Annotated in this window: 54 protein-coding genes and 1 pseudogene (1 of these 55 cut by a window edge); 28 read left to right on the forward strand and 27 right to left on the reverse strand. The window is 72.8% G+C overall.

The features are described from left to right. Positions 1-124: 124 nt before the first annotated feature. A complete protein-coding gene (locus tag ABZ312_RS14485) occupies positions 125-364 on the reverse strand; it encodes a hypothetical protein (protein WP_500322228.1) in 240 nt (79 codons plus the stop codon). A gap of 86 nt (positions 365-450) precedes the next feature. Here ABZ312_RS14485 and ABZ312_RS14490 point away from each other — a divergent pair, with 86 nt between their 5' ends. Further along, positions 451-1443 carry a small ribosomal subunit Rsm22 family protein gene (locus ABZ312_RS14490; protein ID WP_500322229.1) on the forward strand — a complete coding sequence of 331 codons (993 nt, stop codon included), beginning with the start codon at positions 451-453 and terminating at the stop codon, positions 1441-1443. 80 nt (positions 1444-1523) lie between these two features. On the opposite strand, the gene ABZ312_RS14495 is transcribed toward ABZ312_RS14490, so the two are convergent. Together ABZ312_RS14495 and ddaH are read right to left on the reverse strand one after the other, a co-directional pair. Further along, positions 1524-3056 carry a phytoene desaturase family protein gene (locus tag ABZ312_RS14495; protein WP_500322400.1) on the reverse strand — a complete coding sequence of 511 codons (1533 nt, stop codon included), beginning with the start codon at positions 3054-3056 and terminating at the stop codon, positions 1524-1526. A gap of 28 nt (positions 3057-3084) precedes the next feature. Further along, positions 3085-3900: a dimethylargininase gene (ddaH, locus tag ABZ312_RS14500; protein WP_500322231.1), complete on the reverse strand. Its 816-nt coding sequence runs from the start codon at positions 3898-3900 to the stop codon at positions 3085-3087. A 163-nt stretch (positions 3901-4063) separates the two neighbouring features. Here ddaH and ABZ312_RS14505 point away from each other — a divergent pair, with 163 nt between their 5' ends. From ABZ312_RS14505 to ABZ312_RS14520, 4 genes are all read left to right on the forward strand, one after another. After that, a complete protein-coding gene (locus ABZ312_RS14505; protein ID WP_500322233.1) occupies positions 4064-4969 on the forward strand; it encodes a LysR family transcriptional regulator in 906 nt (301 codons plus the stop codon). 86 nt (positions 4970-5055) lie between these two features. Next, positions 5056-5619: a cysteine dioxygenase family protein gene (locus tag ABZ312_RS14510; RefSeq protein ID WP_500437742.1), complete on the forward strand. Its 564-nt coding sequence runs from the start codon at positions 5056-5058 to the stop codon at positions 5617-5619. A 26-nt stretch (positions 5620-5645) separates the two neighbouring features. After that, positions 5646-6737 (forward strand): YeiH family protein, encoded by a 1092-nt coding sequence (locus tag ABZ312_RS14515; protein WP_500437744.1) that lies wholly within the window; start codon positions 5646-5648, stop codon positions 6735-6737. A 173-nt stretch (positions 6738-6910) separates the two neighbouring features. Next, on the forward strand, positions 6911-8293 hold the full coding sequence (locus ABZ312_RS14520; RefSeq protein WP_500437746.1) for a serine hydrolase domain-containing protein: 1383 nt from the start codon (positions 6911-6913) through the stop codon (positions 8291-8293). 321 nt (positions 8294-8614) lie between these two features. Here the strand turns inward: ABZ312_RS14520 and ABZ312_RS14525 are convergent, their stop codons facing one another. Next, positions 8615-9286, reverse strand: a complete 672-nt coding sequence (locus ABZ312_RS14525) for a biliverdin-producing heme oxygenase (protein WP_500322237.1) — start codon at positions 9284-9286, stop codon at positions 8615-8617. 388 nt (positions 9287-9674) lie between these two features. Here ABZ312_RS14525 and ABZ312_RS14530 point away from each other — a divergent pair, with 388 nt between their 5' ends. Further along, positions 9675-10421: a bifunctional DNA primase/polymerase gene (locus ABZ312_RS14530; protein ID WP_500322238.1), complete on the forward strand. Its 747-nt coding sequence runs from the start codon at positions 9675-9677 to the stop codon at positions 10419-10421. Positions 10422-10463: 42 nt separating this feature from the next. Here ABZ312_RS14530 and efeU read toward each other — a convergent pair whose 3' ends face one another. The 4 genes from efeU to map all read right to left on the reverse strand — a co-directional run bounded on the left by efeU (position 10464) and on the right by map (position 14710). Further along, positions 10464-11315, reverse strand: coding sequence for an iron uptake transporter permease EfeU (gene efeU / locus ABZ312_RS14535; RefSeq protein ID WP_500437748.1), 852 nt, complete (start codon positions 11313-11315; stop codon positions 10464-10466). A gap of 16 nt (positions 11316-11331) precedes the next feature. Then, complete coding sequence (efeB, locus tag ABZ312_RS14540; protein WP_500358030.1) at positions 11332-12585, reverse strand: iron uptake transporter deferrochelatase/peroxidase subunit; 1254 nt, start codon at positions 12583-12585, stop codon at positions 11332-11334. Positions 12586-12603: 18 nt separating this feature from the next. Next, complete coding sequence (gene efeO / locus ABZ312_RS14545) at positions 12604-13737, reverse strand: iron uptake system protein EfeO (RefSeq protein ID WP_500437750.1); 1134 nt, start codon at positions 13735-13737, stop codon at positions 12604-12606. 124 nt (positions 13738-13861) lie between these two features. Further along, positions 13862-14710 (reverse strand): type I methionyl aminopeptidase, encoded by an 849-nt coding sequence (gene map / locus ABZ312_RS14550; RefSeq protein WP_500437752.1) that lies wholly within the window; start codon positions 14708-14710, stop codon positions 13862-13864. 64 nt (positions 14711-14774) lie between these two features. Between map and ABZ312_RS14555 the strand changes: the two genes are divergently transcribed. The 4 genes from ABZ312_RS14555 (at position 14775) to ABZ312_RS14570 (ending at position 18681) form a co-directional block, all read left to right on the forward strand. After that, a complete protein-coding gene (locus ABZ312_RS14555) occupies positions 14775-15008 on the forward strand; it encodes a hypothetical protein (protein WP_499511552.1) in 234 nt (77 codons plus the stop codon). Between the two features lie 34 nt (positions 15009-15042). Further along, the gene (locus tag ABZ312_RS14560; protein WP_500437754.1) at positions 15043-16041 is read left to right on the forward strand and encodes a CapA family protein; all 999 of its coding nucleotides are present in this window, start codon (positions 15043-15045) and stop codon (positions 16039-16041) included. A gap of 121 nt (positions 16042-16162) precedes the next feature. After that, the gene (locus ABZ312_RS14565) at positions 16163-16813 is read left to right on the forward strand and encodes an SCO2207 family protein (RefSeq protein WP_500437756.1); all 651 of its coding nucleotides are present in this window, start codon (positions 16163-16165) and stop codon (positions 16811-16813) included. A 170-nt stretch (positions 16814-16983) separates the two neighbouring features. Next, positions 16984-18681, forward strand: coding sequence for a carbohydrate binding domain-containing protein (locus tag ABZ312_RS14570; protein WP_500358024.1), 1698 nt, complete (start codon positions 16984-16986; stop codon positions 18679-18681). A 21-nt stretch (positions 18682-18702) separates the two neighbouring features. Here the strand turns inward: ABZ312_RS14570 and ABZ312_RS14575 are convergent, their stop codons facing one another. From ABZ312_RS14575 to ABZ312_RS14590, 4 genes are all read right to left on the reverse strand, one after another. Beyond that, positions 18703-19977, reverse strand: a complete 1275-nt coding sequence (locus ABZ312_RS14575) for an MFS transporter (RefSeq protein WP_500358022.1) — start codon at positions 19975-19977, stop codon at positions 18703-18705. Between the two features lie 84 nt (positions 19978-20061). Beyond that, positions 20062-21021: a dihydrodipicolinate synthase family protein gene (locus ABZ312_RS14580; RefSeq protein ID WP_500358020.1), complete on the reverse strand. Its 960-nt coding sequence runs from the start codon at positions 21019-21021 to the stop codon at positions 20062-20064. 10 nt (positions 21022-21031) lie between these two features. After that, positions 21032-21625 carry a hypothetical protein gene (locus tag ABZ312_RS14585; RefSeq protein ID WP_500322250.1) on the reverse strand — a complete coding sequence of 198 codons (594 nt, stop codon included), beginning with the start codon at positions 21623-21625 and terminating at the stop codon, positions 21032-21034. Positions 21626-21690: 65 nt separating this feature from the next. Continuing rightward, positions 21691-22374, reverse strand: a complete 684-nt coding sequence (locus ABZ312_RS14590) for a FadR/GntR family transcriptional regulator (protein WP_500322252.1) — start codon at positions 22372-22374, stop codon at positions 21691-21693. Between the two features lie 276 nt (positions 22375-22650). Here ABZ312_RS14590 and npdG point away from each other — a divergent pair, with 276 nt between their 5' ends. Next, positions 22651-23367 carry an NADPH-dependent F420 reductase gene (npdG, locus tag ABZ312_RS14595; protein WP_500322253.1) on the forward strand — a complete coding sequence of 239 codons (717 nt, stop codon included), beginning with the start codon at positions 22651-22653 and terminating at the stop codon, positions 23365-23367. 62 nt (positions 23368-23429) lie between these two features. Continuing rightward, on the forward strand, positions 23430-23624 hold the full coding sequence (locus tag ABZ312_RS14600; protein WP_499511543.1) for a hypothetical protein: 195 nt from the start codon (positions 23430-23432) through the stop codon (positions 23622-23624). Here ABZ312_RS14600 and ABZ312_RS14605 read toward each other — a convergent pair. After that, positions 23614-24405, reverse strand: coding sequence for a site-2 protease family protein (locus tag ABZ312_RS14605; RefSeq protein WP_500322255.1), 792 nt, complete (start codon positions 24403-24405; stop codon positions 23614-23616). The genes ABZ312_RS14600 and ABZ312_RS14605 overlap by 11 nt on opposite strands. A 268-nt stretch (positions 24406-24673) precedes the next feature. On the opposite strand from ABZ312_RS14605, the gene ABZ312_RS14610 reads away from it, so the two are divergent. Then, positions 24674-25192 (forward strand): hypothetical protein, encoded by a 519-nt coding sequence (locus tag ABZ312_RS14610; protein ID WP_500322256.1) that lies wholly within the window; start codon positions 24674-24676, stop codon positions 25190-25192. 192 nt (positions 25193-25384) lie between these two features. Next, positions 25385-28732, forward strand: coding sequence for an ATP-binding protein (locus tag ABZ312_RS14615; RefSeq protein WP_500437758.1), 3348 nt, complete (start codon positions 25385-25387; stop codon positions 28730-28732). A gap of 7 nt (positions 28733-28739) precedes the next feature. Here ABZ312_RS14615 and ku read toward each other — a convergent pair whose 3' ends face one another. Then, a complete protein-coding gene (gene ku / locus ABZ312_RS14620) occupies positions 28740-29639 on the reverse strand; it encodes a non-homologous end joining protein Ku (RefSeq protein ID WP_500322258.1) in 900 nt (299 codons plus the stop codon). Positions 29640-29680: 41 nt separating this feature from the next. Between ku and ligD the strand changes: the two genes are divergently transcribed. The 3 genes from ligD to ABZ312_RS14635 all read left to right on the forward strand — a co-directional run bounded on the left by ligD (position 29681) and on the right by ABZ312_RS14635 (position 33153). After that, the gene (gene ligD / locus ABZ312_RS14625; protein WP_500322259.1) at positions 29681-30580 is read left to right on the forward strand and encodes a non-homologous end-joining DNA ligase; all 900 of its coding nucleotides are present in this window, start codon (positions 29681-29683) and stop codon (positions 30578-30580) included. Between the two features lie 13 nt (positions 30581-30593). Continuing rightward, entirely contained in the window at positions 30594-31469 is an 876-nt protein-coding gene (locus ABZ312_RS14630) for an ATP-dependent DNA ligase (RefSeq protein ID WP_500437759.1), read from the forward strand. Between the two features lie 133 nt (positions 31470-31602). Further along, positions 31603-33153: a M48 family metallopeptidase gene (locus ABZ312_RS14635; protein ID WP_500437760.1), complete on the forward strand. Its 1551-nt coding sequence runs from the start codon at positions 31603-31605 to the stop codon at positions 33151-33153. Here the strand turns inward: ABZ312_RS14635 and ABZ312_RS14640 are convergent. From ABZ312_RS14640 to panB, 7 genes are all read right to left on the reverse strand, one after another. Then, complete coding sequence (locus tag ABZ312_RS14640; protein ID WP_500360248.1) at positions 33144-34199, reverse strand: PHP domain-containing protein; 1056 nt, start codon at positions 34197-34199, stop codon at positions 33144-33146. The two genes, ABZ312_RS14635 and ABZ312_RS14640, sit on opposite strands and share 10 nt — an antisense overlap. 10 nt (positions 34200-34209) lie before the next feature. Beyond that, complete coding sequence (locus ABZ312_RS14645; protein WP_500322265.1) at positions 34210-35031, reverse strand: ABC transporter permease; 822 nt, start codon at positions 35029-35031, stop codon at positions 34210-34212. Further along, positions 35028-36008: an ATP-binding cassette domain-containing protein gene (locus tag ABZ312_RS14650; protein WP_500322266.1), complete on the reverse strand. Its 981-nt coding sequence runs from the start codon at positions 36006-36008 to the stop codon at positions 35028-35030. Before ABZ312_RS14650 ends, ABZ312_RS14645 begins: the two co-directional genes overlap by 4 nt. 163 nt (positions 36009-36171) lie before the next feature. Beyond that, positions 36172-36885, reverse strand: a complete 714-nt coding sequence (locus ABZ312_RS14655) for an anti-sigma factor family protein (RefSeq protein ID WP_500322268.1) — start codon at positions 36883-36885, stop codon at positions 36172-36174. Beyond that, positions 36882-37475, reverse strand: coding sequence for a sigma-70 family RNA polymerase sigma factor (locus tag ABZ312_RS14660; protein ID WP_089221762.1), 594 nt, complete (start codon positions 37473-37475; stop codon positions 36882-36884). Before ABZ312_RS14660 ends, ABZ312_RS14655 begins: the two co-directional genes overlap by 4 nt. Then, the gene (locus ABZ312_RS14665) at positions 37475-38020 is read right to left on the reverse strand and encodes a hypothetical protein (protein ID WP_499511531.1); all 546 of its coding nucleotides are present in this window, start codon (positions 38018-38020) and stop codon (positions 37475-37477) included. Before ABZ312_RS14665 ends, ABZ312_RS14660 begins: the two co-directional genes overlap by 1 nt. Before the next feature lie 201 nt (positions 38021-38221). Then, positions 38222-39103, reverse strand: coding sequence for a 3-methyl-2-oxobutanoate hydroxymethyltransferase (gene panB, locus ABZ312_RS14670; protein ID WP_500360249.1), 882 nt, complete (start codon positions 39101-39103; stop codon positions 38222-38224). Positions 39104-39273: 170 nt separating this feature from the next. Between panB and ABZ312_RS14675 the strand changes: the two genes are divergently transcribed. From ABZ312_RS14675 to ABZ312_RS14690, 4 genes are all read left to right on the forward strand, one after another. Continuing rightward, positions 39274-40878, forward strand: a complete 1605-nt coding sequence (locus ABZ312_RS14675) for a DHA2 family efflux MFS transporter permease subunit (RefSeq protein WP_500322270.1) — start codon at positions 39274-39276, stop codon at positions 40876-40878. Continuing rightward, positions 40875-41519, forward strand: a complete 645-nt coding sequence (locus ABZ312_RS14680) for a TetR/AcrR family transcriptional regulator (RefSeq protein ID WP_500322271.1) — start codon at positions 40875-40877, stop codon at positions 41517-41519. The genes ABZ312_RS14675 and ABZ312_RS14680 overlap by 4 nt, the downstream gene beginning before the upstream one ends. Positions 41520-41787: 268 nt before the next feature. After that, positions 41788-42708 carry an endonuclease/exonuclease/phosphatase family protein gene (locus ABZ312_RS14685; protein WP_500322401.1) on the forward strand — a complete coding sequence of 307 codons (921 nt, stop codon included), beginning with the start codon at positions 41788-41790 and terminating at the stop codon, positions 42706-42708. Positions 42709-42802: 94 nt separating this feature from the next. After that, on the forward strand, positions 42803-44023 hold the full coding sequence (locus ABZ312_RS14690; protein ID WP_500437762.1) for an MFS transporter: 1221 nt from the start codon (positions 42803-42805) through the stop codon (positions 44021-44023). A 151-nt stretch (positions 44024-44174) separates the two neighbouring features. Here the strand turns inward: ABZ312_RS14690 and ABZ312_RS14695 are convergent, their stop codons facing one another. Then, positions 44175-45932 (reverse strand): NAD+ synthase, encoded by a 1758-nt coding sequence (locus ABZ312_RS14695; protein ID WP_500437764.1) that lies wholly within the window; start codon positions 45930-45932, stop codon positions 44175-44177. 271 nt (positions 45933-46203) lie between these two features. Here ABZ312_RS14695 and glnA2 point away from each other — a divergent pair, with 271 nt between their 5' ends. Then, the gene (gene glnA2 / locus ABZ312_RS14700) at positions 46204-47565 is read left to right on the forward strand and encodes a gamma-glutamylpolyamine synthetase GlnA2 (protein WP_500322275.1); all 1362 of its coding nucleotides are present in this window, start codon (positions 46204-46206) and stop codon (positions 47563-47565) included. Between the two features lie 97 nt (positions 47566-47662). Here the strand turns inward: glnA2 and ABZ312_RS14705 are convergent. Beyond that, positions 47663-48013 (reverse strand): annotated as a pseudogene (locus ABZ312_RS14705) (site-specific integrase); the annotation flags it as partial. A 604-nt stretch (positions 48014-48617) separates the two neighbouring features. On the opposite strand from ABZ312_RS14705, the gene ABZ312_RS14710 reads away from it, so the two are divergent. The 3 genes from ABZ312_RS14710 (at position 48618) to ABZ312_RS14720 (ending at position 49930) form a co-directional block, all read left to right on the forward strand. After that, positions 48618-48860 carry a hypothetical protein gene (locus ABZ312_RS14710; protein ID WP_500437766.1) on the forward strand — a complete coding sequence of 81 codons (243 nt, stop codon included), beginning with the start codon at positions 48618-48620 and terminating at the stop codon, positions 48858-48860. 160 nt (positions 48861-49020) lie between these two features. Further along, positions 49021-49266, forward strand: coding sequence for a hypothetical protein (locus ABZ312_RS14715; RefSeq protein ID WP_499511519.1), 246 nt, complete (start codon positions 49021-49023; stop codon positions 49264-49266). A gap of 268 nt (positions 49267-49534) precedes the next feature. Further along, positions 49535-49930 carry a GNAT family N-acetyltransferase gene (locus ABZ312_RS14720; RefSeq protein WP_500437768.1) on the forward strand — a complete coding sequence of 132 codons (396 nt, stop codon included), beginning with the start codon at positions 49535-49537 and terminating at the stop codon, positions 49928-49930. 59 nt (positions 49931-49989) lie between these two features. On the opposite strand, the gene ABZ312_RS14725 is transcribed toward ABZ312_RS14720, so the two are convergent. Beyond that, positions 49990-50904, reverse strand: a complete 915-nt coding sequence (locus ABZ312_RS14725) for a LysR family transcriptional regulator (RefSeq protein ID WP_500322282.1) — start codon at positions 50902-50904, stop codon at positions 49990-49992. A 95-nt stretch (positions 50905-50999) separates the two neighbouring features. Here ABZ312_RS14725 and ABZ312_RS14730 point away from each other — a divergent pair, with 95 nt between their 5' ends. Then, a complete protein-coding gene (locus ABZ312_RS14730; protein WP_500358321.1) occupies positions 51000-51881 on the forward strand; it encodes a PhzF family phenazine biosynthesis isomerase in 882 nt (293 codons plus the stop codon). Here ABZ312_RS14730 and glpK read toward each other — a convergent pair. Beyond that, the gene (gene glpK / locus ABZ312_RS14735) at positions 51865-53373 is read right to left on the reverse strand and encodes a glycerol kinase GlpK (RefSeq protein ID WP_500322286.1); all 1509 of its coding nucleotides are present in this window, start codon (positions 53371-53373) and stop codon (positions 51865-51867) included. The two genes, ABZ312_RS14730 and glpK, sit on opposite strands and share 17 nt — an antisense overlap. Positions 53374-53444: 71 nt before the next feature. After that, positions 53445-54212: an IclR family transcriptional regulator gene (locus tag ABZ312_RS14740; protein WP_500322288.1), complete on the reverse strand. Its 768-nt coding sequence runs from the start codon at positions 54210-54212 to the stop codon at positions 53445-53447. A gap of 180 nt (positions 54213-54392) precedes the next feature. Here ABZ312_RS14740 and ABZ312_RS14745 point away from each other — a divergent pair, with 180 nt between their 5' ends. Together ABZ312_RS14745 and ABZ312_RS14750 are read left to right on the forward strand one after the other, a co-directional pair. Continuing rightward, the gene (locus ABZ312_RS14745) at positions 54393-54818 is read left to right on the forward strand and encodes an ATP-binding protein (protein WP_500322289.1); all 426 of its coding nucleotides are present in this window, start codon (positions 54393-54395) and stop codon (positions 54816-54818) included. Positions 54819-54912: 94 nt separating this feature from the next. Then, complete coding sequence (locus ABZ312_RS14750) at positions 54913-55335, forward strand: TOBE domain-containing protein (protein WP_500437770.1); 423 nt, start codon at positions 54913-54915, stop codon at positions 55333-55335. A gap of 27 nt (positions 55336-55362) precedes the next feature. Here the strand turns inward: ABZ312_RS14750 and ABZ312_RS14755 are convergent, their stop codons facing one another. Next, positions 55363-55798: the 3' portion of a TolB family protein gene (locus ABZ312_RS14755; RefSeq protein ID WP_500358325.1), read on the reverse strand. Its footprint extends 584 nt past the window's final position; 436 of the gene's 1020 nt are visible here — the last part of the coding sequence; its start codon lies beyond the right edge, outside the window; its stop codon occupies positions 55363-55365.

Genomic DNA, 55798 nt, shown 5'->3' on the forward strand with positions numbered 1-55798 from the left:
GCTGCACACCTACAATCACCACCGCGGACACACCGCGCTGAACGGCAAACCACCCGCCAGCCGCGTCCCCAACCTCACAAGGCAATACACCTAGGCCATGTCGTCACACGGCCCAGCGCCGGTGTCAGTCGCGGACGATCACCTGGGCGTGGTCACTCGCGCCGAGTTCCCGGAGGGTGCGGTGGATCCTGCGCAGAGCGCCGTCCCTGTCCACGTCGTCGTCGACCTCCAGGTCGAGGTGGCAGCTGCCCATGCCGGTCCCGGCGCCCGTGATCTCGCCGTCGGCCTCGAACGCGGCTGCGAGCGCCTCCTCGACCTCGTCGCGGTCGAGGGGCAGGGCCGTGAGGACGATCTCCACGAACACCGCGCGACCTCCTGCGAACCGGGTACCGGTGCACCCTGACGGCGACCGCGCCGGCCCGCTCCGGGCGACCCTTACCCTTGACCCTTGTGTCCTCTCTGCAAGCCGCCCTCGCCGGTCTCCTCGACGGGCTCCCGCCCGGCCGTGCCACCCAGGCCGTCGACCGGCTGATCGCCACCTACCGGGGGCGTACGCCCAGCAGCACTCCGATCCTCCGCGACCGCTCCGACGTCGCCGCCTACGCGGCGTACCGCATGCCGGCCACCCACGCCGCGGTCGGCGCGGCGCTGGCGGAGTTCCGGGCCCGTGCGGGGGAGTGGGCCCCGGCGAGCCACCTGGACGTGGGCGGCGGGACCGGCGCCGCGACCTGGGCGGTCGCCGACGCCTGGGAGGACGGGACGCACACCAGCACCGTCCTCGACTGGTCGGACGCGGCGCTCTCGCTCGGCCGGGAGCTGGCCGCCGGGGCGGAGCACACCGCCGTGCGGGACGCGCGCTGGCACAAGGCGCCGCTCGGCACCGGGGCACGGCTGCCCGAGGCGGACCTGATCACGTTGTCGTACGTCATCGGCGAGCTCACGGAGACCGACCGCGACGCGGTCGTCGACGAGGCGGCGCGCGCCGCGGCCGGCGCCGTGCTCGTCGTCGAACCGGGCACCCCGGACGGTTACGCCCGGGTCCTCGCGGCGCGCGAGCGGCTCATCGCGGCCGGCTTCCACGTCCTCGCCCCCTGCCCCCACGACGGCACCTGCCCGGTGCAGGCCCCGGACTGGTGCCACTTCGCGGCCCGGGTCGCCCGCACCTCGCTGCACCGGCAGGTCAAGGGGGGCTCCCTGCCGTACGAGGACGAGAAGTTCAGCTACGTCGCGGCCGCCCGCTTCCCCGCGGCGGGCGACGGCTCACCGGACCGTGTGGTGCGGCATCCGCAGATCCGCAAGGGACAGGTCCTCATCGACCTGTGCACGGTCGAGGACGGCCTGCGCCGCGACACCGTCAGCAAGCGGCACGGCGCGCTGTACCGTGCCGCCCGCGACGTCGCCTGGGGCGACGCGTGGCCGCCTCCTGCGGCGGAACCGGAGTAGCCCCGGGTCCGCGGGGCGACGGCCTGCCGCCGACGGCGTGCGGCACCGCGCGGGGCGCAGGGCCGCACCCTGCCGCGCGCTCACCGGTCGCCCAGCACCGCCATGGCCGCGTTGTGGCCCGGGACGCCGCTGACCCCGCCGCCGCGCACCGCGCCCGCCCCGCACAGCAGCACGTTCGCGTGCGCGGTCCCCACGCCCCAGGCGCCGCCGCCCGACTCCGCGTAGGGGAACGCCAGGTCGCGGTGGAAGATGTGCCCGCCGGGCAGGCCGACCTCCCGCTCCAGGTCGAGCGGGGACTTCGCCTCGATGCAGGGCCGCCCGTCCGCGTCCACCGCCAGGCACTCCGCCAGCGGTTCCGCGAGCACCGCGTCCAGCTGCGCCAAGGTCGCCTTGAGGAGGGTCTCCTTGGCCTGCGCGGGGTCGTCGGCGAAGAGCCGCGCCGGGGCGTGCAGCCCGAAGAGGGTGAGGGTGTGCACGCCTTGGGCGGCCAGGTCGGGGGCGAGGATCGACGGGTCCGTCAGCGAGTGGCAGTAGATCTCGGACGGCGGCGCCGTGGGCACCGCGCCCTCGGCCGCCTCGCGGTAGGCCCGGTCCAGCTGGGTGTACGACTCGGCGACGTGGAAGGTGCCGGCGAAGGCGTCGCGCGGGTCGACCGCGGTGTCGCGCAGCCGCGGCAGCCGCCGCAGCAGCATGTTCACCTTGAGCTGCGCGCCTTCGGGCTTCTGCGGGGCCGCCTCGCCCAGCAGTCCGGCCAGCGCGTACGGGGAGGCGTTGACCAGCACGTGCCCCGCGCCCACGCTGCCGCCCTCGAACGACACCTCGGCCCGCGTGCCGTCGGTTGCGACGGCCGTGACCTCGGTGCCGGTCAGGATCTCCGCCCCGGCCGACCGGGCCGCGTCCGCCAGGGCGTCGGTGAGGGCGCCCATGCCGCCGACGGGCACGTCCCAGTCACCCGTGCCGCCGCCGATGACGTGGTAGAGGAAGCAGCGGTTCTGCAGCAGGGAGGGGTCGTGCGCGTGGGTGAAGGTGCCGATCAGGGCGTCGGTCAGCACCACGCCGCGCACCAGGTCGTCCTCGAAGGCGGCCTCGACGGTCTCGCCCAGCGGCCGCTCGAACAGCGCCGACCAGGCCTCCGGGTCGTCCACGGTCCGCTCCAGCTCGGCCCGGGACGGCAGCGGCGCGGTCAGCGTCGGGAAGACGCGCTCGGCGACCCGCTGCGTCATGCCGTAGAAGCGCTGCCAGGCCTCGAAGTCGCGGTCGGAGCCGGTCAGCCGGACGAAGCTCTCACGGGTCGCGGACGGCGACTCGGCGTCGACGAGGAGCCCGCCGTCGCCGTACGGGGTGTAGGAGGAGATGCGGCGGCGCCGGACGGCGAAGCGCAGCCCCAGGTCGTCGACGATCTTCCGGGGCAGCAGGCTCACCAGGTACGAGTACCGGGACAGCCGTGCGTCCAGACCGGTGAACGCCCGCGTGGAGACGGCGGCGCCGCCGGTGCCCGGGAGCCGCTCCAGCAGGAGCACGGAGCGGCCCGCGCGGGCGAGGTACGCGGCGGCGACCAGGCCGTTGTGGCCGCCGCCGACGATCACGACGTCGTACGAGGGGTGAAGGGGCAGCTGCGACATGGGCCCTTTCGTATCACGCTCAGTCGCGCAGCTCCATGGTGCAGCACTTCACGCTGCCCCCGGCCTTGTGCAGTTCGGACATGTCCACCGGCACCGGCTCGAAGCCGCGCTCGCGCAGCCGCCGCAGCAGCCCGGTGGCCCCGGAAGGGACCAGGACGTTCAGGCCGTCGCTGACGCAGTTGAGCCCGAAGGCCGTGGCGTCCTGGCGGGTGGCGGTCAGAGCGTCGGGGAAGAGCCGGCGCAGCACCGCGCGGCTGCCGGGGGAGAAGGCGTCCGGGTAGTACATGATCTCGTCGCCGGCGAGCACGCACAGCGCCGTGTCGAGGTGGTAGAAGTGCGGGTCGGTGAGCTCCAGGCCGATGACGGGGCGGCCGAAGAACTCCTGGAGCTCGGCGTGCGACAGCGGGCTGCTGCGGAAGCCCTTCCCGGCCAGCAGCCAGCTGTCGGTGACGGCGAAGTCCCCCTCGCCCTCGTTGACGTGGTGCGGGTCGTGCACCTCTCCGTAACCGCGGTTCAGGAACCACTCGCGGTGCGCGGGTGCCTCCGCGGCCCGCTCGGCGTTGGCGAAGCGGGCGCCGAAGACCCGGCCGTCGACCACGGTGGCGCCGTTGGCGGCGAAGACCATGTCCGGCAGGCCCGGCAGCGGCTGCAGGATCTCGACGGTGTGCCCCAGCGAGCGGTAGCGGTCACGGAGGTCCTCCCACTGGAGCAGGGCGAGCGCGGGGTCGACCGGCTTCGTGGGGTCCATCCAGGGGTTGATGGAGTACGTGACGCGGAAGTACGTGGGAGGACACATCAGATACCGGCGGTACGAGGCGGTGCGCGCTGCGCTCAATGAAGGCTCCTCGCGGTGTGGTTGAGGCCGTAGTGACATGGTGGACCCACAGCGGACACCCCGCACCGGATTGCGGACGCAAACACCCCCCCCGGCGGAGCCCTCCCAGAAGCACGAGGAGGCCGTCTGCCGGGTTGTCCAAAGTTCCCCTTATGATTCGGGGGTGTTCGATTCCAGGCACATCAAGACCTTCCACACCGTGGTCACGGCCGGCTCCTACTCGGCCGCTGCGGTGGCGCTGGGCTACACCCAGCCCGCGGTCACCCAGCAGATGAAGGCCCTGGAGCGCTCGGTGGGCACCGCGCTCTTCGTCCGCGTCGGGCGGCGCATGCGGCTGACCGAGGCGGGTGAGGCGCTGGCGCGGCACGCCGAGACGATCCTCGACAGCATCACCGTGGCCTGGGAGCAGATAGGCGCGGTGACCCGGCTGGAGACCGGCCGGGTGAGGCTGTGCGCCTTCCCCAGCGCCAACGCCACCTTGATCCCCGAGGCGCTGGCCCTGCTCGCGGCCGAGCACCCCGGGATACGGGTCGAGCTGCTGGGGGACGAACCGCCCGACTCGCTGGAGCGGGTCACCCGCGGCGAGTGCGACATCACCCTCGCCTTCACCTACCCGGGGCTGCACGAGGCGGTGCCGGACGACCTGGTCGAGATCCCGCTGCTGGAGGACCAGCTCATGGTCCTGATGCCGGCCGGGCACCGGCTGGCCAGGTCCCGCTCGGTCAGGCTCGGCGACCTGGCCGACGAACGCTGGATCGCCGGCTGCATGCGCTGCCGGGTCAACTTCCTCCACGAGTGCGCCGAGCTGGGCTTCGCCCCCGACATCGCCTTCGCCACCGACGACAACCTCGTGGTCCAGTCGCTGGTCGCGGAGGGGCTGGGGGTCGCGATGATGCCCGGGCTGGTGCTGTCCTTCATGCGGCTGGACCGGGTCACCGGCCGGCCGCTGGACCCCGTCTCCCGCCGCCGGGTCGCGGCGTACGTGCCGCGCGACCATCTGCGGATCCCGGCCGCGGCCCTGGTGCTCGACGCGCTCAAGGCGGTCGCCGAGCGGCGCAGCGGCTGCTGACCCGCACCCCATCCATAAGGAGGGGCAAAGCGGGGTGAAGGAACTGTCAGTGGACGCGCGGGCTCGTACGCACGGACGCTGCGGACATGACCTCCGCGACCGTTCCGGCGCTCTCCGCGCCCACCGCCCGGCTGGCCCGCCTCGTCGACGAGGTGCGCGAGACGGTCGGCCGCGGCCTGCCGCCCGGCCCGACGGCCCACCTGGTGGGCGAGCGGCTCGCGCCGCACCTCGGCGCCGCCGACCTGCTGGCCGAGCGGCACCGCGAGGGCGACCCGGACCGCTACCGGCAGCACATCCTGCACGCCGAGGAGGACGGCAGCTTCTCGATCGTCGCCCTGGTCTGGCTGCCGGGGCAACGGACGTCCATCCACGACCACGTCTCCTGGTGCGTCACGGGGGTGCACCAGGGCCAGGAGCACGAGCGCCGCTACCGGCTGGTCCCCGACGGCACCGGCTCCCGCCTCGTCCCGACCCAGGACGTCGTCAACGTCCAAGGCGAGGTCTGCGGCTTCGCGCCGCCCGGCGACATCCACCAGGTGTGGAACGGCGGGACCGGCAAGGCCATCTCGCTGCACATCTACGGTGCCGACATCTCCCGCCTGGGCTCCAGCGTGCGGCGGGTCTACCGGCTGCCGGTCGGCGAACGGTGAACCTCCGCACCGCGACGCGCACCCCCGTGCCCGTCCCCCGTGGGGCGGCGCCGACCGCCCGCCCCGCCGCGTCCCACGCCGGAGGCGGCGCGGGCCGCCGCCGGGCCGTCGCGACCGTGCTGCCCGGCCTGCTGGTCACCGCCCTCGGCGCCGTCCTGGCGACCGCACTGCACCGGCTGCTGCCCGCCGTGCCGGTGCCCACCACCGCCGTCCTCCTCGGCATCGCCGCCGCGAACCTGCCGGGCCTGCGCGCGACCCTGCGCGGCCGGGCCCGGCCGGGGCTCACCTTCGCCGGGAAACGGCTGATGCGCATCGGCATCGTGATCCTGGGACTGCAGCTGGGCCTCGACGACGTGGTCGGCCTCGGCTGGGCCACGGCCGGCATGGTGGTGTGCGTCGTGGCCGCCACCTTCTGGGGCACCCTCTGGCTCGGCCGCCGCATGGGCCTGCGCGGCGACCAGCCGCTGCTCATCGCCACCGGCTACTCCATCTGCGGTGCCTCCGCCATCGGCGCGGTGAGCCAGGTCAGCGGCAGTGACGAGGAGGACGTGGCCGCGTCCGTCGCCCTGGTCACGCTCTGCGGCACCCTCGCCATCGGCGTGCTGCCGCTGCTGCACCACCCGCTCGGCCTGGACGACGTGCAGTTCGGCCGCTGGGCCGGAGCCGGCGTGCACGACGTCGGACAGGTCGTCGCGACGGCCCAGACCGCGGGCCCGGCGGCACTCGGTGAGGCGGTGCTCGTCAAGCTGATGCGCGTCGCGCTCCTGGCACCCCTGGTCGCAGCCGTCGCCTACGCCCTGCGCCGGCGGCACGCCATGTCGGGTGCCGCGGGGCCGGACGCCGCCGCCTCCGCGCGGCGGACCCCGCTGCTGCCCCTGTTCGTCGTGGGCTTCCTCGTCATGATCGCCGTGCGCAGCACCGGAGTCCTGCCGGCCGGCGTGCTCGACGGAGCACAGCAACTGCAGCAACTGCTGCTGGCCATGGCCATGGTGGGGCTCGGCAGCATGGTGCACCTGCGCGCCCTGGCGCGAACCGGGCCGCGTGTGGCCGCCGTCGGCCTGATCTCCTGGACCCTCATCGCCACCGTCTCCTACGCCGGTGTGCTCCTCACCAGTTGACGACCCCGGCCGGCGGCCCGACGACGAGCGCGGTACCGGCCTGCTGGATGGTGCCGTCCAGGGCGGAGCCGACACCCGTCTTCCCGGCAGGGACGGTGGCCATGAGGCCGCCGACGGCAAAGCCGGTGCCATGCACCCGGCACCCCGCCCGGGCCCGCCTCTAAGGTGAGCGCATGCCGACACCGCAGACCGACCCCGACGACGCCCTGCTCCCGGACACCCGCCGGGCCCTGCTGCACCGCGTCGCGGTCGCCCAGTCCAGCAGCCGCACCCCCTCCCTCGTGGGGGCCGTCGTCCGGGACGGCGAGGCCGTGTGGACCGGAGCGCGCTCCTGCGTGGACGGGCATGCCCCGGACGGGGACACCCAGTACCGGATCGGCTCCCTCACCAAGACCTTCGTGGCCGTCCTGGTGATGCGGCTGCGCGACGCGGGACGCCTCGGGCTGGACGACCCCGTCGAGAAGCACATCGGCGGCACCCCCGCCGACGGGGTCACCGTGCGCCAACTCCTCACCCACACCGCCGGACTGGCCGCGGAGACCCCCGGCCCCTGGTGGGAGCGCACGCCCGGCGCGCTGCGGCCGGAGACGGCCGACCTCCTCGGCGGGACGCCGCGGCTGCACCCCGCCGGCGAACGCCACCACTACTCCAACCCCGGGTACGCCCTGCTCGGCGCCGTCGTCGAGGCGCTCCACGACGGCCGGCCCTGGGACGAGGTGCTGACCGCCGAGGTCCTGGAACCGCTGGGGATGACCCGTACGACGCGCCGCCCGCAGGCCCCGCACGCCGGCGGCTGGGCCGTCCACCCGTACGCCGAGCTGATGATGGCCGAGGCCGTGCAGGACACCGGCCTGATGGCCCCCGCGGGCGAACTGTGGTCGACCGCCGACGACCTGTGCCGCTGGGCCGCCTTCCTCGCCGCGGGCGACGAGCGCGTCCTGGTGCCCGCGACGCTGGAGCAGATGCGCCGGCCGGCCGCGCCGGGCGGTGACCAGGGCCTCGGCGTGCAGCTGATGAATACCCCGGACGGCCGGGTTCTGGTGGGGCACGGCGGCTCGATGCCCGGCTTCGTGGCCGGGCTGTGGTGCGACACGGAGGAGGGACTCGGCGCGGTCGTCCTCGCCAACTCCACCACCGGCGCCCCGACCACGACGATCGCCGCCGACCTGCTGCGCATCGTCGCCGAGCGCGAGCCCCGCATCCCGGAGCCCTGGCGGCCCGACTCCGACCCCGACCCGGAGCTGCTCGCCCTCACCGGCCCCTGGTACTGGGGCACCGCCCCGCACGTCCTGCGCCTGCGCACCGGCCGCGACCTGGAACTCACCGCCCTGTCCGGCACCGCCCGCGGCGCCCGCTTCCGCGCGGAACCGGACGGCACCTGGACCGGCCTGGACGGCTACTACGACGGCGAGACCCTGCGCGCGGTGCGCGCCCCCGACGGCACCGTCGGCCATCTCGACCTCGGCTCCTTCGTCTTCACCCGCACCCCCTACGACCCGGCGGCCCCGGTCCCGGGCGGAGTCGACCCCTCGGGCTGGACCTCCCCCCTCGGCTAGGCCGCGTCCCCACATCAGCTCCCCCAGCTCCGCTGGGGGTGCCCCACCGCCCGGAGGGCGGGCCCAGCGGCTCCCCCGGCTCCGCTGGGAGGTGCCCCCAGGTGCGGTGCATCGCAAGGCGGAGAGTCGTCCTCGTAGTGGGCTACTCGGACGATTCGACAACTCCCCCTAGCCGAAGGCTGGGGGGAGTGCCGTGCCTGGGGGCACCTCCCAGCGCCAGCTGGGGGAGCGCCGCGGGGCAGGCAGGACTTTGACGACGCGGCCTGCGCGGTACGGGCGCCCGAACGGCGGGGACCAGCCGGGCCGTCGCGGGTCAGGGGATCAGGCGGTCAGCGGGAACTCGCGGCCCAGCGCGGCGAAGACCGCCGAGTTGTGGGCGAAGGCCCGCCGGCACTCCTCCACGACGCGCTGCTTCTCGAGGTCGTCGACCGGCAGGGCGTCCAGCAGGCTCCGGTACTCGCGCTTGAACGCCGCGGGGTTGCCGATCGCGTCGAAGACGTAGAAGCGCACGCCGTCGCCCTTGCGGGAGAAGCCCCAGGTCTTCTCCGCGATGCCGCGGATGACCTGCCCGCCCGAGAGGTCGCCGAGGTAGCGGGTGTAGTGGTGGGCGACGTAGCCCGCCGGCCACGCGCGGGCGGTCTCGGTGACGCGGCGGGCGTACGCGAGGGTCTCGGGCAGCGCGCCGGCGCTGTCGCGCCAGCCGGGGGCGAGCAGGTGGTCCAGGTCGCGTTCCAGGGCGGCGACGCGCATCAGCTCCGGACGCAGGAAGGGCCCGGCCACGGGGTCGCCGGCCAGTTGCGCGGCGGTGTCCTCCAGCGCCCGGTAGACGAACCAGAGCTGCTCGGTGTAGCGCGCGTACGCTGCGACCCCCAGGCGGCCGCCGAGCAGGTCGCCGATGAACGTCGAGGTCTCGGCCTCGGTGTGCCGGTCGTGGCTGGCGGAGCGGATGACGGCCGAGAACGGTGCGGTCGCGGAGCCGTGGGCTGGCGTCAAGGGAATCCTCCTGCGTCGGGCCTGCAGGAATCGTCGCAACTTAGGGGACCCTAAGTCCATGGGTTGCCGACAACCTGTCGGGAAACCAGGTTAGCGCGGATCCGCCCTCCGGGGCGGACGGCGCGTCGTCCCGCGGGTGACGGTGGTCACGGAGGGGAGGCCGGTGCCGGTCGCCGCCCCGGGTGCCGCGGGCAGCGGGGACAAGCGGGGACAAGGGAAACGTGCCCGGATCCGCCCGGGACGGGGGACGCCCTGCAGGGGGACCCCGCGCGCGGCCGGAATGCGGACGGGGAGCAGGATGGTTTCCACCATCCGTGGATTCCGCTCACGGCCTTTCCCTCGTTACGTAGGGTGGAGCAAGGGTTCACGGGGCGAGGAAAGGGGCTCGATGGTCACCAAGGGCAGGTTGTCCGACTGGCTGCGCCGCAAGGCGGGGGAGCGCGGTGCCGGAGTGGACGGGGCCGCGGTCCGCGCGGCCGCCGGTGGCCGGAACGGGGACGACCTGCGCCGGGACGAGCTCCTCCTGGAAGCCGCGGACGCCGGCCTGCCGCTGGCGCCGGCCGCCCACCCGTCGCCCGTGTCCGGTTACCGCTGTTCCTGCGACCGGATCGGCTGCCCCACCCCGGGCACGCACCCCGTCTCCTTCGCCTGGCAGACCCAGGCCACCACGGACGCGGAGCAGGTCAGGCGCTGGCTGCGCGCGCACCCCCTGGCCAACTTCATCACCGCCACCGGCATCGCCCACGACGTCCTGGACGTACCCGCCGAGGCGGGCCGGATCGCCCTGGAGCGGCTGGCCGCCGAGGGTTCCGCGGCCGGGCCCGTCGCGGTCTCCGACGGGCGCATGCTGTTCTTCACCGCCACCCGTGCCACGGCCGACGAGGACGAGTGGTGGCCGTGCGAGCTGGACTGCCATCCCGAGACCCTCGACGAGCACCCGGGCCTGCGCTGGCACCACCGCGCCAGCTACGTGCTGCTCCCGCCCTCGCGTCTGCCCTCCGGCGCCACCGTCGCGTGGGTCGCCGGCCACGGCCCCGAGCAGGTGCTGCCCGACCCGCTGCCGCTGCTCGGGGTGCTGACCGACGCCTGCGCCCAGGTCGAGCCCGAGCCCGAGACGGCCGGCTGGCTGCACTGACCCCGGCCCGGGGGCCGTGAAGCGGTCGGGAGCCCGGCGGCCTCAGCCCTCGTCACCGACCGGAACCGCTGCGGACGGCCTGACGGCCGGCGCGCTGACCCTGCCGGGGCGCAGGAAGAGGAACATCGTGGGCGCGAGGTACAGCGCCCAGACCGCCACCTGCAGCCAGGTCGGGTCCGGCTGGAAGTTGAACACGCCCTTGAGCAGCGTCCCGTACCACGAGTCCGGCGGGATCTGGTCGCTGACGTCGAAGGCCTCGGTCCCCAGCCCCGGCAGCCAGCCGGCCTCCTGCAGGTCGTGGAAGCCGTACGCGAGCACGCCCGCCGCGACCACCACCAGCATGGCGCCGGTCCAGGTGAAGAACTTGGCCAGGTTGATGCGCAGCGCGCCCCGGTAGAACAGCCAGCCCAGCACCACCGAGGTCAGCAGGCCCAGCACCGCGCCCACCAGCGGGCGCACGCCGTCGTCGGTGGCCTGCACGGCGGTCCAGATGAACAGGGAGGTCTCCAGCCCCTCACGCCCCACGGCGAGGAAGGAGGTGATCACCAGTGCCCCGGTGCCCATGGCGATCGCGACGTCCAGCTTGCCGTGGAGTTCGGCCTTCAGGTGCCGCGCGGTGCGCCGCATCCAGAAGACCATCCAGGTCACCAGGCCGACCGCGACGATCGACAGCGAACCGCCCAGCGCCTCCTGCGCCTCGAAGGTCAGCTCGGAGGAGCCGAACTGCAGGGCGGCGCCGAAGGCCATGCTCACCAGGACCGCGGTGCCGACGCCGAGCCAGACCGGCGGCAGCTTGTCCTTGCGGTCGGTCTTCACCAGGTACGCGACCAGGATGCAGACCACCAGGCTGGCCTCCAGGCCCTCACGGAGCCCGATCAGGTAGTTGGCGAACACCGCCGGTCACTTCCTCTCAGTCGTTCTGGAAGAGCTCGCGGCCCCACCAGTCGTCCTTGTCCCGGACGCCCGGCGGTACGGCGTAGACGGCCGAACCCACGTGCTGGATGTACTCGTTGAGGGAGTCGAGCTTCGCGAGCCGCATCTGCAGCGGCACGAAGCCGTCCCGGACGTCGCGCTGGTACGCGATGAAGAACAGCCCGGCGTCCAGGCGGCCCAGGCCGTCGGTGCCGTCGGTGAAGGAGTAGCCGCGGCGCAGGATCGTCACACCGCTGTTGTCCGGGTGCGCCAGCCGGACGTGCGCGTCCGGGAGCATCGCCTTGAAGTCCGGGGCGTCGTGCTCGCGCTGCCTGCCGATCGGAGCGCCCTCGCCCTTCGTCCGGCCGAAGATCTGCTCCTGCTCCTGCAGCGGGGTGCGGTCCCAGGTCTCGATGTGCATCCGGATGCGGCGGGCGACGAGGTACGAGCCGCCGGCCATCCAGGACGGGCCGTCCTTGGCGGACACCCACACGTGCTCGTCCTGGGTGGCCCTGTCGGAACCCGCGACGTTGTGCGTGCCGTCCTTGAAGCCCATCAGGTTGCGCGGGGTCTGCTCCTCGGGAGTGGTCGAGGAGGTCTTGCCGAAGCCGAGTTGCGACCAGCGCATCGCGACCTTGCCGAAGCCGATCCGGGCCAGGTTGCGGATGGCGTGCACGGCCACCTGCGGGTCGTCCGCGCAGGCCTGGACGCACAGGTCGCCGCCGCTGCGGTTCGGGTCGAGGGCGTCACCGGGGAACTTGGGCAGGTCCACCAGCGCCCCGGGGCGGTGCGCCTTCAGCCCGAAGCGGTCCGCGCCGTCCTTCGTCGTGAACAGTGAGGGGCCGAAGCCGATGGTGAGGGTGAGCCGGGAGGGCTGCAGGCCCAGCGCCTCACCGGTGTCGTCCGGCGGGGCCTCGGCGAGGCCTCCGACCGCGCCCTCGCCGACCGGCCGGCCCTGCGTCATCTTCCGGGCGGCGTCGGTCCATTCCTTCAGGAGCGCGACCAGTTCCCCGCGGTCCTCGGTCTTGACGTCGAAGGACGCGAAGTGGAGCCGGTCCTGCACCGGGGTCGTGATGCCGGCCTGGTTCTCCCCGTGGAAGGCGATCGCGCTGCCCGCGGCGCCCGCGGGCTGCACGTCGTCCCCGGAGCGGACCGCGGCCACGGCGCCGCCGGCCGCGGCGGCCGCGACGACGACACCCGCACCGGTCCAGCCGAGCACCTTACGACGCGACGTGACACTCTCATCGGACATGGTCCACAGCCCCCGGGGTTACTTGGCGACAGCCGAGGCGAGCTTCGACAGGGGCTCGGCGAGCGCGTTGACCGCGTCCGAGAGCTCCTTGCGCTGGTCCTTGCCGACGGTGTCGTAGGAGACGAACTCCGTGGTGCTGCCGCCCTTGCGGTACTTGTCGAGCAGCGCCGTCAGGGCCGGGAACTGCTTGTCGAGGTCGGCGGTGAGCGCCGCGTCGTTCTCGGCGGCGACCGGCTTCAGCAGTTCGTAGGCCTTCATCGCGCCCTCGACGTTGGCCTGGAAGTCCGACAGGTCGGTGTGGGAGTAGCGGTCCTCCTCACCGGTGATCTTGCCGGTGGCGACCTCGTCCAGCAGCTCCTTGGCGCCGTTGGCCATGCTGGTGGCGGTGATGTCGGCCTTGCCGACGCGGGTCTGCCAGTCCTTCAGGTCGGTGACGAGCTGGTCGGCGAGGGCGCCCTCCTCGGCCCCGGCCTTCTTGTCCTGCCACAGGGACTTCTCCAGCCGGTGCCAGCCGGTCCACTTCTGGCCGTCCTCCAGGCCGTCCTCGCGGGTGTCGGTCAGCGGGTCGATGTCGCCGAAGGACTCGGCGACCGGCTCGGTGCGCTCCCAGCCGACCCGGGAGGGCGCGAAGAGCGACTTGGCCTTCTCCACGTCGCCCGCCTTCACGGCGTCGGCGAACTGCTGGACCACCGGGATCGTCTGGTCGGCCTGCTCCTGGGCGTACTTGCGGTACGCGGCCACGGCGGCGTCCAGCCGCGGGTCGCTCTTGGCGGCGCCCTTGCCGGTGACGGTGATCTTCTGGCGGATGCCGTCGCCCTTCATGCCGGGCTTGCAGGCGATCTGGTACGTACCGGCCTTGATCTCGGCGGTGATGGTGGCCTTGGTGCCGGGGCCGATGTTCTCCCGCTCGGTCACGATCTGGTCGCTGGCCGTGTAGACGTAGACCTCGGTGACCTTGGAGCCCTTGTTCTCGACGGCCAGCTGCACGTGCCCGGCCGGGAAAGTCGTCCTGGAGACCTCGCACTTGGTGTCCGTCGCGGTCACCGTGACGGCGTCGGACGCCTTGCCGTCCGCCTTCTCCGCGCACCCGGTGACGGTGACGGCGACCACTATGCCGGCGGCGGCTACTGCGGACATGCGGACGGCGGACATGCGATCTCCAGGCGGCTCGGGAAGCTATGACTTAGGCAAGCCTCTCCTGTGAAAGGCTTGCCTAACCTATCCGAGGCCTATCGCGACACGGCCGCATTTCGGTAAAGGAATCCCCATGAGGAGGTCAAGGCAGCGTCAGGATCTCCGCGCCTGTGTCCGTCACCACAAGGGTGTGTTCAAACTGCGCGGTGCGCTTGCGGTCCTTGGTGACGACCGTCCAGCCGTCGTCCCAGATCTCGTACTCGTGGGTGCCCAGGGTCAGCATCGGCTCGATGGTGAAGGTCATGCCCGGCTTCATGGTCGTGGTCGCACGCGGGTCGTCGTAATGCGGGACGATCAGGCCGGAGTGGAAGGCGGTGTTGATGCCGTGGCCCGTGAAGTCGCGCACGACGCCGTAATTGAATCGCTTGGCATAGGACTCGATGACCCGGCCGATCACATTGATCTGCCGTCCGGGCTTCACCGACTTGATGGCGCGGTTCAGGGATTCCCGGGTGCGCTCCACCAACAGCCTTGATTCTTCGGCGACTTCGCCGACGAGGTACGTGGCGTTGGTGTCCCCGTGCACCCCGTGGATGTAGGCGGTGACGTCCAGGTTGACGATGTCGCCGTCGCGCAGCCCGGTCGAGTCGGGGATGCCGTGGCAGATGACCTCGTTGATGGAGGAGCACAGGGACTTGGGGAAGCCCCGGTACCCGAGGTCCGAGGGGTAGGCCTGGTGGTCGCACATGTACTCGTGCGCGATCCGGTCCAGCTCGTCGGTGGTGACACCCGGCGCGATCGCCTTCGCCGCCTCCTCCATGGCCCGCGCGGCGATCCGCGAGGCGATCCGCATCTTCTCGATCGTCTCCGCCGACTGCACCTCCGGGCCGTCGTACGGCCGCGGCGCGGGCCTGCCCACGTACTCCGGACGCGGGATCGAGGCGGGCACGGGACGGGTGGGGGAGAGCTTGCCGGGAACCAGGACAGACATGTCAGCGAGTGTATCGGCGGCCGGTCGGGCAGCATGGCGGCAGGACGTCGTACGAGGAGGGACGATGGCGTTGTTCAGGCGAGTCCGCAAGCCCGCGGGGAAGCCCGGCGAGTGGTTCTACTGCATCGAGCACCACAAGGTCGAGGAGGGGCCGGAGTGCCCCGCCAAGGACCGGATGGGGCCGTACCCGAGCCGCGCGGACGCGGAGCGGGCGATGGAGACGGCCGCCGAGCGGAACCTGCAGTGGGAGAACGACCCGCGGTGGAAGGACCGCTCACGGGAGGGCGGGGAGGAGTGAGCCCGCCGGGGGCCGACGGGTGCACGATGGAAGGGTGAAGCTCGGGCTGGCCGGCGACACCATGCTCGGCCGCATGGTGGCCGCGCGGCTGGCCGAGGCCCCTCCGGAGGCGCTGTTCTCCGAGGAGGTCGTGGCCGTCGCGCGGGAGGCGGACCTCTTCGTCCTCAACCTGGAGTGCGCGATCTCCGACCGCGGTGAGCCCTGGCCCGACCCCTTCAAGCCCTTCTTCTTCCGTGCCCCGCCCGTCGCCGTGCGCGCCCTGACGCACCTGGGCGTGAGCTGCGTCAACCTGGCCAACAACCACGCCCTGGACTACGGCCGGACGGCGTTGCTGGACACGCTGGAGCACCTGGCCGCCGCGGGGATCGCCGCCGTCGGGGCCGGACCGGACGAGAGTGCGGCGCGCGCCCCGGCGGTGCTGGGCGGCCCCGGGGGTGCGGCGGGCCGCCCGAGCCTGGGCGTCGTCGGTGTCACCGACCATCCGGCGGAGTACGCCGCGGGACCGGACCACCCCGGGGTGGCCTACGCGGACCTGCGCGAGGGCGTCCCGCGCTGGCTCGCCGACGGCGTCGCGAGCCTGGGCGCGCGGACGGCGGCGGTGCTCGTCACCCCGCACTGGGGGCCCAACATGACCACCGGCCCGGCCCGCTACATCCGGGACGCCGCCGGGGCCCTGCGCACGGCGGGCGCCACGCTCGTCGCGGGCAGTTCCGCGCACGTCTTCCACGGCGTGACGGACGCGGTGCTCTACGACCTCGGCGACTTCGTCGACGACTACGCGACCGATCCGCGGCTGCGCAACGACCGCGGCCTGTTCTTCCTCGTCACCTTCGACCCCGCCGGCCACCGCCCCGTCCGGCTGGAGGCGGTGCCGATCGCCCTCGACTTCTGCTTCACCCGGCTGGCCGACCGCGGTGAACGGGCCTGGATCGCCCGGCGGTTCCGGCGCGCCTGCGCCGGGTTCGGGCACCGGGTCACAGAGGAGGGCGGGCGGCTGGTGGTCCGCTGGGACGGCGAAGCTACCGACCCGTAGCACAGACGGCCCCTTGCTGTCCGAGATTCCGAACGGATTGAGGTCCAGACCAACGACGCTCCGTTTCCAAGGGCACGTGGACCGGATCCGACCGACGGCCGGTCGGAGGAAAGGGGCCCCCATGTCCAGGAAACGCACGATGAGCACCAAGCAGAAGATCGCGCTCATGACCGGCGCGGCCACCCTGGCCGGCGGCTTCGCCGTGGTGACCATGAGCATGGGTCATGCCTCGGTGGTGTGCGACGGGCTCGACCAGGCGCTGCGCAACAACGAGAGCTTCATCGCGGCCCAACGCGCCAATCCCGACTCCCAGTCGGCGGCCCGGATCGCCAACCGCGAGGCGGTGATCAAGCAGATCAACGTGCAGCGGGAGGCCTCCGGATGCGGTGCCGCGCAGGCGGCGCCCGCGGCGCCCGCCGCCCCGGCCGGAAAGGGTCAGGGCCAGAACCAGCAGGGCCAGAACCAGGGGCAGAACCAGGGCCAGAACCAGGGTCAGGCCACGCCGCCGGCCGGCGGCGCCGTCGGCCAGGTCGTCTGCGCGGGCTCGACGGTCACCCTCTCCGGCGAGAGCGGCGCGCCCGCCGCCTCCAGCAACCAGTTCCCGCTGGGCACCAAGCTCAAGGTGACCAACCTGGACAACAACAAGTCGACCACGGTGTCGGTGACCTCGACCTCGGGGAGTTGTGCGCTGCTGAACAACGCGGCCTTCGAACAGGTCCGGGAGCCCGGCAAGTTCCTGATCAGGAAGGCGCGCATCGAACGCGTCGGCTGACCGGGGGACCCCGCGGCCGGTCCGGGCCACTGCCGTACCAGGAAGCGGCAGTGGTCCGGACCTCTTGACGGGAGCACGACACTTCGCTTCAATCCGCGTGACAGGTCCAGACCAACGGTCCAGACCACTCGCACAGCGCAGCCCCCCGCCGCCCCCCACTGGGAGGTCACGTGCTCTTCCGTCGTCATGTCCCCCGTACCGGATCGCGCAGATCCCGCATCCTGGCCGGCGTCACCGCCGCCTTCCTCGCCGCCGCGGGCAGTCTGATCGCCCTGCCCGGCACCGCCCACGCCGCCAACCTCGTCGCCAACCCGGGCTTCGAGAGCGGCAGCCTCTCCGGCTGGTCCTGCTCCGGCGGATCGGTCGTCGGCAGCCCCGTGCACAGCGGCACCAAGGCACTCGCCGGCGCCGTCAGCAGCAGCGACACCGCCCAGTGCACCCAGACCGTCTCCGTACAGCCCAACACCGCGTACTCGCTGACCGGTTGGGTGCGCGGCGCGTACGTCTACCTCGGGGTGACCGGCGGCGCGTCCACCTGGACCCCGTCCGCCGCCTCCTACACCCAGCTGACCGTCCCCTTCACCACCGGCGCCTCGCAGACCAGCGTCCAGATCTACGTGCACGGCTGGTACGCGCAGGGCACCTACAACGCCGACGACATCAGCCTCGACGGCCCCGGCGGCGGGGGCGGCGGTGACACCCAGGCGCCCACCGCGCCCAGCGGCCTGACCTCCACCGGCAAGACCTCCTCCAGCGTCTCGCTGTCGTGGAACGCCGCCACCGACAACACCGGCGTCACCAGCTACGACGTCTACCGCGGCAGCACACTGGCCACCACCGTGACCGGCACCTCCGCCACCGTCACCGGCCTGGCCGCGAGCACCTCGTACACCTTCACCGTCAAGGCGCGCGACGCCGCGGGCAACACCTCGGCCGCCTCCAACGCCGTGACCGTCACCACCAACGCGGGCGGTGGCGGGGGCACCGGCTTCAAGCAGGCCGCGCCCTACCTCTACCTCGGCTGGGGCGACCCGCCGAGCCCGTCCACGGTGATGAGCGCCACCGGCATCAAGTGGTTCACGATGGCCTTCATCCTCTCCTCCGGCGGCTGCAACCCCGCCTGGGACGGCTCCCGGCCGCTGACCGGCGGCACCGACCAGTCCACCATCAACGCGATCCGCGCCGCGGGCGGCGACATCGTCCCGTCCATCGGCGGCTGGAGCGGCAACAAGCTCGGCCCCAACTGCTCCACGCCCGAGGCGCTCGCCGGCGCGTACCAGAAGGTGATCGACGCCTACGCCCTCAAGGCGATCGACGTCGACATCGAGAACACCGACGAGTTCGAGAGCGAGGTCGTCCAGGACCGCGTCCTGAACGCGCTCAAGATCGTCAAGCAGAACAACCCCGGCATCCGGACGATCGTCACCTTCGGCACGTCGACGACAGGCCCGAGTTACTGGGGCAACCGCCTCGTCGAGCGGGCCAACGCGCTCGGCGCCAACATCGACGTCTTCACGATCATGCCGTTCGACTTCGGCGGCGGCGCCGACATGTACGGCAACACCGTGAACGCCGCCGAGGGCCTGAAGGCCAAGCTGAAGTCCACCTTCGGCTGGGACGATGCCACCGCCTACGCCCACCTCGGCATCTCCGGCATGAACGGGCTGAGCGACCAGCAGGAGAACACCACCCCGGCCATCTGGACCCAGATCCGGGACTGGGCCAACTCCCACCAGATCGCCCGGCTCGCCTACTGGGCCGTCAACCGGGACCGCCCGTGCCCCGGCGGCGGCGTGACCAGCAACTGCTCCGGCATCAGCCAGAGCACCTGGCAGTTCACCTCGATCACCGCCGGCTTCACCGGCTGATCGGACCCCGCCCCCCACGGGTCAGGCGGCGGAGGACACCGTGTCCTCCGCCGCCTTCCGCATGTCCACGGCGTGCTCGTTGGTCCGGGCGTCGTACGCCATCAGCGTCGGCAGGCAGGCGGCCAGCGCCCCGACCGCCGCCACGCACGCCAGCCCGCCGGTCCACACCGAGGTGCGCAGGCCCAGCAGCGCCGCCGAGCCGCCGGCCCGCACCTGGCCGAACTGGGGGCCGATGGTGAAGGAGAGCAGTTCGATGCCGGCCAGCCGGCCGCGCAGCGCGTCGGGGATGGTCTGGTTCCAGATCGTGGCCCGGAACACCCCGCTGACCATGTCGAACGCACCCGCCAGCGCCAGGAAGGCCAGCACCAGCCATACGTTGCGGGACCAGCCCGCCGCCGCCATGCACAGACCGAAGCCCGCCGCGGCCAGCACGATCGCCCGCCCGTGCCGGTGCACCCGGGAGGACCAGCCGCCGGTGAGGCTCATCAGCAGCGCACCCGCCGGCAGGGCCGCGTACATCAGGCCCAGCGACCAGGGCGCGCCCAGGTCGTCCGCCATGAAGGGGAACACGGCGATCGGGAACGCCAGACCGGTCGCCGCGATGTCCACCACGTAGGTGCCCAGCAGTTCCTTACGGCTCCAGGCGTAGCGCGCCCCCTCCGCGATCGAGCGCAGCGAGGGGCGCTTCGCGTCGTGCGAGGGCGGTGAGGGCCGCAGCCCGAGGCCGAGGACGACCGAGAGGGCGAAGGTGAGGGCGTCGACGGCGTACGCCCACCGCAGGCCCGCGTACGCGATCAGCACACCCGCCAGGGAGGGCGCCGCGATCGCGCCGATCTGCCAGCGCAGCGCGTTCAGCGAGGCGGCGGCGGTCAGTTGCCCGTGCGGGACGATGCGCTGCACGATCGCGTCCAGGGCCGGCCGCTGGAGCCCGCCCAGCGCGCTGGTCAGCGCGGCGACCACGTACAACGGCCAGAGCACCGGCCGCGGCAGCAGGGCGTTGACCAGCAGCACGGCCGACAGCACCCCGAGGGCCGCCTCCGTCCACAGGATGAGCTTGCGCCGGTCCAGGGCGTCCGCGAGCGCCCCGCCGTAGAGGCCGCAGACGATGAGCGGCACCAGTTCGACGGCGCCGAGGGCGCCGACCGCGAGGGTGGAGCCGGTCAGCTCCTTGACCTGGACCGGGACGGCCACGAAGGTCAGGAAGCTGCCGAAGGTCGTGATCAGGCCCGCGCACCACATCAGGCGGAAGTCGCGCGAGGTCCGCCACGGTGCGAGGTCGGGAAGGAGTCTGGACACGAGGACGCATGCTCCGCGCGCTGGCCTCCCGGCGCAACCGGGTTTCTCCCTCCGCCGGGCACGGGCGGGGCACCGGCGGCCCGGTCAGCGCATCAGCCCCGCGGCCGCCAGCCGCTGCCGGACCACCGCGACGGCGGTGTCGTCCAGCGGGACCTGCGGGGGCGCCGTGGCCGCGCAGCCGATGACGCCGCGCAGCCGCAGCGCCGCCTTGAAGGCACCCAGCGCCGAGGAACTCGCGCCCATCGCGGCGGAGTCCGCCCCCGCGTCCACGATGGCGTAGAGCCGCGCGAGCCGGTCCTGCTCCGCCGCGGCCTCGCGCCAGCGTCCCGCGACGGCGTGCGCGTGGAGCCGTACGTAGCCGTGCGGATCCACGTTGCCGAGGCCGGGGACGACGCCGTGCGCGCCCGCCAGGAGGGCGCCGTCCACCGCGAGTTCGGACCCGGTGAGCAGCGCGAAGTGGGAGTCCAGGCCGCGGCGGCGCAACTCGGTGAGCAGTCGGCGCATGGGGCCGTCGGCGCCGCTGCTGTCCTTCAGGCCGGCCAGGGTGCCCTCCTCCGCGAGGGCCAGCACGGTCGCGGCGGGCAGCTTGGTGTGCACCGCCGAGGGGATGTCGTACGCGAACAGGGGCAGCCCGCCCGCCCCGTCCCGCACCCGCCGGAAGTGGTCGGCGATCTCCACCGGATGCGTCGCCGCGTAGAAGGGCGCGGTCGCCACCAGGGCGTCGGCGCCCGCAGCGACGGCGGCCCGCGCGTGCTCCAGGACACGCCGGGTGGTCATGTCGACGACGCCGGCGAGCACGGGCACCCGGCCCCCGACGGCCTCCACGACCGCGGTGAGCGCGGTGCGCCGCTGGGCGTCGGTGAGGAAGGCCGTCTCGCCGCTGGACCCCAGGGCGAAGACCCCGTGCACTCCGGCGGAGAGCACATGCCCGACCAGGGCGCGCAGGCCCTCGGTGTCCACGTCTCCCGTCTCCGTGAGCGGGGTGCACAGAGGTGGTACGACCCCGCGCAGCGGGCGGAGCGGATCGGTCCCGGTTGCGGTCATGGACCGCTTCCTACCAGCTCGCGGGCGGTGGCGACACCAACTGCTCGGCGAGCCGCGCGAGTCGGGGCAGCCGGTCCCGCAGCCGCACCCGGCGTCCGGCCGCCGCGCTGACCAGGTGCTGCAGCACGTCCATGCCGACCTCGGAGGGCTCCGGCGGCACGGTCAGCGCCTCGTGCGCCAGCCCGCGCAGCTCCGGGTCGCCCGCGTCCATCGCCAGCACCGTCGCGCCGGAGCGCCGCGCGTCCTCCACGCGCTCCAGCAGCCCGGCCTCGGCCCGCTCGGGGGTGACCACCAGCACCGTCTCGCCCCTGCGCGCCGCCTCCAGGCGGGCCGTCCCGACCGCGAGGTGCGCAGGCGCGCCCGGCGGCACGCGGTGCCGCACCAGCGTCGGCGACAGCTCCGGCAGCCCGCTCCAGGCGGCCTCGTCGTCCAGATGGGCCGCCATGTGCCAGGGCTCGTACTCCCCGCTGCCGACCAGCAGCAGCCCGCCCGCGGGCCCCCGGCGGACGGACCCGCGCAGGGAGCCGGCGAAGGACCGGGTCAGCTCCGGCCACTCGCTCCCGGACAGCAGTTCACGGACGACCTCGACCCGTACGGCATCCATGCACCGCATCCTCGCGGACCACGCACCGGCCCGGCCCCGCTTCGCGCCGTGCTCACCCGAACGGGTCAGTCCGCGCCGCCCGCGGGCAGGGCCCTGGACACCCGCTCCCGTACGTCCGTGAAGTGCCGCCGCATGGCGGCCCTGGCCGCGCCCGCGTCCCCGGTGCGCAGCGCGCCGACGACGGCGCGGTGGTTGGCGACGACGCGCTCGACCGGGTCGTCGGCGGGCGCCAGGGCGGCGCCGACCTCGTGGTAGGCGCTCCGGAACAGGTCGACGAGCTGCAGCACGAGCTCGTTGCCGCAGGAGGCGTAGAGCAGCGCGTGGAAGGCCCGGTCCGCGTCGGGGTCGTCGACCATCCGGCCGGCGAGCGCGTCGAGTTCGTCCAGCCGCTGCGCCGGTATCGTCCCGGCGACCTCGCCTATCAGGCCGACCTCGAGCAGCTCGCGCACCGCGACGAGGTCGGCGAGGGCGCGCACCCGGGACCGCAGGTGGAAGGTGAGCGAGGGCATCAGCACCCGCAGCGGCGCCTCTCCGACGAACGTCCCCGTGCCGTGCCGGATCTCCACGATGCCGAGCGCCTGCAGCGCGCGCACCGCCTCGCGCACGCTGTTGCGGCTCGCACCGAGCAGGTCCATCAACTGCGGCTCGGTCGGCAGGGTGGCGCCGGGGGCGAGCCGCTGCTCGTGGATCAGCTCGATGATGCGGTCCTGGAGCCTCGGGCCGCGGCTCCTGCCGACGGTTCTGGTCACGGGCGGCCGCCTTTCCCTGTGCTGTCGTGCACTTTTGACGTTCCGTCAGCTGTCCCGTGCGGCCCGCACGGGACAAGGGACGTCCAGCGTCCACCCCGCGGCCGCGCATCGGGAGGCAACACCGATGTCATACCTCACATCCGTCGTCCCCCGAGCCAATACCGGCGTGTACGGGGGCTCTCACGCACCGCGGAGCGGCCGCGACGCGGGGCGGAGCGGGACGCGTCACAACGCCTGCGCGGGCCATGCACCGCCCCCACCTGGCAGGATCGCGGTATGACTGTTGACAGTGGCAATGAGACCCCCGCCCCCAAGGCCCCGGCGAAGGACCCCTGGGAGCTGCCGGACGTGTCCGGCCTCGTCGTCGGCGTCCTCGGCGGCACCGGCCCCCAGGGCCGCGGCCTGGCGTACCGGCTCGCCAAGGCCGGCCAGCAGGTGGTCATCGGCTCGCGCGCCGCGGACCGCGCCCAGGCCACGGCCGACCGGCTCGGCCTCGGGGTGCAGGGCGCCGACAACGCGGAGACCGCCCGCCGCAGCGACGTCGTCATCGTCGCCGTGCCGTGGGAGGGCCACGGCGAGACCCTCCAGGCGCTGCGCGGCGAACTCGCCGGCAAGCTCGTCGTCGACTGCGTCAACCCGCTGGGCTTCGACAAGCAGGGCGCCTACGCCCTGAAGCCGGAGGAGGGCAGCGCCGCCGAGCAGGCCGCCGCGCTGCTGCCGGAGTCCCGCGTCACCGCCGCCTTCCACCACCTGTCCGCGGTGACCCTCGAGGACCCGGAGATCGACTCGATCGACACCGACGTCCTCGTGCTGGGCGACAGCCGTGCCGACACCGACCTGGTCCAGGCCCTGGCCGCGCGCATCCCCGGCATCCGCGGCGTCTTCGCCGGCCGGCTGCGGAACGCGCACCAGGTGGAGGCGCTGGTCGCCAACCTGATCTCGGTCAACCGCCGCTACAAGGCCCACGCCGGTCTGCGCCTGACCGACGTCTAGGCCCGCGGGGGCATGGGGGACAATGGGCGGGTTCGCGACCGACCCGACAGGAGCCGCCCCCCATGCCCCGCCTCGCCCTCTACGCGCTCGTCCTGTGCGCGCTCGCCGTGGCCGCCGCCGTCGTGTCCTTCGTGGAGGGCAGCTGGCTCGGTGTCTTCTGGATCCTGATCGCGGGTCTCACCAGCAACATGTGCTGGTACTACCTGCGCAAGGCGAAGGCCGAGCGGGAGTCCGCCGAGCAGCGGATCACTGGCTGAACGGGTCGCCCTTCCAGAACTGGAAGAAGGCGTAGCCCAGGCTCGACAGCCAGTCCGGGATCCCGAAGAGCGCCATCACCGAGTCGACGAAGCCGAAGAACGCGGAGTTGACCTCGGGGATCCACAGCACACCGAAGACGGCCAGCAGTCCGAACTGCCCGAACGGCTCCAGCTGGCGCCGCGTCCGGTACGACAGCCAGGGCTCGATCACGCCGTAGCCGTCCAGGCCCGGCACCGGCAGCAGGTTCAGGATCGCCGCCGTGACCTGCAGCATCGCCAGGAACGCCAGCGCGGACGCGAAGGGCGCGTGGGCCTGGTCCAGAGAGACGACGCCGAAGGTGAAGGGCAGCATCAGGGCGATCGCGAACAGCACGTTGGTCAGCGGGCCCGCGGCCGAGATGAGGCTGTGCTTCCAGCGGCCGCGGATCCTGCCCCGCTCGATGAAGACGGCGCCGCCGGGCAGGCCGATGCCACCCAGGATCACGAAGATCACCGGCAGCACGATGCTCAGCAGCGCGTGCGTGTACTTCAGCGGGTTCAGGGTCAGGTAGCCCTTGGCCCCTATCGAGATGTCGCCGCCGTGCAGCGCGGTACGGGCGTGCGCGTACTCGTGCAGGCACAGGGAGACGATCCAGCCGGACACGACGAACAGGAACACGGCGAAGCCGGTGCTGGTGGAGAAGTCCGTCCACACCGCCCAGCCCGACACGGCCATGATCGCGGCCAGGCCCAGGAAGATCGGGCTGATCTGCCGTTCACTGCGGGTTGCTGCGGTGGTCATCGTGCGGGCTCCTGCGGAGGCGGTGCGGCATCGGTCGTGGTGCTGGCCGCCCGATCATGCCATCCGGCCGCCGCCGGGCACACCCACGGCGGGATAACGCCCCGGCGACGCCGGACGTTCCTGCGGCCCGTCGGCGACGCCCGGGTCGCGACCGCGTTGCGATACGTCATCGATCGCACCCGCTCCGTCGCCGCTGGGGTCACGGTGGGCGCACCCTGAAGTCGTCCGGGGCCGGGGGGCCCGAGGACGGGGTCAGGACGGGGGAGCCATGACGTGGAAGAGGTTCGCCGTGCCGGCGCTGCTCGGCATCGCCGTGTGCGGCACGCTGACCGGGTGCACCGTGCCGGTGGCGGGTACCACCGGTATCGCCGTGAGCGAGGACGGCAGGCCGTTGGGTGTGATAGTGGTCTGCCACGACCACATCGACGGGGCCACGCTGTACGACTCCGACGCGGATGACGCCTCGGCTCGCCTCGGCAGGTGGAGCCGCGGCAAGCCGGCCACGGGGTTCACGGTGTGGTCGCTGGAGAGCGGCGGCAGGGGCTGGAGCGCAGAGGTGCCGGCGTCCGCCCCCTTCCCACCGCACCGTACGTACAGCCTGTACGGCTGGACCCGGGACGCCTCTTGGTCGACGGCGCACGTGAGGTTCACGGCGGCACAGTTCGCCGGGCTCGAGCCCGGTCAGGTCCGCTGGTTCAAGGGCATGGGGGAGCCGGGCACCGACGGGGATGGCAACGCCACGACGTCGATGGGGGAGTTCCGGGCGGACGCGTGCGAAGGTATGTGACCGGTTCTTCGTCTGCGGCGCCGTTGTGGTTGCGGTTGGGGTTTCTCCCCCGCCGCAGGCGCAACCAAGCCGCACACAACCGCCGGGCAGCCCGGCGCAGCCGCCCGCAGGCGCAAACAACCCGCACACGACAACGGGCCGCAATCACAACCCGGGGGGCGGACTCGGTCGCCGCTCGGACAGAATGGGGGCGTGCGTTACGGCATTCTCGGGACGACCCAGGCTCACCGCGGCGACGGCACCGTCGTGCCGCTGGCCGGTACGCGGCTGAGGGCGCTGCTCGCCGCGCTGGCGCTGCGCCCCGGGCGGGTGCGGACCACCGAGGCGCTGATCGACGAGGTGTGGGAGGGCGAACCACCCGCCGACGCGACCGGGGCGTTGCAGGCCCTGGTCGCCCGGTTGCGCCGGGCCGTGGGTCATGAGGCCGTGGGCTCGGTGGACGGCGGCTACCGCCTGGTCGCCGCGCCGGACGCCGTGGACCTGTACCGCTTCGAGCGGCTCGTGGAGGACGGCGGCCGGGCGCTCGCCGACGGCGACGCCGCCAAGGCCGCCGAGGCGCTGGACTCCGCGTTGGCGCTGTGGCGCGGCCCGGTGCTCGCCGACCTTCCGGACCGTGGGTCCGTCGCGCCCCGCTACGACGCGTTGCGGCTGGACGCCCGGCGGCTGCGGATCACCGCCGAGGTGGCGCTCGGCCGCGCCGAGCAGGTGCTGCCGGAGGCGGTGGAGCTGGCGGTGGCCCATCCGCTGAACGAGGCGGTGCAGGTGCTGCGGCTGCGTGCGCTGCGCGAGGCGGGCCGGGGCGCCGACGCGCTGGTGGCGTACGAGGAGGTGCGGCGCGAGCTCGCCGACACGCTGGGCACCGATCCGGGCCCGGAGCTGCGCGCCCTCCACGCCGAGCTGCTGAATCCTTCCGTCCCCGCCCCCGCCAGGGACGCCGCATCGGCGCCGCCCTCAGGGAGCCCGGCGCGGCTCGGCAACGCGCGGGCCCGGCTGACCAGTTTCGTCGGCCGCGAGGCGGACCTGTCCGCGATCGCCGCGGATCTGGCGGTAGCGCGGCTGGTCACCGTCACGGGCCCCGGCGGCACCGGCAAGACCCGCCTGTCGCAGGAGGCCGGCGACCTGGTCGCCGGGCGCTGGCCGGACGGCGTCTGGTTCGCGGAACTGGCTCCCGTGGAGGACCCGCGCACCGTGGCCGTCGCCGTGGTGAACGCGCTGGGCCTGCGCGAGACGCTGCTGCACGCGGCCTCGGCGACCGAGGCGGCGCTGGCCGCAGAGGCGAAGGGGGCCGCGGCCAAGGACCCGCTGCTGCAGCTCACCGAGTACTGCGCGGAGCGCCGCATGCTGCTGGTCCTGGACAACTGCGAGCACGTGATCGGCGCCGCCGCGGAGCTCGCGGAGCGGCTGCTCGCGCACTGCCCCGGTGTGGCGGTGCTGGCCACCAGCCGCGAACCGCTCGGCGTGCCCGGCGAGCTGATCCGGCCGCTGGACCCGCTGCCGCAGACCCCCGCCCTGCGGCTGCTCGCCGACCGTGGCGCGGCGGCCCGCCCCGGCTTCACCCCGGACGAGGACCCGGAGGCCTGCGCGGAGCTGTGCCGCAGGCTCGACGGACTGCCGCTCGCCATCGAACTGGCCGCGGCCCGGCTCCGGATGATGACGCCCCGCCAGCTCGCGGACCGGCTCGACGACCGCTTCCGCATCCTCACCGCGGGCAGCCGCACCGTGCTGCCCCGGCAGCAGACGCTGCGCGCGGTCGTCGACTGGAGCTGGGGCCTGCTCAGCGAGGCCGAACGGACCGTGCTGCGACGCTTCGCCGTGTTCGCCGGCGGCTGGGACCTGGCCGCCGCCGAGGCGGTGTGCGGCGAGGACGGCGGCGACGTGGACGCCCGTGACGTCGCCTCCGTCCTGGCCTCGCTCGTCGACAAGTCGCTGGTCGTCGCCGACCTCGCCGAGGACGGCGCGCGCTACCGGATGCTGGAGACGATCGGCGAGTACGCGGCCGAACGCCTCGACGAGGCCGGTGAGCGCGACACCGTGGGGCGCCGCCACACCACGTACTTCCGCGAGTACGTGCGCACCGCCGACCCCGAGCTGCGCGGGCCGCGCCAACTGCTCTGGCTGGACCGGCTGGAGCGCCAGCACGAGAACCTGCGGGCGGCGATCCGCCGGGCGGTGGACACCGGGGACGAGCAGGAGGCGCTCTGCCTGGTGCTGGCCTGCAGCTGGTTCTGGGAGATGCGCAACTACCGCAGCGAGATCGGCCACTGGCCGGCCGTGGTGGCCGCGATGAGCCCGGTGGACGCCTTCGCCGAGCCGCTGCGGCTCCCGCCGCTGGACCGCGGGCCGCTGGAGGACCCGCTGCCGATGACGCCGCGGCAACTCACCGAGGCGCGGCGCTGGGTGCGCACCGGCGAGGTGCTGGCGTACATGGGCGAGCACGACGTGTGGAACGATCCGAGGCTGGTCGGGCTGGGCGAGGCGATCATCGAGGCCTACCCGCCGGAGCTGCCGCAGGCCAGCATGCGTCCCGGGCTGTTCCGCGTGCTCGGCGCGATGCTGACCGGTCGCTTCGACCGCATGCCCGAGCTCATCGACGGCACGGTGGAGAGCTGCCGGCTGCACGGCCGGGTGTGGGAGCTGGCGTTCGCGCTGCAGTTCCGCGCCAAGGTGATGAACGACGTGGAGGGCCGGCTCGACGCCTCCATGGACGACATCCGCGAGGCCAGGGAGCTGTTCGGCCGGGTCGGCGACGACTGGGGCATGGCCGAGGCGCTGGCGGCGGAGGCCGAGGCGAGCGCCAACGCCGGCGACTGGGCGCGTGCCGCGGACAGCTGCCGCCTGGCCATCGAACTCGCCCGCAAGCTCGGCGCGTACCAGCACGTGCCGATCATGATGGTCCGCCTCGGCGACGCCCTCGCCAACGCCGGCGACCTGGAGGAGGGGGAACGGCTGATCCGCGCGGGAGTCGCCGAGGCCGCGTCCTTCCGGCCGGTGGGCGACGACGCGGGCTACTACGGCAGGGTGCTGCTCATCGCCCTGCTCGCCCGGCGCGGTGAACTGGACGAGGCCTTCGCGCTGCTCGACGCCATGCAGGCCGACCCGCCGCGCGGCATGCCCTCGTTCATCGTCGGACTGCTCGCCGCCATCCGCGGCTGGCTCACCGGCATGGCGGGCGACCCGTACGGGGGGCTGCGCCATCTCGCGGAGTCCGTCGCCTACATGGAGGGGCATCCGCTCAGCCCGGTCATCGGGCCGCGCATGGGCGTGCTGCTCTTCCCGCCGGGCGTCGCGCTCTTCACCGGGATCGCCGGGCTGCGCAGCGGCGACGACGTCCGCGGCCCCGCGCGCCGCGCCGCGGTGGTGCTGGGCGCGCACGACGCGCTGCGGCAGACCGCCTGCACCCCGTGGGAGCGGACGAGCATGGACGAGGACGCGGTGCGGCTGCGCGGGCACCTGGGCGAGGAGGACTTCGCGGCGGCCTACCGCGAGGGCCGGGGGCTCACCTTCCCCGAGGCGGTCGAGCTGCTGCGCGAGCCCGTCTGACGCGTCCTCAACCCGCCTTCTTGCGGGGCGTCGTCTTCTTCGCCGCGGTCTTCTTGGCCGCCGCCTTCTTCGCGGGGGCCTTCCCGGCGGCCGCCTTCTTCGCCGGGGCCTTGCCGGAGGCGGTCTTCTTCGCTCCGGCCTTCTCCCCGCCGCGGGCGTCGATGCTGGCCTGGAGCGCGGCCATCAGGTCCACCACGTTGTCGGGGGCGGCGGCGACCTCGGCCATCTCGGGGACGGGTTCGCCCTCCAGCCGGGCGGCGACGAGCTCGTCCAGCGCGTGCTGGTACTCGTCGTGCATCGACTCCAGGTCGAAGTCCTCGGAAAGGGTGTCCATCAGGCTCTGCGCCATCTTCAGCTCCTGCGGCCGCACGGTGACCTTCTCCGGCGGCGCCAGCCCCTCCGCGGCGCGGAGCTCGTCGGGCCAGTACATCGTGTGCAGGACCAGCACGTCCTGGTGGACGCGCAGCAGCGCCAAGGACTCGCGGGTGCGCAGCGCGATCTTGGTGACGGCGGCCTTGCCGCTGCTGCTCAGGGCCTCGCGGAGCAGGACGTACGGCTTGGCGGCGGCGGTCTCCGCGCCGACGTAGTAGGCCCGCGACAGGGACAGCGGGTCGATCTCGTCGGCGTCGACGAAGGCGAGCACGTCGATCAGCTTCTTGCTGGGCAGGGGGAGGGCGGCCAGGTCCTCGTCGGTGAGCACCACCGTGCGGCCGGTCTCGTCCTCGTACCCCTTGGCGATCTCCGCGTAGGGGACCTCCTTGCCCTCCTTCTCGCAGTACCGCTTCATGCGGATGCGGCCGCCGTCCTCGGCGTGCACCTGGTGCAGGGAGACGCCGTGCTCCTCGGTGGCCGCGTAGAGCTTGACCGGAATGGAGACCAGCCCGAAGCCGATCGCACCTTTCCACATGGATCGCATACTTTCGTCCCTTTCCGGGGACTTTCCAGACTATGCCCGCCCCGTCAGCCTCGCCCGACCGGCAGACGGTCGAGGTGGACGGCCGCCGTGTGGTCCTCACCCACCTGGACAAGGTCGTCTTCCCGGTCACCGGTCACACCAAGGCACAGCTGCTGCAGTACTACGCCCGTGTCGCCCCGGTGCTGGTGCCGCACGCCGCCGGTCGCCTCGCCTCCTTCGTCCGCGCCCCCGAGGGCCCGCACGCCCAGCGCTGGTTCGCCAAACGCCCGCCCAGTGGCACGCCCGACTGGGTGACCACCGCCGGGGAGGCCGACGAGCCGCACATCGTCGTCGACTCCACCCCGGCCCTGGTCACCATGGCCAACCTCGGCGCCTGGGAGGTGCACGTCCCGCAGTGGACCGTGGCGGGCGGACGCGACGCCCACGACCGCCTCGTCCTCGACCTCGACCCCGGCGAGGGCGCCGACCTCGTCCTGTGCTGCCGGGTCGCCGAACGCCTGCGGCAGATGATGGAGGACGACGGGCTCGTCTCCTTCCCCGTGACCTCCGGCAGCAAGGGGCTCCACCTCTACGCGCCGCTGCGACCCGCCACCGAGGCAGCCGCCACGGGCTACGCCAAGGCACTCGCCGCCCGCATGCGCGACGAGCACCCCGGCCTCGTCGTGTTCTCCATGACGCGCAGCCTGCGCGCCGGGAAGGTCTTCATCGACTGGTCCCAGAACGCCTCCGCGAAGACCACCGCCTGCCCCTACACCCTGCGGCTGCGCGACCGCCCCGGCGTCGCCGCGCCCCTCACCTGGGACGAGGTCGCCTCCTGCCGGAAGGCGGAGGACCTCGCCTTCACCCCGGAGGAGGTCCTGCAGCGCACCGCCGACCACGGCGACCCGCTGGCCGCCCTGGACGACCCCGCCGGCCGCGGCACCCTGCCGTGACGGGCGCCCCCTCGTGACGGATCCCCTCCCGCTCCCCGTGCGCGTCGCCCTCGCCCGCCGCGTCGACACCGTACCCGCGGCCGACGCCCTCCCCGGCGGCTGCGCCTACGAGCCGAAGTTCGACGGCCACCGCATGGTCGTGCTCACCGACCCCGTACGCCTGCAGACCCGTTCCGGCCGGCTCGTGACCCCCACCTTCCCCGAGATCGCGGAAGCCGCCGGGGCCCTGCCGGCCGGCACCGTCCTCGACGGCGAGGTCGTCATCTGGCGGGACGGCCGCGTCGACTTCGGCGCCCTCCAGCGCCGCGCCCTGCGCGGGTCGCGCCGCCGTACCGACCTCCCCGCCAACTACGCGGCCTTCGACCTGCTCGCCACCGCCGGTACCGACCTGCGCGGCCGGCCGTACCACGAACGCCGCACGGCCCTCGTCGCGCTGCTGGAACCGCTCGGGCCGCCGCTGCAGGCCGTGCCCATGACGACCGACCGCGACGAGGCCGTCCACTGGTACGCCTCGCTCGCCCCGGCCGGCATCGAGGGCCTCGTCGTCAAGGGCCGCGGTCAGCGCTACCGCCCCGACCGCCGCGACTGGCTCAAGCTCCGCCACGCCGTCCCGCAGGACGCCGAGGCCATCGGCTTCACCGGCACCCCCCGCGCCCCCCGCGCCCTCGTCCTCGACCTCGGCGACGGCCCCTTCGCCACCGCGCCCCTGGACGCCCCCCTCCGCACCCAGCTCGCCGCGCTCCTCGCCCCCCCGCCGCCCCCGCCCGGCGCGACCCTCGACGACGGCACCCCCTACCGCCCCCTCCCCGCACCGCTCCCCGTCGAGATCCTCCAGGGCGAGGGCCGCCACGCGCTCACCACGGTGCTCCGCCTGCGGCCCGACGCCTGACCGCGGGGAGGAGCGCACCACCCCACCCCGGAAAGGCCGTTGAGCAGTGGTCGGTGCGGGAATACCATGGCGCGTCGCCGCTCGGCCGTCGCGGGGCGACTCCCCCTTCGGCTCCCAGGAGACCCCTTCCGGCATGCGTGCGTTCCTCCAGGCCGTCCGGCTGCTCGTGCTGCTGCTCGGCTTCTACGTCATGGCCGTCGGCCTGCTCGCGTCGATCGTCGCCGCGGACGTCGTCCTCACCGACGTCGCGCTGCGACAGGGCTACGTGACCTTCCTGTTCCTGGGCATCAGCGTCGCCTTCGCCTCACCGCTGGTGTCGGGCCTGTTCGCCTCCGTCCGCGGCGTCAACCGTCACCGGCCGGCCGGGGTGCGGGTGACCGCGGACGAGCAACCGGAGCTGTGGGCGCGTGTGCGCCGGGTGGCCGAGGGCATGGAGACGGCGGCCCCCGTCGAGCTCTGGCTCGTGGCGGAGCCGATGGCGGCCGTCTGGCAGAGCTCCTGGGTGCTCGGCCTGGTCGCCGGGCGCCGGCGGATGGTGCTCGGCATCCCGTACCTGACGGGGCTGACGGAACGCCAGATCGACGCGGTCATCGCCCACGAACTCGGCCACTTCGCCCGGCGCGACACCCTCCTGGCGGGGCTGGCCGCCCGCAACCGCGCGGGCCTGATGCGGGTCCTGGAGCGCTACGCCGAGGACGGCAACGGCATCGGCCACGCGATGGGCTCGATGTTCGCCGGCTACGCCCGCTTCTGCCTGCGGACGACGCAGGCCCAGGCACGCCTCGGGGAACTGGCCGCGGACCGCGCCGCCGCGCGGATCGCCGGACGGGACACCACCGCCGCCGCCCTGCGGCGCATCCCCCTGCTCGACGCCGCGCACACCCGCTACGTCCGGGAGTACGCCGGCATCGGTACCGCGCTCGGTCTGCTCCCTCCGGCCGAGGAGGTGCACCCCGGCTTCGGCGCGTTCCTGGACAGCGGCACCTGGCGGGAGGAGGAGCGGCGGCTGATCGCCGACCCGCCCCGGGAGAAGACCTCGCCCTACGACTCGCACCCCCCGATGCGCGAGCGGGTCGCGGCGATCGAGGCGCTGCCCGAGGACGCCGCCGGGACCGTCCCCGGCGAGCCGTCACCGGCGGGCGCCGGCCTGCTCGGGGATCCCGTGGCAACCGGTGCCCGCACCGTGCTGGCGCTCCCCGGGGCCGCCGGGCTGCGGCAGCTGCCCTGGCGGGACCTGGCCGCCGAGGTGGGGACGGCGGAGCTCGGCGCCGAGACGACGCCGGTGCTCCGGGCCGCCCGCGCCGTCCTGCGCACCCCCGCGGACCTCGGGATGCTGCTGGACGCCCTCGACGCCGGGCGCTGGCCGGAGGTCGTCGACTGCATGCCGCGCCCCGGCCACGGGGGCCACATGCTCCTCGACGACTCCCTGCGGGCGCGTGCCCGCGCCGATGCCGCGGACGGGCTGTACTCCCTGGCGCTGGCGGCCCTGGTCGAGGACGGCCGGGCCCGCTGGGAACTGGACTGGGAACGCGGCAGGCACCTGGAGTTCGACGAGGGCGTCCACGCCGCCCTGGACCGTGCCGTGGACGCGGCCGTGTCCCCGCAGGACGGAGCGGAACCGGACAGCTCGGGCCTGCGGGAACTCCTCGGGCTGCCCGTGGACCGGGCACCGGCTCAGACCTGAGACGTTGCGGCCGGCACCTCACGGGTGCGGGTCCAGCGCAGCAGGGTGTCCGCGTCCCAGGTGTTCACCACCCGCTGCGGAGGGACGCCGCACTCCTCGGCGCGGGCACAGCCGTGGATCTGCCAGTCCAGCTGGCCGGGGGCGTGGGCATCGCTGTCGATGCTGAAGAGGACCCCGGCCTCCACGGCCTTGCGCAGCAGCCGCCGCGGCGGGTCGAGCCGGTCCGGGCGGCTGTTGATCTCCACGGCCACCCCGAAGCGCTCGCAGGCGGCGAAGACCAGGTCCGCGTCGAACTCCGACTCCGGGCGCAGCTTGCCGGCCACCAGCCGTCCCGTGCAGTGCCCCAGCACGTCCACCAGCGGATTGCTGATGGCGGAGATCATCCGCCGGGTCATCTCGTCCCGGTCCATCCGCAGCTTGGAGTGGACGGACGCGACGACGACGTCCAGCCGGTCCAGCAGCTCCGCGTTCTGGTCGAGGGCGCCGTCCGCGAGGATGTCGCATTCGATGCCGGTCAGCAGCCGGAAGGAGCCGGGGAGACGGGCGCCGACCTCGGCCACCACCTCCAGCTGGGCGCGCAGCCGCTCGGCGGTGAGCCCCCGGGCGACGGTCAGCCGCGGGGAGTGGTCGGTGAGCGCCGCCCACTCGTGGCCCAGCTCCATCGCGGTGCGGGCCATCGTCTCGATCGGGCTGCCGCCGTCGGACCAGTCCGAGTGCAGATGGCAGTCGCCGCGCAGCGCGGCCCGCATCCGCCGCCCCGCGTCGCCCTCCGGCCGGTTGACCGCGTCCGCGGCTCCCTCCGCCAGCCGGGTCAGGTAGGCGGGCCGGTGGCCCGCCAGCGCCTCCCGGACGACGGCGGCGGTCTTCGGGCCGAGCCCCTTGACCTCCTCCAGGCCACCCGGCCGTTCCGCGCGCCGCCGGAGTTCCTCCGGCGGCATCGCGGAGACCGTGGCGGAGGCCCCGCGGAAGGCACGGACCCGGTACGTCGGGGCGCCGTCCCGCTCCAGCAGGAAGGCGATCCGGTCCAGCGCCTCGACGGGGTCCATGCCTCCAGGATCAGGTCTTGTTGCGGAACCTCGCCACCGCCAGCGGCGCACTGATCACCGTGATGCCCACGGCCCACATCAGCGTCATCATCGCCGAGTGCGCGACCGCACCGCCGTTGATCAGGTTGCGGGAGGCGTCGGCGAGGTTGGACAGCGGGTTGTAGCGGGTGAAGGCCTCCAGCCAGCCCGGCATGGTCGTGGGCTTGGCGAAGATCGAGCTCCCGAACTGCAGCGGCAGGACGACGATCATGGCGAGTCCCTGGACGGACTGGGGGGTCCGGGCGACCAGACCCAGGAGGATGAAGACCCACATCAGCGAGGCCCCGAAGGTCAGCGACAGCACCACCGCGCCCACCAGCCCGAACACACCGTTGTCCACGTGCAGTCCGAGGATGAAGCCCATCACGAGGAGGATCACCGTGGCGACCAGCGCCCGGCCGATCTCCACCACGATCTTCGCGATCAGCACGGAGGAGCGGGCGATGGGCATCGTGCGGAAGCGGTCCATCACCCCGGTCTTGAAGTCCGAGTTGACGCCCGTGCCGACGGCCATGGCGATGTTCATGCCCATCATGGCCATCAGGCCGGGCACCATGTAGTTGACGTACTTCTCCTGGCTGCCCTCGAGCGCGCCGCCGAAGACGTACACGAACAGCAGCGTGAAGACGATCGGCATCAGCAGCGCGTCGAACATCGACTCCGGGTCCTGCCGGATCTGCAGGACGTTGCGCCGCACGAGGGCGCCGATGTGCCGGAGGTTGGCGCGCAGCCCGATCCGCGGATCGGCGGTGGCGGCCTTGGTGTTCCCCGCGGGGACGGTGACGGCGGTCATGCCGCGAGCTCCTCTCGGTCCCGGGTGCCGCTGCCGCGCGTGACGGCCAGGAACACCTCGTCCAGGCTGGGCAGATGGGTGTCGATGCCGGCGATGGCGAAGCCGTGCGCGCCGAGCGCGGCCACGACGTCCGTCAGCTGCTCGTCGCTGAGGATGGGCACGTTGAGCACCCCGCCCGCGTGGTCCGGCACGGCCTGCGTCCCCGTGCCGAGCGCCGTCGCCATCGCGTCCAGCTCCCCGGGGTCCACCGGCCTCACCTGCAGGGTCCGGCCGCCGACCTTCGCCTTCAGTTCCTCGACCCGGCCGCCGGCGATCACCCGGCCGCGGTCGATGACCGTCAGCTCGTGCGCGAGCTTCTCGGCCTCCTCCATGTACTGCGTGGTCAGCAGCACGGTCGAGCCGTCCGCGACCATGTTCTGCACCTCGTCCCACACCTCGTTGCGGGTGCGGGGGTCCAGGCCGGTGGTCGGCTCGTCCAGGTACAGCACCGCCGGGCGGCCGATCATCGACGCCGCCAGGTCCAGGCGGCGGCGCATGCCGCCGGAGTACTCCTTGGCGGGCTTGCGGGCGGCGTCCGTCAGCGAGAACCGCTCCAGCAGCTCGTCCGCCCTGCTCCGCGCGTCCCGCCGGGACAGGTCCAGCAGCCTGCCGATCATGTAGAGGTTCTCGCGGCCCGACAGGGACTCGTCGACCGACGCGTACTGCCCGGTCAGCCCGATCACCCGGCGCAGCTGCCGGGGCTGCGCCACCACGTCGTAACCGGCCACCATCGCCGTGCCGGCGTCCGGCCGGATCAGCGTGGACAGGATCCGCACCAACGTCGTCTTCCCGGCGCCGTTCGGCCCCAGCACGCCGAGCACGGTCCCCTGCCGCACGTCCAGGTCCACCCCGTCGAGGGCCTTCGTCTCCCCGTAGCGCTTCACGAGCCCCCGCACCCTGACGGCGGCGTCCGCGCTCTTGGCATCTCGTTGTGTCATGCCGCCACGGTCGCGCGCCTCACCGACACGGCGCCGACATATCGCTGACAGCCTCACCGACACGGTGCCGACGCGCCCCCGGCCGCCGACGCGACGCCACCGGAGAACGCCCGAGGGGGGACGCGCACCGCGCGTCCCCCCTCGGGCATCGGCCCTTCAGTGCCTACGTGGTGACCGACACCAGCCGCTGCCCCTGGGACGTGACGACGTCGAACCGTGAGATGGAGTCCGGCTGCATCCCCGCCGACCCGTCCAGCGTGAGCGGGTTGGGCTGGTCGGAGGTGCCGTAGCCGGCCGTCGGGACGCTCCAGGTGCCGACCGTCTGCTGGGAGCCGTCCTTGCCGACGACGACCAGGCGGCAGGTCAGCGGGCCCTGGACCCCGGCGAGGGTGAGGCCGACCTCGCTGCCCCACTTCTTCTCGTTGACACCGACCGTCGCCTTGACGCCCGTGGAGTTGTCGGTGCCCTTGAACTGCTCCGCGTAGACCCTGGCCTGGGCGTCGTCGGAGCCGCCGCCGGAGGCGAGCACCGCGACGGTGGGGCCCGCCACGATCAGCGCCACCGAGGCGGCGAGCGCGAACATCCTGCGCCGGGCGCGGGTCTTGCGGTCGTCCGACACCTTGCCGAGCAGACGTCCGAGCACCTTGTCGCCACTGGGCGGGAGGGGCACTCCGGCGCCGGCGGGAGCGAGTTCGGCGAGTACCGGCACGAGGCCGCTCAGCTCGTCGAGCTGCTGTCCGCACTGGTGGCAGATGGCGAGATGTTCCTCGAAGCGCGCCATGTCGGCGTCGTCGAGCACGCCGAGGACGTACGCCCCGACGTCGACGTGCGGGTCGTGGGGGGTACCTGCCCCGGAGCCGTAACCGTAGACCGTCACGAGGTGGTCACACCCCTTTCCTCAAGAGCGATTTTCAGGGAGCGGAGGGCGTAGAAGACGCGTGAGCGCACGGTGCCGGGCGGTACCCCCAGCGCCGCCGCGGCCTCGTTGACCGTCCGGCCCTTGAAGTACGTTTCGATCAGCACCTGGCGGTGGGCCTCGGTGAGATCATCCAGTGCGTCGGAGATCGTCATCAGCCTCAGGGAGCGTTCGAGTTCGTCCTCGGCCGGGAGTTGGTCGAGGGCGGCCGGGGAGGCCTCCGGGGGCCGTGCCTGACGGCTGCGGTGGCCGTCGATCACGATCCGCCGGGCGACCGTCACCAACCAGGGCCGCAGGGAACGGGCGCCCGGGTCGAGCCGGGACGCGCTCTTCCACGCGCGCAGCAGGGTCTCCTGCACGACGTCCTCGGCCAGGTAGCGGTCACCGCCGACCAGCCGAAGAACGTATGCGAAGAGCGCACCCGCGTGTTCGCGGTAGAGCGCCCGCATGAGGTCCTCTTCGGGGACCCCACCTGAGCGATGGTCGGCCACGAGCGCATCCTGCCCTACTGATCGCTGGGGGTCGAGTCCTCTCAATGCCTGCTGTCCCATCAGTACCCGTCTGACCCGTTCTCGGAGGAGGCGCTCTTCGGCTGCGCGGGCGCCCCGGCCTTCTCGCCGTCCGGGGTGGCCGCGTACCAGGTGCGGTTCGCGCCCTGGCCCTTGGTGTCGCCCGGGTTCTTGTCGCCCGCGAAGTGGTAGAGCGGCATTCCGTTGAGCGTGAGCTGCATCGTGCCGTCGGGGCGCTTCACGCTGCCGACCAGGTTCTGGTCCACGCCCTGCACCTGGGTGTCCGAGACCGCGGCGGCCGGCAGCCACTGGGTCGCGCACTCGCCGGTGCAGGTCGAGGTCGGCGGGTTGGGCTTGTCCTGCTCGAAGCGGTACAGCACCCAGCCCTTCTCGTCGGTGACCAGCTTGCCGAGCTGGGCGTTGTCGACGGTCCGGAGGCCGGGCGCCGGTGCGGGCTGCGACGCCTGGATCGCGCCCACCGGGGGACTGGCATTGTCGACGCCCGCGTTGCAGGCGGTGGCGACGATCAGCGCGGCGGAGGCGAATGCCCCCGCCCCCACCGATCGGCGCAACTTCGGAACGTTCATGCCACGGCCCCCGGCACTTCTCGTCGGTGCTCCGCCCCTGGTGGGCGGTTGCCCACTCATACGGGGGTGAGGGCCGGTGTACTCAACGTCCTCAGAAAAAACTTCCGCCCCGGGGAGGGGGTGCCCGGGGCGGAAGCCGGCGGTGGGTCGCACCGCCTCAGGGGGAAGTCGCGCGTGGCGCCGCGACAGGTCGTCCGAGGGTCAGTGGAAGCTGTGCTCCGCAGCCGGGTAGGCACCGCCCACGACGTCCTCGGCGAAGGCCTTGGCCGCACCGCCGAGGGTCTCGCGCAGCGCCGCGTACTGCTTGACGAAGCGCGGCACCCGGCCGCCGGTCATCCCGGCGAAGTCCGTCCAGACCAGCACCTGGGCGTCGCACTCCACGCCCGCGCCGATGCCGACCGTCGGGATGTGCAGGATCCGGGTGACCTCCGCGGCCAGCTCGGCCGGGACCAGCTCCAGCACGACGGCGAAGGCGCCGGCGTTCTGCACGGCCTTGGCGTCGCGCAGCAGCTGCTGGGCGGCCTCCTCGCCGCGGCCCTGGACCGGGTAGCCACCGAAGGCGTTGACCGACTGCGGGGTGAGGCCGATGTGGGCCATCACGGGGATGCCGGCCTGGACGAGCAGGTCGATCTGCTGGGCGGAGCGCTCGCCGCCCTCCAGCTTCACGGCGCCCACCCCGGCCTCCTTGACCAGCCGGGTCGCGCTGCGCAGCGCCTGCGTCGGACCCTCCTGGTACGAGCCGAACGGCAGGTCGCCGATGACCATCGCGCGCTTGGTGCCGCGCACCACGGCCGCGGACAGCATCGTCATCTCGTCCAGCGTGACCGGGACGGTGCTCTCGTAGCCGAGGTGACAGTTGCCCATCGAGTCGCCGACCAGCAGCACGGGGATGCCGGCCTCGTCGAAGACCGAGGCGGTCATGGCGTCGTAGGCGGTGAGCATAGGCCACTTCTCGCCGCGCTCCTTGGCGGCGGCGATGTCCCGGACGGTGATCCGCCGTGTCCCCTTGCCGCCGTACAGCGCCTTGCTGCTGTCGGGAGCGGGCTGGGCGGGCGTCTGGGCAGCCGGAACGGCATGCGTCATTGCAACTGCTCCTTGTGTCATCTCGAGGCGCCCTGACGGCGTCCCCGGACCGATTCCATGCTGACACGCGCCGCCGTCCGCGCAAAGGGGGGCGTCCGTCACTGCCCCTTTTGCCGAGGTTTTACAATACGAGACGGTCCCGTATCGGAAATCGGGTCTACGTTGACGGCATGCCCGCCGACACAGCCCAGCCGCAGAGCCCCAGCGTCCCGGAGGCGGTCCACCGCCGCCGCTGGGGGATCCTGACCGTCCTGCTGTTCAGCCTCCTCGTGGTGGTCCTGGACAACTCGATCCTCAACGTCGCGATGAAGACCATCGCCGAGCCCGCCCCGACCGGCCTGGGTGCCACCCAGAGCCAGCTGGAGTGGGCGATCAACTCCTACACACTGGTCTTCGCCGGTCTGCTGTTCACCGCGGGCCTGCTCGGCGACCGCCTCGGCCGCAAGAAGGTGCTCCTGTTCGGCATGGCCGTCTTCGGCGTCGGATCGGTGCTCTCGGCCTTCGCCGGGTCCTCCGGCGAGCTGATCACCTTCCGCGCGGTCATGGGCTTCGGCGGCGCCTTCGTGATGCCCGCGACGCTCGCCATCATCATCAACGTCTTCGAGCGCGAGGAGCAGCCCAAGGCGATCGGCATCTGGACCGGTGCGGTGGGCCTGGCGATAGCCATCGGCCCGGTCACCGGCGGACTGCTCCTCGACCACTTCTGGTGGGGCTCGGTCTTCCTGGTGAACGTGCCGATCATCGCCGTCGCCCTGGTCGCGATGGTGCTCATCGTCCCCGACTCCCGCGACCCACGGCCGGGCCGCCTCGACCCCGTCGGCGTGCTGCTGTCCATCGTCGGCCTGGTGCTGCTGGTGTACGGCATCATCAAGGGCGGCCAGCTCGCCGACTTCACCGCCCCCACGCCCCTGGCGGCCATCATCGGCGGCCTCGTGGTCCTCGGCGCCTTCGTCTGGCACGAGGCCCGCAGCAGCCACCCCGCCTTCGACGTCTCCTACTTCCGCAACCCGACCTTCTCGGCCTCGGTCTCCGCGATCGGCCTGGTCTTCTTCGCGCTCATGGGCGTGACCTTCTTCATGGTCTTCTACACCCAGAGCGTGCGCGGCTACAGCGCCCTGGACTCCGGCCTGCTGCTGCTCCCGCTCGCCGTCGCCCAGCTCGTCTTCGCGCCCCGTGCCCGGCTGGTCGTCGACCGGATCGGCGCCCGCCTCACCTGCGCCGCCGGGCTCGCGCTGATAGCGCTCAGCTTCCTCGGCTTCCAGCTGCTCGACGCCGACACCCCGATCTGGCAGCTGGAGGTGCTGTTCTTCCTCATGGGCACGGCCATGGCCCACGTGATGCCGCCCGCGACCGTCGCCATCATGTCCTCCCTGCCGCGTGAGAAGGCCGGCTCCGGCTCCGCCGTCAACAACACCTTCCGGCAGGTCGGCGGCGCGCTCGGCGTTGCGGTGCTGGGCTCGCTGATGTCGACGGTCTACCGTGACGGCATCGCGGACCACCTGACGGGCCTCCCCGCCGACGTGCAGCACCGGGCCGGCGAGTCCATCGAGGCCACGCGCGCCGTGGCCGAGAGCATGGGTCCCGCGGGCAAGGCGCTGCTCGCCCCGGCCACCGACGCCTTCCTCGACGCCATGCACGTCACCGCCTACGTCGCGAGCGGTGTCGCGCTGCTCGGCATGCTCGTCGTCGTGGTCTTCCTGCCCGGCAAGACCGCCGGGGGGCGTCCCGCTGGCGGAGAGGAACGCGAGGTCAGCCCGGTGGGGGCGGAGCGGTGACCGGCACCCGGGCGGTGACGGAACCCGGCGGCGACACGGTCCCCGGGCCCGCCGGGCGCCTCCCGCGCGGCCGTCCGCGCAGCGCCGCCGCCGACACCGCGATCATCGAGGCCGTCCTCAGCATGCTGGAGGAGGGCGCCACGATCGGGGAGCTGTCGATGGAGCGCATCGCCCGCGCCGCCGGCGTCGGCAAGGCCACCGTCTACCGGCGCTGGGCGGGCAAGAACGCGCTGATGCTCGACGTCATGAAGTCCGTCGACGAGCAGACCCCGCGGCTCGCCGGCCGCTCGGTCCGCGACGACCTGGTCACCTGCGTCGAATTCATACGGCGCAGGGCCCTGGTCAAGCGCTCCTCCGCCCTGCTGCGCAACGTCCTCGCCCAGGTGCAGAACGAGCCGGAACTGTGGGCCGCCTACCACGACACCGTCATCGCGGCCCGGCGCGCCCAGGTCCGCGAGGTCCTGGGCCGGGGCATCCGCAGCGGCGAACTCCGCGACGACATCGACCCGGAACTCCTCGGGGACCTCTTCATCGGCCCCATGCTGTCGCGTTCGATGCTGCGGCCGGACGCGGCACTGCCGGAGGGGCTGTCGGAGCTGATCGTCGACTCGGTGCTGCAGGGCGTCCGCGCCGGGCGCTGAACGCCTGGGGGAACAAGGGGGAATGTCCTGATTCTGTCACAGGGTGCCCTTTCGCCGGGCGGCGGGGGAACCTGTCGCCCGGCGAGTCCCGTCCTCCGGGCGTCGATCGCCTATGGTCGACTGAGCACCTGGCAAGACAGTGAGGACTCCCCCCATGGCTCAGGCGTACGACGCGGACGTGACCACCGACGGCGGTACCAGGCCGCAGGGTTCGGGTGCGAACGGACGTTTCGGACGCTTCCGGCGGTTCTGGTCCTTCGGCGACCGCATGTGGCGGCGGGGGATCGTCACGGCCGTACTGGCCCTCGCCATCGCCGTGGTGATGGCCTTTCACGGCGCGGTGCCCAACCGGATCGGCAACCTGGGCAGCCTGCTGGAGACCTTCCTGCCCTGGCTCGGGCTCGCGCTCCCGGTGCTGCTGGTGGTCGGCGTGCTGCGGCGCTCGGCGACCGCGCTGATCGCCGTCCTGCTGCCGATCGTGGTGTGGCTGCACTTCTTCGGCGGGCTCCTCACGGACAAGGACGCCGGTGGGGGCGACCTCACCGTGCTGACCCACAACGTCAACGCCGACAACCCCGACCCCGCCCGCACCGCGCAGGACCTCATCGGCTCCGGTGCCGACCTCGTCGCGCTGGAGGAGATCCCCGCCGGGAAGGTCTCCGTCTACAAGTCCGGGCTCAAGGCCCGCTACCCGTACAGCGCCGTGCTGGGCACCGTCGGGCTGTGGAGCAGGTACCCCCTCGGCCAGGTGCGGCCGGTGGACATCCGGCTCGGCTGGACCCGCGCCCTGCGCGCCACCGCCACCACGCCGCACGGGAAGGTCGCGGTCTACGTCGCGCACCTGCCCTCGGTGCGGGTCAAGTTCAACGCGGGCTTCACCGCCGGCGAGCGCGACCGCAGCGCCGACGCGCTCGGCGAGGCCGTCGCGGACGAGAAGCTGCCCGACGTCATCCTCATGGGCGACCTCAACGGCACGATGAACGACCGCGCGCTCGCCAACATCACCTCCCAGATGCGGTCCACGCAGGGCGCCGCGGGCGACGGCTTCGGCTTCAGCTGGCCGGCCGGCTTCCCGACCGCCCGCATCGACCAGATCCTCGTCAGGGGCCTGGAGCCGACCGCCTCCTGGGTGCTGCCCGCGACGGGCAGCGACCACCGCCCGGTGGCGGCGAAGGTAGCACTCCCGTAACGAGTTCTTCGCCCACGGGAAGAACGGGCCGGGCAGACTTTGTTCCGCAGTTAAACTAATAACTGCTCCCGACCCTGCCCCGGAAAGGCCTGTCATGCCTCTCGCCCTGCTCGCACTGGCGATCAGCGCATTCGGCATCGGTACGACGGAGTTCGTGATCATGGGCCTGCTGCCCGACGTCGCGGACGACCTGCAGACCTCCATCCCGACCGCCGGCTACCTCGTCTCCGGCTACGCCCTCGGGGTCGTCATCGGCGCCCCGCTCCTGGCCGCGGTCACCACGCGGATGCCGCGCAAGGCACTGCTCCTGTCCCTCATGGCCCTGTTCACCGTCGGCAACACGCTCTCCGCCCTCGCCCCGGGCTTCGGCTGGCTGCTCGCCGGGCGCGTGCTGTCCGGACTCCCGCACGGCGCCTTCTTCGGCGTCGGCGCGGTCGTCGCCGCGGGCATGGTCGACCCCGCGCGCAAGGCCCGCGCCGTCTCCCTGATGATCGCCGGGCTCACCGTCGCGAACATCGTCGGCGTCCCCGCCGCGACCCTCCTCGGCCAGCACCTCGGCTGGCGCGCCACCTTCCTCGCCGTCGGCATCATCGGCCTCGCCGCCATCGCCGGCATCGCCCTTCTCGTGCCCCGCATCCCCCTCGCCCCGGGCGGCGGCCTGCGCCGGGAACTGTCGGCCTTCCGCAGCGGGCAGGTCTGGCTGGCGCTGGGCACCACGATCTTCGGTTTCGCCGCGGTCTTCGCGGTCTACAGCTACGTCACGCCGATGCTCACGCAGGTCGCCGGGTTCGGGGAGAGCAGCGTCACGCTGGTGCTCGCCCTCTTCGGCGTCGGCGCGACGATCGGCAACCTCCTCGGCGGCCGCCTCGCCGACCGCGCCCTGCGGCCCGCGCTGCTCGGCGGGCTCGGCGCGCTCGCGGTCGTCCTGCTGCTGTTCACGCTCACCGCGCACGCCCGCTGGAGCGCGGCGCTCACGGTCGTCCTGCTCGGGATCGCGGCGTTCGCGACGGGGTCGCCCATGATGATGCTCGTCATGGAGAAGGCCCGGCACGCCCCCGCGCTGGCCTCCTCCGCGAACCAGGCCGCGTTCAACCTGGCCAACGCGGGCGGTGCCTGGCTCGGCGGGGTCGTCCTCGCGCACGGCCTCGGCTACACCGCCCCGGCGGTGGCGGGCGCGGTGCTGGCGGTCACGGGGCTCGCGATCGCGACGGTCGCGGGCCTGTGGGAGCGGCGCGTGGGCTCCGATGCGGGGTCCTCTTTGTCCCGGGTCGTCGTGTCCGGGCAGCCGCCCGCGGTGCGGGAGCGCGTGCGCTGACCTGGCCCGTGCCTCGTGTGCGGCGCCGTTGTGGTTGCGGGCGGGGGACAGCCCGCCGCAGGCGCAAACAACCTGCACACAACCACCGGGCAGCCCGGCGCAGCCGCCCGCACACAACCACCGGGCCGCAACCACAACCCCCGGGCACTCGCTACGCGTGCTCGCGCCAGCGGTTCGTGATGGGGAGCCTCCGATCCTTCCCGAACCCCTTCGCGGAGATCTTCGTCCCCGGCGGATACTGCCTCCGCTTGTACTCCGCCGTGTCCACCATCCGCAGCACCTTCGCCACGAGCTCCCCGTCGAACCCGGCGGCGACGATCGCATCGCGCCCCTTGTCCTGGTCGACGTACATCGCCAGCACCCGGTCCAGGACGTCGTAGTCCGGCAGGGAGTCCGTGTCGACCTGGCCCGGTCGCAGCTCCGCGCTGGGCGGCTTGGAGATGGAGTTCTCGGGGATGGGCGGGGTCTGGCCCCGCTCCGCCGCGGCCTGGTTGCGCCACTGCGCGAGGCGGAAGACGGTCGTCTTGTAGACGTCCTTGATGGGCCCGTACGCGCCGACCGAGTCGCCGTACAGCGTGGAGTAGCCGACCGCGAGCTCGCTCTTGTTGCCCGGGGCGAGGACGATGTGCCCCTCCTGGTTGGAGATGGCCATGAGCATCGTGCCGCGCAGCCGGGACTGCAGGTTCTCCTCCGCCAGTCCGGTCAGCCCCAGGGAGCCCATGTAGGCGTCGAACATCGGGGCGATCGGCACGGTGCGGAAGTTGAGCCCGGTCCGCCGGGCCAGTTCGGCGGCGTCGTCCTTGGAGTGGTCGGAGGAGTACCGCGACGGCATGGAGACGCCGTAGACGTTGGCCGCCCCGACCGCGTCGCAGGCGATGGCCGCAACCAGGGCGGAGTCGATGCCGCCGGAGAGGCCGATCAGCACGGAGCGGAAGCCGTTCTTGGCGACGTACGCCCGCAGGCCGACGACCAGCGCGGTGTAGACCTCCTCGTCGTCGCCCAGCCGCGGGGCCTCGCCGCCGTGCACCTCGGGCTCGTACGCGGGGAGCGGCTCGGCGGAGAGAGTGATGTGCTCGATCTCCAGGCCGTCGTCGGCGATGCCGCCCGGCACCTTGGTGGCGTCCGCGGCGGGCAGGTCGAGGTCGACCAGGACGCAACCCTCCTCGAACTGCGGGGCGCGTGCGATCACCTCACCGTCCTCGGAGACGACGATCGAGTCGCCGTCGAAGACGAGCTCGTCCTGCCCGCCGATCATGGCGAGGTAGGCGAGGGTGCAGCCGGCCTCCTGGGCGCGCTTGCGCACCAGGTCCAGGCGGGTGTCGTCCTTGGCGACCTCGTAGGGGGAGGCGTTGACGGAGAGCAGCAGACCGGCGCCGGCGGTGCGGGTGGCGGGCACCCGGCCGCCGTCCTGCCACAGGTCCTCGCAGATGGCGAGGGCGACGTCGACCCCGTGCACCCGGATCACCGGGAGGGTGTCGCCGGGCACGAAGTAGCGGAACTCGTCGAAGACGCCGTAGTTCGGCAGGTGGTGCTTGGCGAACTTCAGCACGACCTTCCCGCCGTGCAGCACGGCGGCGGCGTTGCGCGGTGAGCCCGCGGGCTGGCCGTAGCGGGGCTGGGCCTTCTCGCTGCGGTCGAGGTAGCCGAGGACCACCGGCAGCTCTCCGAAGCCCTCTGCCGCCAGGCGCTCGGCGAGGGCCTCCAGGGCGGCACGGCTGGCTTCGACGAAGGAGGAGCGCAGGGCGAGGTCCTCCACGGGGTACCCGGTCAGCGCCATCTCCGGGAAGGCCACGAGGTGGGCTCCCTGTTCGGCCGCGTGCCGGGTCCAGCGCACGACCGACTCCGCGTTCCCGGCGAGGTCGCCGACGGTGGAGTCGATCTGATTCAGGGCGAGGCGAAGTTGAGGCACGCCGCCCAGTGTAATCGTCAAACCGACGCGATGTCGTGGGCGACGCCTGTGGGGTCGCGCACTCGGCCCGGGAAGCCGTGGCGGACGGGCCTTTCCGGGGTCGGCCCCCTGTGTCAAGATCGCAAGGGTGCATCACAATGGTGGCGAGGGGTGTCCGGCGGTCCCGGCCGCCGCCGAAACAGACCGGTAACCCCGTGACGTGATACTGGTCTGGCCCTCGCTCGAGCCGGCACGGACAACAGGCCCCCATGACCTGTGAGGTTGGATAGCTATGGATAAGCAGCAGGAGTTCGTGCTCCGTACCCTCGAAGAACGCGACATCCGATTCGTGCGGCTGTGGTTCACCGACGTGCTGGGCTACCTCAAGTCGGTCGCCGTGGCGCCTGCCGAGCTGGAGCAGGCCTTCGACGAGGGCATCGGCTTCGACGGGTCGGCGATCGAGGGCTTCGCGCGGGTGTACGAGTCGGACATGATCGCCAAGCCCGATCCCGGCACCTTCCAGATCCTCCCGTGGCGCGCCGAGGCGCCCGGCACCGCCCGGATGTTCTGCGACATCCTCATGCCGGACGGCTCCCCGTCGTACGCCGACCCCCGCTTCGTCCTCAAGCGGTCCCTGGCCAAGGCCTCCGACCTCGGGTTCACCTTCTACACGCACCCCGAGATCGAGTTCTTCCTGCTGAAGAACCTGCCGCTGGACGGCAGCGTGCCGCTGCCCGCCGACAACTCCGGCTACTTCGACCACACCCCGCAGAACGTGGGCCAGGACTTCCGCCGCCAGGCCATCACGATGCTGGAGTCGATGGGCATCTCGGTGGAGTTCTCCCACCACGAGGGTGCCCCCGGCCAGCAGGAGATCGACCTGCGCTACGCGGACGCGCTGTCCACCGCCGACAACATCATGACCTTCCGCCTGGTCATGAAGCAGGTCGCGCTGGAGCAGGGCGTGAACGCCACGTTCATGCCCAAGCCCTTCAGCCAGCACCCCGGCTCCGGCATGCACACGCACCTGTCCCTCTTCGAGGGCGACCGCAACGCCTTCCACGAGTCCGGCGCCGAGTACCAGCTGTCGAAGGTCGGCCGCTCCTTCATCGCGGGCCTGCTGCGGCACGCCGACGAGATCTCCGCGGTGACCAACCAGTGGGTCAACTCGTACAAGCGCATCTGGGGCGGCGCCAACCGCACCGCGGGCGCCGGCGGCGAGGCCCCGTCGTACATCTGCTGGGGCCACAACAACCGGTCCGCGCTCATCCGCGTCCCGATGTACAAGCCCGGCAAGACCGGCTCCACCCGGGTCGAGGTCCGCTCCATCGACTCCGGTGCCAACCCGTACCTCACCTACGCCGTCCTGCTGGCCGCCGGCCTCAAGGGCATCGAGGAGGGCTACGAGCTCCCGCCCGGCGCCGACGACGACGTATGGGCCCTCTCCGACGGCGAGCGCCGCGCCCTCGGCATCCAGCCCCTCCCGCAGAACCTCGGCGAGGCCATCTCCCTCATGGAGCGCAGCGAACTGGTCGCCGAGACGCTCGGGGAGCACGTCTTCGACTTCTTCCTGCGCAACAAGAAGCAGGAGTGGGAGGAGTACCGCTCCGAGGTCACGGCCTTCGAGCTCCGCAAGAACCTCCCGAACCTGTAGCCGCAGGCCAGCGGGGTCTTCCCGAGGACGACGCGATCCGGGCCGGCAGCCGATGCTGTCGGCCCGGCGTCGTCTCTTTCGCTCTGGGCCGTCTGTGGGCCGTCTGTGGGCCGTCTGGCGCCGGGTGCGCAGCTTCGTAGAGTCTGTCGACGGCCCGGCGTGTCCGTCCCTCGCTGCTCGGCATCAAGTGCGTGTAGACGCGAAGCGTGAACCCCGCCTCGGTGTGACCCAGGTAGCTGCTCAGGGCTTTGACGTTCTCGCCTGCGTCCAGGAGCACGGAGGCGTAGAAGTGCCGCAGCGCGTGCATGCCGTGCTCGCGAGCAGACTCGTACCGGCCGCCGTCCACAGGGTTGGGGATCAGCCCGGCAGCGGCGAGTGCAGGCTTCCAGGCTCGGGTGTTGAAGTCGGTACGGCGGACCGCCCCGCCACCTGGCAGCGAGAAGAACAGCGGTCTGGGCGTCCGCAGAACTGATTCCCGCCCTCACGGAAGCTGCACTTGAGGACGCCCGACCTTGGCTCTCTGATTCCGACTGACTGCCGCCAGATCCGGCGGGAAGCTCAGCTCGATGCCCTCGCAGCTCAGCGTCCCCGGTGCACGCGTCACCGTAAACGGACGCTGTACAGCAGCGATGTACAGCAACCTCCGCGCCCACGACCAACCATCACCACCCCCAGGCGACTGGTCGGCGTTCCCGGGATCGGGCGTGCCACTGCCGTGCCAGGTGAGGCGGTGCCGAACGGGGACCCGCGGCGAACAGCGGTGACGGGGTCGCTTTGCTGCAGGCAGCGTCCGCCCAGGTGAGGCAGGATCCGCAGCCTTAGCCTTCCAAACTGGTTGTCCACCGCGACCATAGATGGATGAGGCAGACGACCCTGTCCGCACCCCGGGTCCCGTCCTTTACCGTGCGGGCGACCTCATCGGGCAACAGCCTATGCGGCCGACGTGCACTCCATCCCAGCCCGTGCCCCAGGCGTGCCCGATCGCACGGGAAACCGCGGGGAACCGCGGTGCCATCGAGCTCTTCGATCGCAATCGCCCCGATCATCGGGGTATGACGCTCCTGCACCACGCTGTTGCAGCCGAGATCGAACGGGCCTGGTCCGAGCGTAGGGATCGGGCATACGTTGACTGCGTCGCTTACCTGCTCATCGCCGACGTGGACTTCACCGTTCGTGATGTGGAGGGCCGCACGGCCGAGGACATTGCTTCGATGAACGGCCACTGGCTGGCAGAGGGGCTGCTGCGCGCGTGGGCGCGGCTCCACGGCGCTGGACTGCCATCCGAGATCTCATAGAGGTAACCCGGGCCGTCACTGGCCCATCCGCAGGGACCCATCCGGGAAGCTCACCGCCGTCGCTCCGTACGGGGGTAGCGCGGTCGGGCCGCGCACGGCACGGTGCGCGGCCATCGCGCTGTGTACGTCGGGGCAGCCGCGTGAGGAGGACACTGATGCCATGGCCCTACCCAAAACGCATCATTGCTCTTCCTGCTCGGACGGTGGCGCGCAGGAAGAGGTCATCCACGAAGACCTCGTCGTCGGAGCACCGCTGTCCATGGAGGATCTCACCGAGGCGCAGCGCCTGGACCGGTTCGCCCGCAAGTACGCCCACGATGGTTGCCAGGTCAGAGAAGTCCGACGAGTCCCACACGACTGCCTGAGCGGCTACGCGTGGTCCGTCCGCTTCGTCGAGAGTTCCTGACCACGGCGCGTCGGCGGCGCCCGCCGGGCGACCGGCGGCCACTGATGACACAGGCGTGCCGCGAGCGTCGCAGCCGGGCAGGGGGCGAAACGCCTCGCCCCCTGCCCGACTTCCGTGCGGTCGTGTCTCAGCTCGCCCGGCCCTGACCCGTGGTCATGACCAGTCGGTCGGTCAGGAGATCAAGAACTTCTCCCAATCTCCGACGGAGGTCGAGCGTGCCCGGAACATGCCGTAGCCGGAGCCCGTGTAGGCCAGCTCGGTCGAGGAGTTGGGACGGCGGTTCGACACGGGCTTCGACCCCGCCCAGAGCCTCTCCGCGAGCGACGAGGAGATGACGCTGCCGGACGGATTGCTCCTGGTGGCGAGCGCGCAGGGCTCCCCGGTGGGGTGCGGGGCGCTCAAGCTTCACCCCGAGACGCGGATCGCGGAGGTGAAGCGGATGTGGGCATCCCCGGACGTTCGCGGCCTCGGCTTGGGCCGCCGCATCCTCGAGCGTCTCGCCGACGAGGCGGTCCTCCGCGGGATGCGGACGCTGCGACTGGAGACGAACCGCACGCTCGCGGAGGCCAGGCGCCTCTACGAGACTGCGGGATTCGTGGAGGTCGAGGCGTTCAGCACCGAGCCGTACGCGCACCACTGGTTCGAGCGGAACCTCGAACGCTGACACGACTGCTCCGCCCGGGCGTGACCACGGCCGTACCCGCACGCTGCCGGGGCGGTGGCCTACTCGACCGCCGAGCCCCCGTTTCCGTGCCGCGCGAAGTGGTCCGTCAGCGCGTCGAGGACGGCCTGGACCGCCGGGGAGGTCCAGCGGCCGCGCCGGCGGACGAGCTGGACGGGCACGTCGGGGAGGCCGGGCCCGGGGACGGCGGTCAGGGTGCCCTCGCGCAGGGCGGTGCGGACGGTGGCGCGGGGGAGGACGCCGAGCCCGAGGCCCGCGGCCACGCAGGTGCGGGCGGCCTCGCTGCTGCCGAACCGGGTCAGCCGCGGCCGGGCGTCGCGGACGCCGAGGAGTTCGCGCGCGACGCGGTCGCTGTAGGAGCAGCCCTCCTCGTGGAGGAAGAAGGTCTCCCTGGCGAGTTCCGCCCAGGTGACGGGCCGGTCGAGCGCGGCCAGCGGGTGGCCGGGGGCGGCGATGAGGACCAGCGGTTCGGCGGCGAGCGGGCGTGCGGTCATGTCGGCAAGGGCGACCTGGTCCTCCAGCAGCAGGGCGACGTCGAGCCGCCCGGCCCGCAGTCCCTCCACGGCCGCGTCGCTGCCCGCCGGGTGGAGGTGGACGTCGATGCCGGGGTGGGTGCGCCGCAGGGCGGCGACGATCCGGGGCACGTGCGTCGAGCAGAGCGTGTCCCCGGCGCCGAGGACGACGGTCCCGCCCGACCGGGCGTCCCCGGCCGCCGTGCCGCGCAGGCGCGTCTCCGCTTCGAGGACGCCCTCGGCCTCCGTCATCAGGCGCCGTCCGGCCCCGGTGAGCTGTGCGCCGCGCGGCATGCGGTCGAAGAGCCGTACGCCCAGCTCCTTCTCCAGGGACTTGATCTGCGCCGTCACGGTGGACTGCGACAGGTGCAGTTCGGCGGCCGCGCCGGTGAAGTTCCCCGTCCTCGCCAGGGTGAGGAAGGTGGTGAGCAGTCGGGTGTCCACGGCTCGACCGTAACCGCTGCGATCGGTCCCATCAATCGTGGTGATGAAGAACCATCGTTTCTGTCAATGGAACCCGGTGTGACAGCGTGGACGGCATGACACCTGGGACCCGCACCGACGTGCTGCGCTACACCGCCTTCAGTTCCGACCCTGCGGGCGGCAATCCGGCCGGCGTCGTCCTCGACGCGTCGGACCTCGACGAGGAACGGATGCTCGCCCTCGCCGCCGAGGTCGGCTACTCCGAGACGGCGTTCGTCACGGCCGCGGACCCCGCCCGCCGGCGGTTCACCCTCCGCTACTTCAGCCCCCTCGCCGAGGTCGACTTCTGCGGCCACGCGACCGTCGCGACCGCCGTCGCGCTGGCGGAGCGCATCGGCCCCGGTGAGCTGGTCTTCGACACCCCGGCTGGGGAGATTCCCGTGCTGACGGCCGGTGACGAGGGGACGCTGCACGCCACGCTCACCAGCGTGCCGACCCGCTCACGCCCGGCCGAGGACGCCGAGCTGGACGCGGCGCTCGCCGCGCTGGGCTGGGAGCGGGGCGAGCTGGACCCCGCGCTGCCGCCGCACGTGGCCTTCGGAGGGGTCCACCACCTGGTGCTGGCCGCCGCGGAGCGGGCCCGGCTGGCGGACCTGGCGTACGACTTCGACGCCCTGGCCGGCGTGATGCGCCGCCACGGGTGGACCACGGTGCACCTGGTGTGGCGGGAGGCCGCGGACCGCTTCCACGCCCGCGACCCCTTCCCGGTGGGCGGGGTCGTCGAGGACCCGGCGACCGGCGCGGCCGCGGCGGCGTTCGGCGGTTACCTGCGCGAGCTGGACCTGGTGCCGGAGGCGGCCCGGGTGGTCGTGCGGCAGGGCGAGGACATGGGCCGCCCGAGCGAGCTGCTCGTGGGCGTCGACCCACGGGACCCGCGCGTCCGGGTGACTGGCCGGGCGGTGCGCCTGGGCCCGCCGGCGGTCACGGGGGCTGTCTGATCCACCCGATGGAGCGCTCGACGGCGCGCTGCCAGTTCTCGTACTCGGCGTCGCGGTGCCCCGGGTCCATGTCGGGCAGCCACTGCCCGGCGCGGTGCCAGTTGTTCCGCAGCACCTTCAGGTCCGGCCAGTAGCCGGAGGCGAGACCGGCGGCGTAGGCGGCGCCCAGGGACACGGTCTCGGCGACCATGGGGCGGACCACGGGGACGTCGAGGACGTCGGCGATGAACTGCATCAGCAGGTTGTCCGCGGTCATGCCGCCGTCGACCTTGAGCTCCTTCAGCCCGAGTGAGGAGTCGGCGTTCATGGCGTCGACGACCTCGCGGGTCTGCCAGCCGGTGGCCTCCAGGACGGCCCGGGCGAGGTGCCCCTTGGTGATGTACGAGGTGAGGCCGACGATGACGCCCCGGGCGTCGCTGCGCCAGTGCGGGGCGAAGAGACCGGAGAAGGCGGGCACGATGTAGCAGCCGCCGTTGTCCGCGACGGTGAGGGCGAGGGTCTCGATCTCCGGGGCGCTGCTGATCAGCCCGAGGCGGTCGCGGAACCACTGCACCAGCGAGCCGGTGACGGCGATCGAGCCCTCCAGGGCGTAGACCGTCGGCTGGTCGTCGATCTTGTACGCGACGGTGGAGAGCAGCCCGTGCCGCGACCTGATCATCGTGGTCCCGGTGTTGAGCAGCAGGAAACTGCCGGTCCCGTAGGTGCACTTCGCCTCGCCGGGGGAGAAGCAGGTCTGGCCGAAGAGCGCCGCCTGCTGGTCGCCGAGGGCGGCGGTGATGCGGACCCCGGGCAGGACCGTCCGGGCCGCGCCGTAGTTCTCGGCGGAGGCGTGGATCTCCGGGAGCATCGCGCGGGGGACGCCGAAGAAGTCCAGCAGGTCCTGGTCCCAGGTCAGCGAGTGGATGTTCATCAGCATGGTGCGGCTGGCGTTGGTGGCGTCGGTGATGTGCAGACCACCGTCGACCCCGCCCGTCAGGTTCCAGATCAGCCAGGTCTCCATCGTCCCGAACAGCACCTCGCCGTCGCGGGCGCGCTGCTCCAGCCCGCGCACCTCGTCGAAGAGCCAGCGGATCCGCGGCGCGGAGAAGTAGGTGGAGGGCGGCAGGCAGCAGCGCTCCAGGAAGAAGTCGTCGCCGGGGTCCTTGCGCAGCCGCTCGACGAGCGGCGCGGTGCGGGTGTCCTGCCAGACGATCGCCCGGCCCAGCGGTACGCCCGTGCTCCGGTCCCACAGCACGGTCGTCTCCCGCTGGTTGGCGATGCCGATCGCGGCGACCTCCTCCGCCGCGATCTCGGCGGAGGACAACGCCTGCGGCACGATGCGCTCGAGGTTGCGCCAGATCTCCAGGGCGTCGTGCTCGACCCAGCCGGGCCTGGGGAAGTGCTGCTGGTGCTCGCGCTGGGCCACCGACACCAGGCGCCCCCGGTGGTCGAACAGGATGCATCGGGTGGAGGTGGTGCCCTGGTCGATGGACATCACATACCGTTCAACCATGATCGGGGCCTGCTTTCCGATGCTTTCCGACGCGTTCGCTGTGCTCGGGGTGTCCGGTGCCCGGGCGGGCCTCACCAGCGGGCGGCGCCCAGGTCTCTGGAGATCGCCCGCGCGGCCTCGCGGAGCAGCGTGACCAGGGACGCCAGCGGGCGGCCCTTGCTGTCGCAGATCCGCTCGACCGGGCCGGACAGGCCGATCGCGCCCACGACGAGGCCGCCCGACCCGCGGATCGGCGCCGAGACCCCGGCCTCGCCCATCGACATCTCCTGCACCTCCGGCGCCCAGCCCTGCTCGCGGACGTCGGCGAGGGCCCGGGTCAGGTCCTCCGGGACCACCAGGGTGTGCCGGGTGTACGCCTCCAGTTCCTCCTTCAGCAGCGGCTCCAGCGGTGCCGCCCCGTACGCCAGCAGGACCTTGCCGAGCGAGGAGGCGTGCAGCGGCAGCAGGGCTCCGACGTCGAGCGTCTGCAGGCTGTCGTCGGGCCGGAAGACGTGGTGGACGACGAGCACCTGGCCCTCCAGCGGGGTGCCGAGGCGTACCGCCTCGCCGCTGCGGGCGGCCAGCGCGTCGGCCCAGTTGATCGACCGGGACCGTAGTTCGTTGACGTCCAGGTAGCTGGTGCCCAGGTGCAGCAGGGCCGCTCCGAGCTGGTACTTCCCGGTCGCCGGGTCCTGCTCGACGAAGTCCACGTGCTGGAGGGTGCGCAGGATGCCGTGGGCGGTGCCCTTCGCCAGCCCGAGCGAGCCGGCCACTTCGCCCAGCCCGAGCCGGCGGGGACCGCCGGCCAGGAGCCTGAGGATCGCCGCCGCCCGTTCGATGGACTGGAGCGGGCCGGCCATACGTCGATGCTATCCCCGGCGACCACGATGGGCATCAGCGCGTTTCCGCAGGTCGTTCGGCCTCTGAGGGCAGCGTTCGATAATGACGACCCCGATTCATTGACCCGGGATGTCCTGTCTCGGAAGCTTTCGTGCAGGTCCGGGAGTCCACCCGGCAGGACTCCCCGGGAGGAGGACACCATGGCGGCACAGCCCGAGACGATGCCGCAGCGCGAGGACGTGCACGTCTGCGCGCTGTCGCACATCCCCGGCGCCCTGTCCGTCGTGCGCCGGAGGGTACGGGGCGTGCTGGCGGAGTGGGAGCTGCGCGCGGAGGTGGCCGAGGACGCGCTGCTGGTGATATCGGAGCTGACCACGAACGCGATCGTGCACGCCGACGGCCCCGCGTCCCTGCGCATCTGCTGGACCGAGGTCGAGGGGCGCAGCGCCCTGCACATCGAGGTGACCGACTCGGGCCCGTCGGCCCGACCATGCATGCCGGGGGGATCCACCGACCCGGACGAGCACGGCCGGGGCCTCGGCATCGTGGGCGCCCTCTCCACACGGCACGGCATCCGTGCCGACTGCGCCGGTTTCACCCGCTGGGCGGACCTGGTCACCGCCTGAGCCGCCGCCGGCGGGACCGGACCGCCGCCCGGGCCCGGGGCGGGCGGCGGGTCGTTCCGCGCGGCGCGCCGGGGGCGGGCTTACGGTGCCGCTCATGGCACTGAGCATTCGCAACCAGATCGACGGCAAGGTCGCCTCGGTGGTCCCGGGCGAGGTGATGGCCGTGGTCACGGTGCGCCTCGACGGCGGGGGACCGGACTTCACGGCGGCCGTGACCGCCGAGGCCGTGCGGGAGCTCGGCATCATCCCGGGCGGCGGGGTGACCGTGCTGATCAAGGCGACGGAGGTCTCCCTCGCCACGGCCCCGGTGCAGGGCATCAGCATCCGCAACCGGGTCCCCGGGACCGTCGCCGCCGTGACGCCGGGCGAGGCCATGGCGACCGTCCGGATCGGCTTCGCGGGCGGCCGCGAGCTGACCGCCGTGATCACCCGGGAGGCCCTCGACGAGCTGGGCGTCGCCGAGGGCGCCGCGGTCGTCGCGCTGGTCAAGGCGACCGACGTGTCACTGGCGACCTGAGCGGACGAGGGGGCCCCGCGGCGAGCCCTAGCCGAGGTACGCGGGGGCCAGCGCCGCCGTCATCATGCGGCGGGCCGTGCCGGTGCCGTCGGCGGGCACCGTCCACAGGTCCGCGCCGAAGTCCCCGGCGAGGGCGTAGACGACCGTGTGGTCGTCCCGCCAGACGACCTGGTCGTCGACGCTCCGCCGCTCCGCGAGCGGGGTCTCGCGCAGGGTGGCCAGGTCCAGGACGTACAGCCGCCAGGGCGCGTCGGGGGACAGGCCCTCGACGCGCTTCTTGAACACCAGCCGGGTACCGTCGGGCGAGAGCGAGGGGCACTCGACGTTGCTGCGCAGCGTGCGGACGGAGCGGGCCGCGACGTCGCCGCGGACGAGGTAGGTGCGGCCGCCGGTGCCCAGGGTGGCGTAGAAGTGGGCGTCGTCGGAGAACGTCACGCCCCAGAAGTTGACGTCTGCGGCGTGG

This window comes from Streptomyces sp. NPDC006207 (assembly GCF_040613835.1).
Lineage (GTDB): Bacteria > Actinomycetota > Actinomycetes > Streptomycetales > Streptomycetaceae > Actinacidiphila.

Excerpts from the sequence above, each read along its gene's own strand:
- ABZ312_RS14510 (WP_500437742.1), top strand. The coding sequence starts at position 5,056 with ATGACCTCCGCGACCGTTCCGGCGCTCTCCGCGCCCACCGCCCGGCTG.
- ABZ312_RS14520 (WP_500437746.1), top strand. The coding sequence starts at position 6,911 with ATGCCGACACCGCAGACCGACCCCGACGACGCCCTGCTCCCGGACACC.
- ABZ312_RS14530 (WP_500322238.1), top strand. The coding sequence starts at position 9,675 with ATGGTCACCAAGGGCAGGTTGTCCGACTGGCTGCGCCGCAAGGCGGGG.
- efeB (WP_500358030.1), bottom strand. The coding sequence starts at position 12,585 with ATGTCCGATGAGAGTGTCACGTCGCGTCGTAAGGTGCTCGGCTGGACC.
- efeO (WP_500437750.1), bottom strand. The coding sequence starts at position 13,737 with ATGTCCGCCGTCCGCATGTCCGCAGTAGCCGCCGCCGGCATAGTGGTC.
- map (WP_500437752.1), bottom strand. The coding sequence starts at position 14,710 with ATGTCTGTCCTGGTTCCCGGCAAGCTCTCCCCCACCCGTCCCGTGCCC.
- ABZ312_RS14555 (WP_499511552.1), top strand. The coding sequence starts at position 14,775 with ATGGCGTTGTTCAGGCGAGTCCGCAAGCCCGCGGGGAAGCCCGGCGAG.
- ABZ312_RS14565 (WP_500437756.1), top strand. The coding sequence starts at position 16,163 with ATGTCCAGGAAACGCACGATGAGCACCAAGCAGAAGATCGCGCTCATG.
- ABZ312_RS14580 (WP_500358020.1), bottom strand. The coding sequence starts at position 21,021 with ATGACCGCAACCGGGACCGATCCGCTCCGCCCGCTGCGCGGGGTCGTA.
- ABZ312_RS14585 (WP_500322250.1), bottom strand. The coding sequence starts at position 21,625 with ATGGATGCCGTACGGGTCGAGGTCGTCCGTGAACTGCTGTCCGGGAGC.
- npdG (WP_500322253.1), top strand. The coding sequence starts at position 22,651 with ATGACTGTTGACAGTGGCAATGAGACCCCCGCCCCCAAGGCCCCGGCG.
- ABZ312_RS14600 (WP_499511543.1), top strand. The coding sequence starts at position 23,430 with ATGCCCCGCCTCGCCCTCTACGCGCTCGTCCTGTGCGCGCTCGCCGTG.
- ABZ312_RS14605 (WP_500322255.1), bottom strand. The coding sequence starts at position 24,405 with ATGACCACCGCAGCAACCCGCAGTGAACGGCAGATCAGCCCGATCTTC.
- ABZ312_RS14610 (WP_500322256.1), top strand. The coding sequence starts at position 24,674 with ATGACGTGGAAGAGGTTCGCCGTGCCGGCGCTGCTCGGCATCGCCGTG.
- ku (WP_500322258.1), bottom strand. The coding sequence starts at position 29,639 with ATGTGGAAAGGTGCGATCGGCTTCGGGCTGGTCTCCATTCCGGTCAAG.
- ligD (WP_500322259.1), top strand. The coding sequence starts at position 29,681 with ATGCCCGCCCCGTCAGCCTCGCCCGACCGGCAGACGGTCGAGGTGGAC.
- ABZ312_RS14635 (WP_500437760.1), top strand. The coding sequence starts at position 31,603 with ATGCGTGCGTTCCTCCAGGCCGTCCGGCTGCTCGTGCTGCTGCTCGGC.
- ABZ312_RS14640 (WP_500360248.1), bottom strand. The coding sequence starts at position 34,199 with ATGGACCCCGTCGAGGCGCTGGACCGGATCGCCTTCCTGCTGGAGCGG.
- ABZ312_RS14645 (WP_500322265.1), bottom strand. The coding sequence starts at position 35,031 with ATGACCGCCGTCACCGTCCCCGCGGGGAACACCAAGGCCGCCACCGCC.
- ABZ312_RS14650 (WP_500322266.1), bottom strand. The coding sequence starts at position 36,008 with ATGACACAACGAGATGCCAAGAGCGCGGACGCCGCCGTCAGGGTGCGG.
- ABZ312_RS14660 (WP_089221762.1), bottom strand. The coding sequence starts at position 37,475 with ATGGGACAGCAGGCATTGAGAGGACTCGACCCCCAGCGATCAGTAGGG.
- ABZ312_RS14665 (WP_499511531.1), bottom strand. The coding sequence starts at position 38,020 with ATGAACGTTCCGAAGTTGCGCCGATCGGTGGGGGCGGGGGCATTCGCC.
- panB (WP_500360249.1), bottom strand. The coding sequence starts at position 39,103 with ATGACGCATGCCGTTCCGGCTGCCCAGACGCCCGCCCAGCCCGCTCCC.
- ABZ312_RS14675 (WP_500322270.1), top strand. The coding sequence starts at position 39,274 with ATGCCCGCCGACACAGCCCAGCCGCAGAGCCCCAGCGTCCCGGAGGCG.
- ABZ312_RS14685 (WP_500322401.1), top strand. The coding sequence starts at position 41,788 with ATGTGGCGGCGGGGGATCGTCACGGCCGTACTGGCCCTCGCCATCGCC.
- ABZ312_RS14690 (WP_500437762.1), top strand. The coding sequence starts at position 42,803 with ATGCCTCTCGCCCTGCTCGCACTGGCGATCAGCGCATTCGGCATCGGT.
- glnA2 (WP_500322275.1), top strand. The coding sequence starts at position 46,204 with ATGGATAAGCAGCAGGAGTTCGTGCTCCGTACCCTCGAAGAACGCGAC.
- ABZ312_RS14710 (WP_500437766.1), top strand. The coding sequence starts at position 48,618 with ATGACGCTCCTGCACCACGCTGTTGCAGCCGAGATCGAACGGGCCTGG.
- ABZ312_RS14715 (WP_499511519.1), top strand. The coding sequence starts at position 49,021 with ATGGCCCTACCCAAAACGCATCATTGCTCTTCCTGCTCGGACGGTGGC.
- ABZ312_RS14730 (WP_500358321.1), top strand. The coding sequence starts at position 51,000 with ATGACACCTGGGACCCGCACCGACGTGCTGCGCTACACCGCCTTCAGT.
- glpK (WP_500322286.1), bottom strand. The coding sequence starts at position 53,373 with ATGGTTGAACGGTATGTGATGTCCATCGACCAGGGCACCACCTCCACC.
- ABZ312_RS14740 (WP_500322288.1), bottom strand. The coding sequence starts at position 54,212 with ATGGCCGGCCCGCTCCAGTCCATCGAACGGGCGGCGGCGATCCTCAGG.
- ABZ312_RS14745 (WP_500322289.1), top strand. The coding sequence starts at position 54,393 with ATGGCGGCACAGCCCGAGACGATGCCGCAGCGCGAGGACGTGCACGTC.
- ABZ312_RS14750 (WP_500437770.1), top strand. The coding sequence starts at position 54,913 with ATGGCACTGAGCATTCGCAACCAGATCGACGGCAAGGTCGCCTCGGTG.